General features: G+C 59.8%; 42 protein-coding genes and 1 pseudogene (1 of these 43 running past the window's edge). 21 read left to right on the forward strand and 22 right to left on the reverse strand.

Annotated features, from left to right (window positions below; translation table 11 throughout):
* From AACY50_RS19480 to dadA, 6 genes are all read right to left on the reverse strand, one after another.
* Positions 1-1,361 carry the 5' portion of an acetyl-CoA hydrolase/transferase C-terminal domain-containing protein gene (locus tag AACY50_RS19480; protein WP_339539021.1) on the reverse strand. It extends 562 nt beyond the left edge of the window, so only the first 1,361 of its 1,923 coding nucleotides appear in the window; its start codon is at positions 1,359-1,361; its stop codon lies off the left edge, out of view.
* A 135-nt stretch (positions 1,362-1,496) separates the two neighbouring features.
* Complete coding sequence (locus AACY50_RS19485) at positions 1,497-1,913, reverse strand: c-type cytochrome (RefSeq protein WP_221730929.1); 417 nt, start codon at positions 1,911-1,913, stop codon at positions 1,497-1,499.
* Positions 1,914-2,095: 182 nt separating this feature from the next.
* The gene (locus tag AACY50_RS19490) at positions 2,096-2,644 is read right to left on the reverse strand and encodes a cupin domain-containing protein (RefSeq protein WP_221730870.1); all 549 of its coding nucleotides are present in this window, start codon (positions 2,642-2,644) and stop codon (positions 2,096-2,098) included.
* Between the two features lie 88 nt (positions 2,645-2,732).
* Entirely contained in the window at positions 2,733-3,806 is a 1,074-nt protein-coding gene (gene alr, locus AACY50_RS19495; protein ID WP_339433771.1) for an alanine racemase, read from the reverse strand.
* Between the two features lie 94 nt (positions 3,807-3,900).
* On the reverse strand, positions 3,901-4,254 hold the full coding sequence (locus AACY50_RS19500; protein WP_339433772.1) for a RidA family protein: 354 nt from the start codon (positions 4,252-4,254) through the stop codon (positions 3,901-3,903).
* Positions 4,226-5,530: a D-amino acid dehydrogenase gene (gene dadA, locus AACY50_RS19505; protein WP_339433773.1), complete on the reverse strand. Its 1,305-nt coding sequence runs from the start codon at positions 5,528-5,530 to the stop codon at positions 4,226-4,228. Before dadA ends, AACY50_RS19500 begins: the two co-directional genes overlap by 29 nt.
* A gap of 153 nt (positions 5,531-5,683) precedes the next feature.
* On the opposite strand from dadA, the gene AACY50_RS19510 reads away from it, so the two are divergent.
* A complete protein-coding gene (locus AACY50_RS19510) occupies positions 5,684-6,172 on the forward strand; it encodes an Lrp/AsnC ligand binding domain-containing protein (RefSeq protein WP_221730874.1) in 489 nt (162 codons plus the stop codon).
* 101 nt (positions 6,173-6,273) lie between these two features.
* Here the strand turns inward: AACY50_RS19510 and AACY50_RS19515 are convergent, their stop codons facing one another.
* The gene (locus AACY50_RS19515; RefSeq protein ID WP_221730875.1) at positions 6,274-6,627 is read right to left on the reverse strand and encodes a YkgJ family cysteine cluster protein; all 354 of its coding nucleotides are present in this window, start codon (positions 6,625-6,627) and stop codon (positions 6,274-6,276) included.
* Positions 6,628-6,774: 147 nt separating this feature from the next.
* Between AACY50_RS19515 and AACY50_RS19520 the strand changes: the two genes are divergently transcribed.
* Entirely contained in the window at positions 6,775-8,085 is a 1,311-nt protein-coding gene (locus AACY50_RS19520; RefSeq protein WP_339433774.1) for an NAD(P)/FAD-dependent oxidoreductase, read from the forward strand.
* 104 nt (positions 8,086-8,189) lie between these two features.
* Here the strand turns inward: AACY50_RS19520 and AACY50_RS19525 are convergent, their stop codons facing one another.
* Positions 8,190-8,435 carry a DUF1127 domain-containing protein gene (locus AACY50_RS19525; protein ID WP_339433775.1) on the reverse strand — a complete coding sequence of 82 codons (246 nt, stop codon included), beginning with the start codon at positions 8,433-8,435 and terminating at the stop codon, positions 8,190-8,192.
* Between the two features lie 179 nt (positions 8,436-8,614).
* Between AACY50_RS19525 and AACY50_RS19530 the strand changes: the two genes are divergently transcribed.
* A complete protein-coding gene (locus AACY50_RS19530) occupies positions 8,615-10,039 on the forward strand; it encodes an aminotransferase-like domain-containing protein (RefSeq protein ID WP_339433776.1) in 1,425 nt (474 codons plus the stop codon).
* Between the two features lie 126 nt (positions 10,040-10,165).
* Here AACY50_RS19530 and AACY50_RS19535 read toward each other — a convergent pair whose 3' ends face one another.
* The 4 genes from AACY50_RS19535 to AACY50_RS19550 all read right to left on the reverse strand — a co-directional run bounded on the left by AACY50_RS19535 (position 10,166) and on the right by AACY50_RS19550 (position 14,634).
* A complete protein-coding gene (locus AACY50_RS19535; RefSeq protein ID WP_339466467.1) occupies positions 10,166-10,705 on the reverse strand; it encodes a hypothetical protein in 540 nt (179 codons plus the stop codon).
* Between the two features lie 14 nt (positions 10,706-10,719).
* On the reverse strand, positions 10,720-13,161 hold the full coding sequence (locus AACY50_RS19540) for a fimbria/pilus outer membrane usher protein (protein ID WP_339539022.1): 2,442 nt from the start codon (positions 13,159-13,161) through the stop codon (positions 10,720-10,722).
* Positions 13,161-13,868, reverse strand: a complete 708-nt coding sequence (locus AACY50_RS19545) for a fimbria/pilus chaperone family protein (RefSeq protein WP_339539023.1) — start codon at positions 13,866-13,868, stop codon at positions 13,161-13,163. The genes AACY50_RS19540 and AACY50_RS19545 overlap by 1 nt, the downstream gene beginning before the upstream one ends.
* Before the next feature lie 163 nt (positions 13,869-14,031).
* Complete coding sequence (locus tag AACY50_RS19550; protein WP_339466465.1) at positions 14,032-14,634, reverse strand: DUF1120 domain-containing protein; 603 nt, start codon at positions 14,632-14,634, stop codon at positions 14,032-14,034.
* A gap of 388 nt (positions 14,635-15,022) precedes the next feature.
* Between AACY50_RS19550 and AACY50_RS19555 the strand changes: the two genes are divergently transcribed.
* Positions 15,023-16,591, forward strand: coding sequence for a phospholipase D family protein (locus AACY50_RS19555; RefSeq protein ID WP_339466463.1), 1,569 nt, complete (start codon positions 15,023-15,025; stop codon positions 16,589-16,591).
* A gap of 29 nt (positions 16,592-16,620) precedes the next feature.
* On the opposite strand, the gene AACY50_RS19560 is transcribed toward AACY50_RS19555, so the two are convergent.
* Together AACY50_RS19560 and AACY50_RS19565 are read right to left on the reverse strand one after the other, a co-directional pair.
* Positions 16,621-17,766: an MFS transporter gene (locus tag AACY50_RS19560; protein ID WP_339433782.1), complete on the reverse strand. Its 1,146-nt coding sequence runs from the start codon at positions 17,764-17,766 to the stop codon at positions 16,621-16,623.
* 185 nt (positions 17,767-17,951) lie between these two features.
* Positions 17,952-19,445 carry an aldehyde dehydrogenase gene (locus AACY50_RS19565; RefSeq protein ID WP_339433783.1) on the reverse strand — a complete coding sequence of 498 codons (1,494 nt, stop codon included), beginning with the start codon at positions 19,443-19,445 and terminating at the stop codon, positions 17,952-17,954.
* 237 nt (positions 19,446-19,682) lie between these two features.
* On the opposite strand from AACY50_RS19565, the gene AACY50_RS19570 reads away from it, so the two are divergent.
* The gene (locus tag AACY50_RS19570; protein ID WP_221730886.1) at positions 19,683-20,045 is read left to right on the forward strand and encodes a cupin domain-containing protein; all 363 of its coding nucleotides are present in this window, start codon (positions 19,683-19,685) and stop codon (positions 20,043-20,045) included.
* A gap of 161 nt (positions 20,046-20,206) precedes the next feature.
* The gene (locus AACY50_RS19575) at positions 20,207-20,416 is read left to right on the forward strand and encodes a hypothetical protein (protein WP_339539024.1); all 210 of its coding nucleotides are present in this window, start codon (positions 20,207-20,209) and stop codon (positions 20,414-20,416) included.
* A 74-nt stretch (positions 20,417-20,490) separates the two neighbouring features.
* Here the strand turns inward: AACY50_RS19575 and rpmG are convergent, their stop codons facing one another.
* On the reverse strand, positions 20,491-20,646 hold the full coding sequence (gene rpmG / locus AACY50_RS19580; protein WP_016772554.1) for a 50S ribosomal protein L33: 156 nt from the start codon (positions 20,644-20,646) through the stop codon (positions 20,491-20,493).
* Between the two features lie 11 nt (positions 20,647-20,657).
* Entirely contained in the window at positions 20,658-20,891 is a 234-nt protein-coding gene (rpmB, locus tag AACY50_RS19585) for a 50S ribosomal protein L28 (protein WP_007920377.1), read from the reverse strand.
* A 448-nt stretch (positions 20,892-21,339) separates the two neighbouring features.
* On the opposite strand from rpmB, the gene AACY50_RS19590 reads away from it, so the two are divergent.
* Positions 21,340-22,926 carry an ABC transporter substrate-binding protein gene (locus AACY50_RS19590; RefSeq protein ID WP_339539025.1) on the forward strand — a complete coding sequence of 529 codons (1,587 nt, stop codon included), beginning with the start codon at positions 21,340-21,342 and terminating at the stop codon, positions 22,924-22,926.
* Between the two features lie 133 nt (positions 22,927-23,059).
* On the opposite strand, the gene radC is transcribed toward AACY50_RS19590, so the two are convergent.
* The gene (gene radC, locus AACY50_RS19595) at positions 23,060-23,734 is read right to left on the reverse strand and encodes a RadC family protein (RefSeq protein ID WP_339433787.1); all 675 of its coding nucleotides are present in this window, start codon (positions 23,732-23,734) and stop codon (positions 23,060-23,062) included.
* Positions 23,735-23,869: 135 nt separating this feature from the next.
* Here radC and coaBC point away from each other — a divergent pair, with 135 nt between their 5' ends.
* The 4 genes and pseudogenes from coaBC to argB all read left to right on the forward strand — a co-directional run bounded on the left by coaBC (position 23,870) and on the right by argB (position 28,111).
* Complete coding sequence (gene coaBC / locus AACY50_RS19600; RefSeq protein ID WP_339539026.1) at positions 23,870-25,078, forward strand: bifunctional phosphopantothenoylcysteine decarboxylase/phosphopantothenate--cysteine ligase CoaBC; 1,209 nt, start codon at positions 23,870-23,872, stop codon at positions 25,076-25,078.
* 5 nt (positions 25,079-25,083) lie between these two features.
* Positions 25,084-25,539, forward strand: coding sequence for a dUTP diphosphatase (dut, locus tag AACY50_RS19605; protein WP_016985816.1), 456 nt, complete (start codon positions 25,084-25,086; stop codon positions 25,537-25,539).
* A 245-nt stretch (positions 25,540-25,784) separates the two neighbouring features.
* Positions 25,785-27,188 (forward strand): annotated as a pseudogene (locus AACY50_RS19610) (phosphomannomutase/phosphoglucomutase); the annotation flags it as partial.
* 17 nt (positions 27,189-27,205) lie between these two features.
* The gene (gene argB / locus AACY50_RS19615; RefSeq protein WP_221730894.1) at positions 27,206-28,111 is read left to right on the forward strand and encodes an acetylglutamate kinase; all 906 of its coding nucleotides are present in this window, start codon (positions 27,206-27,208) and stop codon (positions 28,109-28,111) included.
* A gap of 70 nt (positions 28,112-28,181) precedes the next feature.
* On the opposite strand, the gene pyrE is transcribed toward argB, so the two are convergent.
* Positions 28,182-28,826 (reverse strand): orotate phosphoribosyltransferase, encoded by a 645-nt coding sequence (pyrE, locus tag AACY50_RS19620; RefSeq protein ID WP_041071932.1) that lies wholly within the window; start codon positions 28,824-28,826, stop codon positions 28,182-28,184.
* An 82-nt stretch (positions 28,827-28,908) separates the two neighbouring features.
* Between pyrE and AACY50_RS19625 the strand changes: the two genes are divergently transcribed.
* A complete protein-coding gene (locus AACY50_RS19625) occupies positions 28,909-29,688 on the forward strand; it encodes an exodeoxyribonuclease III (protein ID WP_007920349.1) in 780 nt (259 codons plus the stop codon).
* Positions 29,689-29,768: 80 nt separating this feature from the next.
* Here AACY50_RS19625 and gltS read toward each other — a convergent pair whose 3' ends face one another.
* The 3 genes from gltS to rph form a co-directional block, all read right to left on the reverse strand.
* Positions 29,769-30,977, reverse strand: coding sequence for a sodium/glutamate symporter (gltS, locus tag AACY50_RS19630; RefSeq protein WP_339433790.1), 1,209 nt, complete (start codon positions 30,975-30,977; stop codon positions 29,769-29,771).
* A gap of 403 nt (positions 30,978-31,380) precedes the next feature.
* Positions 31,381-31,749 carry a DUF4870 domain-containing protein gene (locus AACY50_RS19635; RefSeq protein WP_221730897.1) on the reverse strand — a complete coding sequence of 123 codons (369 nt, stop codon included), beginning with the start codon at positions 31,747-31,749 and terminating at the stop codon, positions 31,381-31,383.
* A 28-nt stretch (positions 31,750-31,777) separates the two neighbouring features.
* A complete protein-coding gene (gene rph, locus AACY50_RS19640; protein WP_095187917.1) occupies positions 31,778-32,500 on the reverse strand; it encodes a ribonuclease PH in 723 nt (240 codons plus the stop codon).
* A gap of 270 nt (positions 32,501-32,770) precedes the next feature.
* Between rph and AACY50_RS19645 the strand changes: the two genes are divergently transcribed.
* From AACY50_RS19645 to AACY50_RS19670, 6 genes are all read left to right on the forward strand, one after another.
* Positions 32,771-33,634: a YicC/YloC family endoribonuclease gene (locus AACY50_RS19645; protein ID WP_339433791.1), complete on the forward strand. Its 864-nt coding sequence runs from the start codon at positions 32,771-32,773 to the stop codon at positions 33,632-33,634.
* A 12-nt stretch (positions 33,635-33,646) separates the two neighbouring features.
* Entirely contained in the window at positions 33,647-34,267 is a 621-nt protein-coding gene (gene gmk / locus AACY50_RS19650; RefSeq protein ID WP_221730899.1) for a guanylate kinase, read from the forward strand.
* Positions 34,268-34,434: 167 nt separating this feature from the next.
* Positions 34,435-34,698 carry a DNA-directed RNA polymerase subunit omega gene (gene rpoZ / locus AACY50_RS19655; protein WP_003177259.1) on the forward strand — a complete coding sequence of 88 codons (264 nt, stop codon included), beginning with the start codon at positions 34,435-34,437 and terminating at the stop codon, positions 34,696-34,698.
* Between the two features lie 57 nt (positions 34,699-34,755).
* Positions 34,756-36,861: a bifunctional GTP diphosphokinase/guanosine-3',5'-bis pyrophosphate 3'-pyrophosphohydrolase gene (spoT, locus tag AACY50_RS19660; RefSeq protein WP_007920338.1), complete on the forward strand. Its 2,106-nt coding sequence runs from the start codon at positions 34,756-34,758 to the stop codon at positions 36,859-36,861.
* Between the two features lie 24 nt (positions 36,862-36,885).
* Positions 36,886-37,266, forward strand: coding sequence for a RidA family protein (locus tag AACY50_RS19665; RefSeq protein WP_003229509.1), 381 nt, complete (start codon positions 36,886-36,888; stop codon positions 37,264-37,266).
* A 69-nt stretch (positions 37,267-37,335) separates the two neighbouring features.
* Positions 37,336-38,076, forward strand: a complete 741-nt coding sequence (locus AACY50_RS19670) for a hypothetical protein (RefSeq protein WP_339433792.1) — start codon at positions 37,336-37,338, stop codon at positions 38,074-38,076.
* Between the two features lie 141 nt (positions 38,077-38,217).
* On the opposite strand, the gene AACY50_RS19675 is transcribed toward AACY50_RS19670, so the two are convergent.
* Positions 38,218-39,075, reverse strand: a complete 858-nt coding sequence (locus AACY50_RS19675; protein ID WP_339433793.1) for an SDR family oxidoreductase — start codon at positions 39,073-39,075, stop codon at positions 38,218-38,220.
* Between the two features lie 188 nt (positions 39,076-39,263).
* Here AACY50_RS19675 and exbB point away from each other — a divergent pair, with 188 nt between their 5' ends.
* From exbB to AACY50_RS19690, 3 genes are read left to right on the forward strand one after another with little or no spacing between them, the layout of a single operon-like run.
* Entirely contained in the window at positions 39,264-40,217 is a 954-nt protein-coding gene (exbB, locus tag AACY50_RS19680; protein WP_339433794.1) for a tonB-system energizer ExbB, read from the forward strand.
* A gap of 6 nt (positions 40,218-40,223) precedes the next feature.
* The gene (gene exbD / locus AACY50_RS19685; RefSeq protein ID WP_339433795.1) at positions 40,224-40,652 is read left to right on the forward strand and encodes a TonB system transport protein ExbD; all 429 of its coding nucleotides are present in this window, start codon (positions 40,224-40,226) and stop codon (positions 40,650-40,652) included.
* Positions 40,649-41,395 (forward strand): energy transducer TonB family protein, encoded by a 747-nt coding sequence (locus tag AACY50_RS19690; protein WP_339433796.1) that lies wholly within the window; start codon positions 40,649-40,651, stop codon positions 41,393-41,395. Before exbD ends, AACY50_RS19690 begins: the two co-directional genes overlap by 4 nt.
* The last annotated feature ends 263 nt before the right edge of the window (positions 41,396-41,658 follow it).

Consider the following 41,658-nt stretch of genomic DNA (forward strand, 5'->3'; position numbering starts at 1 on the left):
AGAATCGAGCGTGCATCGTGCAACGCGTGGGCCTGGGCGACAAAATTGTATTGCCCGCCGACCCCGCTGAGCACCCGTCCGTCTTCGAGCTGATCCGACACGCCGGCGCCAAGCAGGGTCATGGTGAAGACGGTGTTGATAAACCGTGCATCAAGACGCTGCAAACGCTTGAGTTCTTCCTGCCCATACAACTCGTTGATGTAGCTGATGCGGGTCATGTTGAATTCGAGGCGCTTGCTCTGCGGCAACTCGCGCAGACGCTGGTAAAAACTGCGCGGGCCAAGGAAGAAGCCGCCGTGCACCGAGATGCCGTCAGGCTGCGCGGCCTCATCGAGGGTGCCGGCGTTGGCCTGCTCTTGCGTGTGGACATCGGGGTAGACCTTGCGCCGGATAATCCCCGCATCCGCTAGCACCAGCAAGCCGTTGACGAACATTTCGCTGCAACCGTAAAGGCCTTTGGCGAACGGTGCGGTGCCGCCCTCACGTTCGATCAATTGCGCCCACTGGCTGACATTCACGTCGGCCAGCAATGCCCGATATCCGGCGTTATCCGCCTGGCGTGCCAGCAACGCAGCCGTCAGTGCATCGCCCATAGAACCAATGCCTACCTGCAACGTACCGCCGTCACGCACCAGCGTACTGGCATGCAGGCCGATGAAATGATCCTGAAAGCCAACCGGCATGTTCGGCGTGGAAAACAACGTGGTGCTGTCCTTCTCGTCAATCAAAAAGTCGAAGGTGTCGATATCGACCTCGGCATCGCCGGGCATGTACGGCAAATCGGTATGCACTTGGCCGACCAGCAAAATCGTCTCCCCCGCCGCGCGACGCTTGGCGATCATCGGCAACAGGTCGAGGGTGATGTCCGGGTTGCAACTCAGGCTCAAGCGGTCGGGATGCTCACTGCTGCTGGCGAGCAACTGCGCGACCAGGTTCAGGCCGGCGGCGTTGATGTCGCGGGCGGCGTGGCTGTAATTACTGCTGACGTAGTCCTGCTGGGCCGGGGGACTATTGAGCAGGCTGCCGGGCTGCATGAAAAACTGTTCGATGCGGATGTTGGCGGGCAGGCTGTCGCGGTGCAGGTCAGCGAGGAAATCGAATTCCGGGTAATCGCCGAAGACGCGGTCTACGAAGGGCTCGATGAAGCGTTTCTGCAAGCCATCGCCAAGGCTCGGCCGCCCCAGGCACAGGGCGGTGTAGATCGTCAGTTGCCGCTCGGGCAGCCCTTTGATTCGCCGGTATAGCGCGTTGACGAAATGATTGGGTTTGCCCAGCCCCAGCGGCAAACCCATTTGAATATGCGCCGGCAACCGCGTGAGCACGTCGTCCACTGCCTGTTCGATTGAACACAACTGCACCATCTGAAGCCTCCCGCCCTTTGCGTGAATAGAGGTAGACCGAGCTTGCCGCTACTTTGCTGCAATGAACAGCCCAGGGTCAGAATCGCGGGCACAAAAAAACCGTCCGAAGACGGTTTTTTTCATCAAAAGAGCGCCTTACTTCAGGCCGGACATCTTCTGGATAGCGCCCTTGAGCTCGTCATCCGTGCAGTCGGCGCAGGTGCCTTTCGGCGGCATCGAGTTAATGCCCGTGATGGCTTTGGCCAGGATGCCGTCGAGGCCGCCCTGGTGATCGGCGCGTTCTTTCCAGGCGGCGGTGTCACCGATTTTCGGTGCGCCCAGCAGACCTGTGCCATGGCAAGCGTTGCAATGTTTGGCAATCACTTCGTCCGGGGTTTTCGCCCCGCCGCCACCGCCGGCGGTCGCTGCCACTTCCATCCCTTTGCATTCCTGACCTTGTACACACACCTGGCCTACGGGCTCCAGGCGCTTGGCAATGTCGTCATTCGTCGCAGCTTGAGCGCTGACAGCCCAGAGGGCCAGTACGGTTGCTGGTGCAGCCAGCATTTTCATAATTAGGTTCACGCGTTCACCCTCAATGGTGGCTATTCACGCCTGCGGCCACGGTTCGCAGGCGGGCGCAAGTATAGCGGGTAGCCCGCCACACTGAAACAACCCCAAAGTTAAAGGGGTCTTGTTGCACATCGCTAAAACGGTTCGGGTGCCTTCGCCATAGTGGCCTGGCGCCTCTTTATTTAAAAATTCGCCGGCGTGGCTGCGCTGATTAGTCGCGCGGGCAAGTCGAACGGATTGCGGAAACGATGGGGCTTGGTACTTTCAAAATAGTAGCTGTCGCCAGCTTCGAGAATAAAAGTTTCGAGGCCCACCACCAGTTCCAGACGACCTTCCACCAGAATCCCGGTTTCCTCACCCTCGTGGGTGAGCATTTCTTCGCCGGTGTCGGCGCCCGGTGGGTAGATTTCGTTGAGGAATGCGATGGCCCGGCTCGGGTGTGCACGGCCGACCAGTTTCATGGTCACGGCGCCGTCGGAAATGTCGATCAGCTCGTTGGCCTTGTAGACGATCTGAGTCGGTTGTTCCTGCAGGATTTCTTCGGAGAAGAATTCGACCATCGACATGGGAATGCCGCCCAGAACCTTCCTCAGCGAACTGATCGAAGGGCTGACGCTGTTCTTTTCGATCATCGAAATGGTGCTGTTGGTGACGCCCGCGCGCTTGGCGAGTTCACGCTGGGAAAGCCCTTTGAGCTTGCGGATCGATTGCAGTCGTTCACCGACGTCCAAGGCTGGAGCCTCCTGATGTTGTAAGAATATTGAGCGTTATCATGGCGACAGCGTTCAGTATTTACAACACTTGGGCCCCGCAGCTGCCTCAACCCTCGGAATAGAGCCTTGGCACCCGACGCAGGTTGCAGAAGATCTGGTAAGGAATGGTGTCGGCCCACTTCGCGACGTCGCTGGCGAGGATGTTTTTGCCCCACAACTCGACAGTTGAACCCAGCCCGGCTTCCGGCACATCCGTCAGGTCGATGCACAGCATGTCCATCGATACCCGACCGAGTAGGCGACTGTGTTTGCCGGCCACCAGCACAGGTGTGCCGGTCGGTGCCTGACGCGGGTAGCCATCGGCGTAACCCATGGCGACCACGCCGATGCGCATCGGTTTATCCGTGACGAATTTGGCGCCGTAGCCAATGGGTTCGCCGACCGGCAATTCGCGTACGCAGATAACTTTTGATTCGAGAGTCATCACCGGTTGCAGGCGCTCGGCCACAGCGTTGGCTTCTTCGAACGGCGTGGCGCCGTAAAGCATGATGCCCGGGCGTACCCAGTCGCTGTGGATCTGCGGCCAACCGAGTACAGCGGGCGAATTGCGCAGGCTGACTTCGGCGGCAAGGCCCTGGCGCGCGGCCTCGAAGACCGCCATCTGATCAGCACTGGTCTGCGCGTGCAGTTCATCGGCACGGGCGAAGTGGCTCATCAGCACGATCTTCGCGACTTTGCCGCTGGCCAGCAGTCGCTGGTAGGCCGCCGGGTAATCCTTGGGATGCAGACCGACACGGTGCATGCCCGAGTCGAGCTTCAGCCACACGGTGATCGGTTTGCTCAACGCGGCCTGCTCGATCGCTTCGAGCTGCCACAGCGAATGCACCACGCACCAGAAATCATGCTCAACGATCAGCGCCAGCTCATCGGCCTCGAAAATCCCTTCAAGCAACAACACCGGGGCACGAATGCCGGCGGCGCGCAGTTCCAAAGCCTCTTCGATGCACGCGACGGCAAAACCGTCAGCCTCAGCTTCCAGCGCCTGGGCGCAACGAACCGCGCCGTGGCCGTAAGCATCTGCCTTGATCACCGCGAGCGCCTTGGCGCCGGTGACTTCGCGGGCAATTCGGTAGTTGTGACGCAGGGCTTGAAGGTCGATCAGGGCACGGGCAGGACGCATGGCGGCAGACTTCTAGGCGGTCATGGGAATAAAAACCGGCGCTGGCTGACGGCGTGAACCGCCAACAACACCGGGAGAGGGATCTTTGAAACGATTACGGCAACGCAGCGACGATGGATATCTCGACCAGGATGCTCGGCTTGGCCATCTTCGCCTCGACAGTGGCACGGGCCGGGGCGGCGCCTTTGGGCAACCACTGATCCCACACGGAGTTCATTGCGGCAAAGTGTGCTTCGATGTCGTTCAGGTAGATCGTCGCCGACAGCAGATGCCGTTTGTCGGTCCCGGCCAGATCCAGCAAGCGCTCGATGTTGGCGAGGACATCGCGGGTCTGTTGTTCAATCCCGGCATCGAAATCGTCGCCGACCTGCCCGGCCAAAAACACGGTGCCGTTGTGGCTGACGATCTGACTCATGCGCTCATTGGTGAGCTGGCGATGGATTGACATGCTGGGTCGACTCCTGGGATTTGTTGCCATAACGGGAAATATCGAGGCCTTCGGCACTGATCTGCGGCTTTTTCTTTGCCATCAGGTCGGCCAACAGACGACCGGAACCGCACGCCATGGTCCAGCCGAGCGTGCCGTGACCGGTGTTGAGGAACAGGTTCTTGAACGGCGTGGCGCCCACAATCGGAGTGCCGTCCGGCGTGGTCGGACGCAGGCCGGTCCAGAAACTCGCCTCGGCCAGATTGCCGCCCTGAGGATAAAGGTCGTTGACGATCATCTCCAGGGTTTCGCGTCGACGCGGGTTCAGCGACAGGTCAAAACCGGCAATCTCGGCCATGCCGCCGACGCGGATGCGGTTGTCGAAACGGGTGATTGCGACCTTGTAGGTCTCGTCGAGAATGGTCGAGGTCGGGGCCATCGCCGGGTTGGTGATCGGCACGGTCAGCGAGTAACCCTTGAGCGGGTAAACAGGCGCCTTGATGCCCAACGGCTTGAGCAACTGCGGCGAGTAGCTGCCGAGCGCCAGAACGTAGCGGTCGGCGGTTTCCAGCTTGCCGTCGATCCACACGCCGTTGATGCGATCACCGGCGTAGTCGAGCTTCTGGATGTCTTGGCCGAAACGGAATTCAACACCCAGCTTCACAGCCATTTCGGCGAGACGGGTGGTGAACATCTGGCAGTCGCCGGTCTGGTCGTTCGGCAGGCGCAGCGCGCCGGCGAGGATGTCGGTAACGCCAGCCAGCGCTGGCTCGACCCGGGCGATGCCGGCGCGATCCAGGACTTCGAACGGCACACCGGACTCTTTCAGCACGGCGATGTCTTTGGCGGCGCCGTCGAGTTGTGCCTGGGTGCGGAACAATTGGGTGGTGCCGAGGCTTCGGCCTTCGTAAGCGATGCCGGTTTCAGCGCGTAATTCGTCGAGGCAATCGCGGCTGTACTCGGACAGACGCACCATGCGCTCTTTGTTCACCGCGTATCGGCTGGCGGTGCAGTTGCGCAGCATTTGCGCCATCCACAGGTATTGGTCGATGTCGGCGGTGGCCTTGATCGCCAGCGGTGCGTGGCGTTGCAGCAGCCATTTGATGGCCTTGAGCGGCACACCCGGCGCGGCCCACGGCGAGGCATAACCCGGCGACACCTGGCCGGCGTTGGCGAAACTGGTCTCCATGGCCGCGGCGGGCTGCCGGTCGACCACCACCACTTCAAACCCGGCACGGGCCAGATAATAAGCACTGGCGGTACCGATGACGCCGCTACCCAAGACCATGACGCGCATTTTTGTATCCCTCATCGCGGCTGACCGCCGACGTGTTGTTAGAGCAATGATGAGCGCAGTGTAAAAAATAAATGCCAGTGCTTTTCACTATATAAGCGCCTATATTTGGCGACAATTCTCGGCAAAAACCCTTTTCACGGAGGCGCATCCCCTATGCGTACCAACACTCAGACCAAACGTGAGCTGGACAAGATCGACCGCAACATCTTGCGGATCCTGCAGGCGGATGGGCGGATTTCCTTTACCGAACTCGGGGAAAAAGTCGGCCTCTCCACCACGCCGTGCACCGAACGGGTACGACGTCTGGAGCGCGAAGGGATCATCATGAGCTACAACGCCCGGCTCAATCCTCAGCACTTGAAGGGTAGTCTTTTGGTCTTCGTCGAGATCAGCCTCGACTACAAATCCGGCGATACTTTCGAAGAGTTCCGACGTGCGGTGCTGAAATTGCCCCATGTGCTGGAATGTCATTTGGTATCAGGGGATTTCGATTATCTGGTGAAAGCGCGAATTTCCGAGATGGCCTCGTATCGCAAGTTGCTCGGCGACATCCTGCTCAAGCTGCCGCATGTGCGGGAGTCGAAGAGCTATATCGTGATGGAAGAGGTGAAGGAGAGTTTGAGCCTGCCGGTTCCGGACTGAATTTGACGGTGCCTGTACCGGCCTCTTCGCGAGCAAGCCCGCGCTGGAATGCACTCCAAATGTGCGGGCGGGCTTGCTCGACCAGGTCAACAGTGAACCCGTTAAACCAGGACCTGCCGATTCGCCGCCATGTACTCGAAGATTTGCTTTTCAGCGCGCGGATGAATCAACTCGACCGGCCCCCGTCCATTCGGGCATGGCAAGGTCTTCGTCGTCCCAAACAACCGACAAATCAGCGGCCGCTCGCCATACACCGTGCAGCCATTCGGCCCCAAGTGCACACAGTTCAGTTCTTCCATCGCCGCATCCTGCTCGGCGCGGGTCTTGCGCGGCAGCCGGGCCATCTCTTCGGGTGACGTGGTCACTGGCCCGCAGCAGTCATGGCAGCCCGGCACGCACTCGAACGTGGGGATCTGCTGACGCAGGGTGCGGATTTTCTGGCTGTTGCAACTCATCGAAACAGTGACCTACGGAGAATAGGCGGCAATTGTGCCGCAAAAGCCGTGATCCAGACAGCAACGGGCGACCCGTGTTGCCCGTCTTCGGGCGGGCGGCTTATGCTCCGTCAAATTTTCTCGACACTTAGCCGTTGGATGATGCCCATGAATGCCCGCGCCCGAAACCTCGCGAGCCAACCCCACGTTGCCTCCTACTATGCCGCCAGCAGCCTGCCGCAGCCCGATCACCCAAGACTGCAAGGCGAAGTGATTGCCGACGTGTGCGTGGTGGGCGGCGGGTTTTCCGGGCTGAACACGGCGCTGGAACTGGCCGAACGCGGTCTGCGCGTGGTGTTGCTGGAGGCGCACAGGATTGGCTGGGGCGCCAGTGGTCGTAACGGCGGGCAGTTGATTCGCGGGGTCGGCCACGGTCTCGATCAATTTGCCAATGTCATCGGCGCCGACGGCGTGCGGCAGATGAAGCTCATGGGCCTGGAAGCGGTGGAAATCGTCCGCCAGCGCGTCGAGCGTTTCCAGATCCAGTGCGACCTGACCTGGGGCTACTGCGACCTCGCCAACAAACCCGCCGACCTCGAAGGCTTTGCCCAAGACGCCGAAGAACTGCGCGGTCTGGGCTATCGCTACGAAACCCGTTTGCTGCAAGCCAATGAAATGCACACCGTGGTCGGTTCCAAACGCTACGTTGGCGGGCTGATCGACATGGGTTCCGGGCATCTTCACCCATTGAATCTGGCGTTGGGTGAAGCGGCAGCGGCGCAGCAACTGGGGGTGCAACTGTTCGAGCATTCGGCGGTGACCCGCATCGACTACGGCTCTGAAGTGAAGGTGCACACAGCGCAGGGTTCGGTACGCGCGAAAACGCTGGTGCTCGGTTGCAACGCCTACCTCAACAACCTCAACCCACAACTGAGCGGCAAAGTTTTGCCCGCCGGCAGCTACATCATCGCTACCGAGCCTTTGACTGAGGAGCAGGCGCACAACTTGCTGCCGCAGAACATGGCGGTCTGTGATCAGCGGGTAGCGCTGGATTACTACCGCCTCTCGGCCGATCGCCGTCTACTGTTCGGCGGCGCCTGCCATTACTCGGGGCGCGATCCGAAGGACATCACCGCCTACATGCAGCCGAAGATGCTCGACGTCTTTCCGCAACTGGCCGGGGTGAAGATCGATTATCAGTGGGGCGGGATGATCGGCATCGGTGCCAACCGTCTGCCGCAGATTGGCCGGCTCAATGACCAGCCGAATGTGTATTACGCCCAGGCCTATTCCGGCCACGGGGTGAATGCCACGCACCTGGCGGGCAAACTGCTGGCAGAGGCGATCAGCGGGCAGCACAGCGATGGCTTCGATCTGTTTGCCAAGGTGCCGCACATCACTTTCCCGGGCGGCAAGCATCTGCGTTCGCCGCTGCTGGCGCTGGGGATGTTGTGGCATCGGCTTAAAGAGCTGGTCTGATCTTTTTATAAGCCTTCGCGAGCAAGCCCGCTCCCACACCAGGACTGCAATTCCCTGTGGGAGCGGGCTTGCTCGCGAAGAGGTCCGCAAAAACAATACAGATTTCAGATTCGCCAGAACGGCTTCAACCCTTCCTCCTGCGCCTGCTCGCGGGTCAGCCCCACATCCTTGAGTTGCTCCGGCGTCAGGCCGAGCAACACCTTGCGCGTGTGCAGACGATGCCAGAACAGACCCCAGCGACTCAGGCCTGACGGCGCGTTGCGCATGGCCGCATTCCACGTACTGTCCTCCTGCCCAGCCACCAGTTCCTGACTGTGTAACGTCAGCCGCACATCGCTCAAGCCGTTCATTTTTGTCGCTCCTGTTTACTTGGGTCGCCAGAGATTCCATGATGCGCGGGCCGGCAAAAGCATTACAGATCCAAACAACCTGCATTAAATCCATACAGATTTGCTGTTTCTGCCACTGAATTGTCGATTTACGCCGCATCTGTACTGGTTTATCGAATCATCTGCATCGAGGCAGTGTCATGACGCTATATGTGAATCTCGCCGAACTGCTCGGCACGCGCATCGAACAAGGCTTCTACCGTCCGGGTGATCGCCTGCCGTCGGTACGCGCCTTGAGCGTAGAACATGGCGTGAGTCTCAGCACGGTGCAGCAGGCTTATCGCGTGCTCGAGGACAGTGGCCTGGCCACACCAAAACCCAAGTCCGGGTATTTCGTGCCGGTCGGTCGCGAGTTGCCGGAGCTGCCCGCCGTCGGGCGTCCGGCGCAGCGCCCGGTGGAGATCTCGCAGTGGGATCAGGTGCTGGAATTGATTCGCGCGGTGCCGCGCAAGGATGTGGTGCAACTCGGACGCGGGATGCCCGACGTCACAACGCCGACCATGAAACCGCTACTGCGCGGACTGGCGCAGATCAGTCGCCGCCAGGACATGCCCGGTCTGTATTACGACAACATCCACGGCACCCTCGAACTGCGTGAACAGATCGCTCGGCTGATGCTCGACTCGGGTTGCCAGTTGAACGCCAGCGACCTCGTCATCACGACCGGTTGTCACGAGGCGCTGTCCACCAGCATCCGCGCGATCTGTGAACCCGCAGACATCGTCGCGGTGGATTCGCCGAGCTTTCACGGCGCCATGCAGACCCTCAAAGGCCTGGGCATGAAAGCCCTGGAAATCCCCACCGACCCGCTCACCGGCATCAGCCTCCAAGCCCTGGAACTGGCGCTGGAGCAATGGCCGATCAAAGCCATCCAGATCACCCCAAACTGCAACAACCCGCTGGGCTACATCATGCCGGAGTCGCGCAAACGTGCGTTGTTGACGCTGGCGCAACGCTTTGACGTGGCGATCATCGAGGACGATGTATATGGCGAACTGGCCTATACCTACCCGCGTCCGCGCACCATCAAATCCTTCGACGAAGACGGCCGCGTACTGTTGTGCAGTTCATTTTCCAAGACACTGGCACCCGGGCTGCGTATTGGCTGGGTGGCGCCCGGTCGTTATCTGGAACGGGTGCTGCACATGAAATACATCAGCACTGGCTCCACCGCGACGCAACCACAGATTGCCATTGCCGAATTTCTCAAAGCAGGCCACTTCGAACCGCATTTGCGCAGGATGCGTGCACAATACCAGCGCAGTCGCGACGTAATGATTGACTGGGTCACGCGCTACTTTCCGGCAGGTACTCGCGCCAGTCGCCCGCAAGGCAGCTTCATTCTTTGGGTCGAATTGCCGGAAGGTTTTGACACGCTGAAACTCAATCGTGCCTTGCATGATCAGAACGTGCAGATTGCAGTCGGGAGCATTTTTTCCGCCTCGGGCAAGTACCGCAATTGCCTGCGAATGAACTACGCTGCCAAACCAACACCGCAGATCGAAGAGGCGGTGCGCAAGGTCGGCGCAGCGGCCACCAGGCTGCTCGCCGAGGACGGCAACTGACACACAGGCTGTGGCGAGGGACCTTGCGCCCACTGGGCCCTCTGGTTCTCCGTAAAAGCGCGAGCACGCCCCCTCACCACACCTGACGTTTCACTTCCCCCCATTTTTCAACCTGACAGCATGGCCTTACTGACGAAAACTCAGCCGGGTTTCAAATCGGGTCAGGTCGCTGACCCGGGTGGCTGCCGAGGTGACGTGCGCTTCCAGTTCCAGTTCGACTTCCAGGCTTCGGCCTTCAATACCCATTCCCGCGACCGCCGGTATCAGGCTGACGCCAGGTTGCAGAGTGCGCGCATCCGCCGCGGGAGCCTGCCCGTCACTGATCCAGTCGACCGTTTTACCGTCCACCCGCACGGTCAGCACCCGCACGCTGAGCGTGCCCGCACCAAAGCGGTATTGCCCGGCATAAGCCGCTGGCGCGACCAGCGTCAGGCGCAACGGGCCTGGTTGTTCGCATTGGACGTTGGCCTGAGCACGACGCAATCCGAAACTCAATGGATCACCCGGCGGTGACTGCGCCAGCAATTGCCCGCGTGTCGTGCGGCCAAAATCGACGACGGCCGGGCCCAGTCTGACGCTGCAGTCGGGCCGGGCCTGCGCCCAGCCCATGTGCGTCAACAGGCACAGCCATACAACGCCTGCCACCCGATTTTTGATGCCGTGCATGGTGCTTTCCTTTTTCAGACAGTCCGGCAGAGGGCCTGCGCGGTTTCGTACAGCGCATAAGGGTCACGCGCCTCGCTCATGGCGAACTCCAGTCGACAGCGCTGACCGCCCGCAAGCCGCAGATACAGTTCGAGGTCAGGCTGTACGTCGGACAGGAAAATCTGTCCGGCACCCAGCACGCTGGTGATGTATTGCTCCTGTGCGTCGAACACGCCGAGCCCCTTGTCGACCAACACGTTATCCACCGTGCGCACCTCTAACAGCACCCGCCGAGCCGTGACCATGTCGAACGCCAGACGCGGCACCGCGCCGCGTCCAGCCTCGACCTCCTGATAGGCGTTATGCACATCGACGTTGTGTCCCAGGCTGGCGGTGTCGATCTCCACCCGGCCCTTGCTGTAGGCCGGCAGGCTGGCTGCCACCGCATGGCCGGAACGGTCGGTCCAGACCGGGCCTCGCGGGGTGATCAGGCGCACCCCGGCGCTGTCGCCCGCCTTGAGCAATGCGAAGGTCTCGCGCAGCGGATAAGGCGACAGCGTCACGCCGGCGTCATGCACCAGCGCACCGCCGCGCAGGCCGACGTCATAGCTCTCGTCGCCGCTACCGCTGCGCGAGTAACCCGCATCCAGCTGACTGTATCGGGGCAACAGATTGACCCGCCCGTTGAAACCCGATTGGCCACTATCCGGCCGCTCCGCACCGAGGCTGTAGGCCAGGGTATCGCTGACTTGTTCGTTGAATCGCAGGCCGCTGCGCGTGCCGCCGACCGAGTCATTGCGCACGTAACCGCGCAACGTCCGCTGCGATCCCAGCGGCACACTCACGCTCAGATATGCTGCCGTACCTCGGGCATCGTCCGCTACCCCGGCGATATCCCGCTCCAGGGTGAAAGAAACATTGGCCCGACGAATCATCTGCGACCAGGCAACGGCGACCCGTGAGGTCACCGTCCCGTCGAACATTGAGAACCGCGAGTAACTCCCAGAGAAACCACCCAGAGTCAGACTGCCCGCACTGAGGCTCGCACTCAGTTGATTGCGCACGCGCTGGAACGGCTGGTCATCGCGCGGATTCCACGCGGTGTCCGACAGCGTGCGGAAATCCCGGGTCTGCTGAGTCAGCGCCAGACTGGCCGATAGCCTTTCGCCTAACAAACCATTCGCCGCCCACTGTACCTGGGTGCCGGACAGTGCTTGATCCTTGGCCCGCGACATCACCTGCCGACCGCTCAGTACGAGGCGCTCACCGACCGCGCCCTGCATCGCCCAGCCCAACGATTGATAGCCGTTGCCGAACATCGCACCGGCCGTGGCTTGCCAGCGCGGGCTCAGGCGCCAGTCCTTGCTGGCGGCAGCAAACGACGGTGCATCACGCTCGTCGCCGGCGTAACGCCGCACCTTTCCCGCGGCCAGTCCATAGCCCGCCACCCTGCCCGGCAGCGTACTAAGCAGTTGCGTCGCCGGGACAATAAAGCGCCGCTGCTGACCGTCCTCTTCGTGCACCGTGACCTCAAGATCCACGCTCTGACTGAGCAGCGGCAAACCCACCAGGGTGAAGGGGCCGCTGGGCACTAGGGTGGTATAGATCAGCGCACCGTTCTGGTTGACCTCGATTCTCGCGGCGGAGTAGGCAATGCCCTCGACTCTGGCACCGGCGCTGTCCTCGTCCAGTTCCATCAGTGCCATTTCGGGCTGCAACTGAAAACCGTTGAATGCCTCACCGGAAAACAGCGGCGAGACCATGTTCAATTGCCCCAATTGAAGGTTGGCCTGATAGCGTTCCGAGGTGTGTGAAGCGTAGGCATACAGGTGTTCGACGCTGCCCTGCCCGGCGAATTCGCTGTAAGCCTGGCGGCTGCGAAAGGACCAGTCAGCCGTGTTCAAACCCAGTTCACTGTTGAGGCTGCGGTACTGGCTGGATTGCCCGGCGAACCGACTGCCGAGCAGCAAGGCATCGTAGTTGAACAGCCCCGCCGTACCGCCGTTGAAGAAACGCCGTTGCGCCGGATGATCGGGCAGCAGCGTATCGGTCGGCATCAGCAGATCGATGTGTTGCCGAGAAGGATCGGCTTGCACCACGGCTTGCGGAAACCGTCGGGCAAACAGTTCGCATCCCGAACCGGGCTCCGACTCGACGTGATCTGCCCTGATGCCGCCACGCTCCAGCAAAGGCGGCGCGAAACACAGATCACCTGCAGCATCGAACGTCACCCGCAACCGCCCCTTGGGCACACCATTGACCGCCAGCGTTACGGTTTGCGCACCCTCGCGAAAACGCGGTACCTGGCTGAAATACTCGGCCAGATGCGGATCCAGCCCGCGAGACCTGAGCACATCCTGATTGAACTGCACCGCAGCCGGCACTGCCCGGGTGTCACTTGAAACGGCATGACTGTGCATCGGCGGACAAACCCAAGTGATGACCAGCAAAACGCCAGCCCAGCGCCTCCCGTGCATCAGTCCGGCACCAACGGCGCGTCAACGTGCCCGATGGCAAATCCGTAAGTGGTCACCGGGAACAATCGCACTTGTGTCGGCCGACGGCCCGGGTCGACGGCACCGCTCAACGTCAGTTGCTCACCGGGCAACACGTACGTGCGCCCCAGATCGATCTCCTGCTCTCCCGGCAGCAAATTCACCGCGTGGCCAAGACGCACGACATACGGACTGGGGTTACGCACCTGGACCACGCTGCCCTGGCGCGTCCAGACCAGATGTTTCCAGGGTTCGCGGTCGACCGGTAATTTGGCCGGACGCAGGATGACGGGAATGTTCTGCCGCACGCTCAGGCTTACCTGGGCTTTGCCGGACGAGTCTTGCGGCGCGATGCCCTCGAACACCACACGCTTGAGGCGCTCGGTTTGCAGCGGTTCGGCGCTGCGCAGGATGAACCGCACACGCTGCGTGGTCCCGGGTTCGACGCGCGCCACCGGCGGCGTCAGTAATAACAGTGACTCAGTGTCTTGCGGCACGTCTTCGATGGAAGTGTGCAGCAGCGCCGGATGTGACTCGCTGTTGAGCACATTGATCCCTGCTTCACCGACGCCTTCATCGAGCACGACGACGGGCGTTTCGGGAACCATCCCCGCCGCCCGAACAGGATCGGGCCCCCACAAAGAAACCAGCAGCATGCTGGCGATGGTGTTGCGCACAAAGGCGTTCATGTAAGGCTCCACAGACAAGCACGCAGACGCCAGCAGCGCCGGACAACGAGCCAGCCGATTGTGTTGATTGGAAATGACAAGCCTGGACGCCACCCAAACCCGTCGAGGGGTTCTGCGGCTCATGCGGCACTGCCCGACCACGGTTCGCGGCAGTGCCTTGCCCTCAGAGGTAGAGCAGTTCGAACGTCGCCGAACCGTTGAGTGAAATGTCAGAGGTAATCGGCAGACTCGACGTCGGGCCTATGACGGGCACCAGCGTTATGGGGAAGGTATGCACCATTCCGGGCAGAGGGCCTGCGGCCGTACTGCGCCCCCAGGAATAACGCAGGTTGCCCTCATAGTTTTTACCCAGGAGCGTGGCAGTATCCGGCTCGCTCCAATTGGCGCTGGTACCTTGCTTGTACATCACACTCGACAACTCGCCATCGACGGAGGGTTTGCCGAATCGCAAGCCATAGCCGCCGATCTTGTTGCCGCCCACCTCACCGATTCCGAAGATGTACATTTTCCAATCGGTGCCATCGACAACGATGCCCGGCCGTTGAGTATGGGCCTGGTTGTCATGCACCTTGATGGCCATCGGCGCGGACGCCGAGCAACTGACGCTCAAGGTGATATTGCGGTTGGTCAGTTCGGTCTGATAATCGCGGTTCAGCGATGCGGCAGAGATGTTGCCCAGGTCTACCAAGTTGCCGCCGGAAAAAGCGGGGGTGCAGGAGGTCGGGATGATCGTCCCGGTAATGGTCAGATCTGTTGAGTCAGCCATGACCAGCGCTGGACAGAGCGCGCTTGCAACAGCCATTGCACGAAAGGTATTACGCATGAAAATTCTCACTCCATAAGAATCGAAAGATGACATTCATCTGCGCTTTTTCTGAGTAAAAACAGGAAAGATCCTGCATCAGAATCAGCGCCGTCATTATTCCGATTGCTGTATAGGAGTGATGTAAGGCGAAGTAACAATCGACACCGGAAAATTCGCTACAAGACGTAGCTGATGTGAGCCGGAAAATTCCTCAATCTGTTGAAGAACTTCCCTCCTGCCGACAGTCATAGGCTACAAGCCGCTCTAGTCGGCGCGTCGGCTCCGCCGAATAACCCGTCACGCCCGCCGTGCCATACTCCAGGCCCGCCCACATTCGGAAACATCTGACTTGAGTTCCAGACACGCCCTTACGCTTGCACTGCTGGTCGTCCTGCCGCTGAGCGGGTGCACCACGCTCGATGCTCCCCGGACGCCAAGCCAGGCCCTGCCGGCGAAGGAGTCTGCGTTCGGTCGTTCAATTCAGGCGCAGGCAGCGCCCCATCAGGGACAGTCCGGTTTCCGCCTGTTGTCCAACAGCACCGAAGCGTTCACCGCACGCGCCGAACTGATCCGCCACGCGCAAACCAGTCTCGACTTGCAGTACTACATCGTCCACGACGGCATCAGCACGCGGATGCTGGTTGAGGAACTGCTCAAGGCTGCCGACCGTGGCGTGCGCGTACGAATCCTGCTTGACGACACCACCAGCGACGGCCTGGACCAGATCATCGCCACGCTGGCGGCGCATCCGCAGATCCAGATTCGCTTGTTCAACCCGCTGAATCTGGGGCGCAGCACGGGCGTGACCCGGGCGGCCGGGCGCCTGTTCAATCTGTCGCTGCAACACCGGCGAATGCACAACAAACTGTGGCTGGCGGACAACAGCGCGGCCATCGTGGGTGGGCGCAATCTGGGCGACGAGTATTTCGATGCCGAGCCAAACCTGAATTTCACCGACATCGACATGCTCAGCATGGGGCCCGTGGCTGAGCAACTCGGGCACAGCTTCGATCAGTACTGGAACAGCGCGCTGAGCAAACCGATCGAAGCATTTCTAACCAGCAAACCCTCAGCCAAGGATCTGCAGAACACCCGCACACGCCTGGAAGAATCGCTGGAGGACACCCGCAAGCAGAATCACGCGCTGTATCAGCAGTTGATGAAGTTCAAGACCGAACCACGCATGGACATCTGGCGCACAGAGCTGATCTGGGCCTGGAACCAGGCGCTGTGGGATGCGCCGAGCAAGGTGCTGGCCAAAGCTGAGCCTGATCCGCAATTGTTGCTGACCACGCAACTGGCGCCGGAGCTGAAGGGCGTCAGCAAAGAACTGATCATGGTTTCGGCGTACTTCGTACCCGGCCAGCCGGGGCTGGTGTACCTGACCGGACGCGCCGACGCGGGCGTTTCAGTGACCCTGCTGACCAATTCGCTGGAAGCCACCGATGTGCCGGCCGTGCACGGCGGCTATGCCCCCTATCGCAAAGCGCTGCTGGAGCATGGCGTGAAACTGTTCGAGCTGCGTCGCCAGCCCGGTGATGGCGGCGGCAGCGGCCCGCATATTTTTTACAGCAAATCGTTTCGCGGCTCGGACTCCAGCCTGCACAGCAAAGCGATGATCTTCGACCGACAGAAGTCGTTCATCGGCTCATTCAACTTCGACCCGCGCTCAGTGCTTTGGAACACCGAAGTCGGGGTGTTGGTGGACAGCCCCGAACTCGCCGGGCATGTGCGCGAACTGGCCCTGCAAGGCATGGCACCGGCACTGAGTTACGAGGCAACGCTTGAGAACGGGCAGATTGTCTGGGTGACCGAGGACAACGGCCAGATGCACACCCTGACCAAAGAACCGGGGAGTTGGTGGCGACGGTTCAATGCGTGGTTCAGCACCACCGTCGGTCTTGAGCGAATGCTGTAGCCCGGCCAGAGGTATTCCCCCGCACGCATTCAGGCAGGCTCGGCCACCGCGCCAAACGCGCCTTGGCGCGACACCAGAATCACCAGGCCAAACGCCCCTGCCGCCATCAACAACGGCAGCGCATGGCCGCTGATCCACTGACTGCCCGCCCCCGCCGCCAATGGCCCGACCAGGCAGCCAACGCCCCACAGTTGCGCGATGTGCGCATTGGCACGCACCAGCGCATCGTCGCGATAACGTTCACCGATGAGGATCAGCGACAGCGTGAACAGTCCGCCAGCACTGGCGCCGAACAGCACCCACAACGGCCAGATCAGCAGCGTATCGATCAGCAACGGAATTGCCAGGCTCGACAGCAGCAACACCACGGCGCACCCGGTAAACAGCGTCCTGCGGGATAAACGGTCGGCCAACGCACCAATCGGCAATTGCAGTAACGCATCGCCAACCACCACAGTACTGACCATCGCCAGGGCGATTTCTGCGGTGAAGCCTTGGCGCAGACAGTAAACAGGCAGCAGTGTCAGGATCATCGCCTCGAACGCCGCAAACAACGACACCGCCCAGGCAATCGCCGGCAGCTCACGGGCGAAGCGCCACAGGTCACTGAACGTCACGCTGCTTGCTTCACTGCTCGGCGCACCACTGCGGCCCAGCAACAGCAAGGGCGAAATCGTCAGTAACGCCACACCGACCCAGAAACCGTAATCGTGATCGGTGCCGAGCGCTCCCAGCAGCAAAGGGCCAGACAATTGGCTCAGCGCATAGCTGCTGCCATACAGCGCCACCAGCCGTCCGCGCCATTGCTCGACCACCAGTTGGTTGATCCAGCTCTCGCCGAGGATGAAAACGATGGTCAGGATCACGCCGATCATCAGCCGCAACACCAGCCAGATCGGATAGCTGGGCAACAACGCCAGCAAACCGATCGACAGCGCCCCGGCCCACAGACACAGGCGCATGAGATTGGCCGTACCGAAGCGCGCCGCCAGATGACTGGAGATCTTCGCCCCCAACAGCACGCCAATCGCCGGCATCGCCGCCATCACGCCGATGGCGAAGGCGCCATAACCCCACCCCTCCAGACGCAACGACACCAGCGGCATGCTGACCCCCAGGGCCAGACCGACACTCAAGACAGACGCCAACACGGCGAAATACGTCGCCCAACGCATGTTCCACGCTCCTGTGGATATTCTTGTTTTCACCACAAAACCAATGTGGGAGCGGGCTTGCTCGCGAAGACGGTTTCACATTCAGCAGATGTGCTGAGTGATACACCGCTTTCGCGAGCAAGCCCGCTCCCACAGGGATCCGCGCTTCGTCAGAGAGCCCAGGACAACCGGGCTCCCTCAAGGCTTTACAGCTTGATCCAGGTCGATTTCAGCTCGGTGTACTTGTCGAACGCGTGCAGCGATTTGTCGCGGCCGTTGCCCGACTGCTTGAAGCCACCGAACGGTGCGGTCATGTCGCCGCCGTCGTACTGATTGACCCACACGCTACCGGCACGCAACGCCTTGGCGGTCAGGTGCGCCTTGGAGATGTCCTGCGTCCACACCGCAGCAGCCAGGCCGTACGGCGTGTCGTTGGCAATCTGGATCGCCTCTTCAGCGGTATCGAAAGCGATGACCGACAGCACCGGGCCAAAGATCTCTTCCTGAGCGATCTTCATTGCATTGCTCACACCGTCGAAAATCGTTGGCTCAACGTAGGTGCCACCGGTTTCCTGGAGGATGCGCTTGCCGCCCGCGACCAGTTTGGCGCCATCGGTATGGCCGGACTCGATGTACGACAGCACAGTATTCATCTGCTGGGTATCCACCAGCGCGCCGACGTTCGTCGAAGGATCCAGCGGGTTGCCCGGCTTCCAGGCTTTGAGCGCCTCAATCACCATCGGCAGGAATTTGTCCTTGATCGAACGCTCGACCAACAGACGCGAACCGGCGGTGCAGACTTCGCCCTGGTTGAAGGCAATCGCGCTGGCGGCGGATTCGGCGGCGGCTTGCAGATCCGGGGCATCGGCGAAGACAATGTTCGGGCTCTTGCCACCGGCCTCCAGCCAAACACGCTTCATGTTCGATTCGCCGGAATAGATCATCAGTTGCTTGGCGATCTTGGTCGACCCGGTGAACACCAGCGTATCGACGTCGTTGTGCAGAGCCAGCGCCTTGCCAACGGTGTGGCCGTAGCCCGGTAGTACGTTGAGCACGCCTTTCGGGATACCGGCTTCAACAGCCAATGCCGCGATACGGATGGCGGTCAGCGGGGATTTTTCCGACGGCTTGAGGATCACCGAGTTACCCGTCGACAGCGCCGGGCCGAGCTTCCAGCAAGCCATCATCAGCGGGAAGTTCCACGGCACGATGGCGCCGACAACGCCCACCGGCTCGCGGGTTACCAGACCCAGTTGATCGTGCGGGGTAGCCGCGACTTCGTCGTAAATCTTGTCGATCGCTTCACCGCTCCAGCTCAGCGCTTGCGCCGCGCCCGGAACGTCGATGTACAGCGAATCACTGATCGGCTTGCCCATATCGAGGGTTTCGAGCAGGGCCAGTTCTTCGGCGTGCTGTTTCAGCAGGCCGGCGAAGCGGATCATGGTGGCTTTGCGCTTGGTCGGCGCCAGGCGCGACCAAACGCCGGAATTGAAAGTGGCGCGGGCGTTTTCCACCGCGCGCTGGGCATCGGCGGCGTCACAGCTGGCAATCTTGCCCAGCAGACGGCCATCGACCGGGCTGATGCACTCGAAGGTCTCGCCGGAGACGGCATCAGTGTATTCGCCATTAAGGTAAGCGCGGCCTTCGATCTTCAGGTCGCGAGCACGTTGTTCCCAGTCGGCACGAGTCAGGGTGGTCATTTAAGTGTCCTCCTCTTGTTCAATACGAACGCCGCACGATCATCGCCAGCGCCCTCAGGAATTCTGCCCGGCCAGCCTGCATTTCGGCCCAAGGCACCCGCCACCCTAAACCAGCGGCCGGGTTTGTTTCAATATATTTGACATAAGCGCGCTATACGGCCTTGCGGTGTTCAATTTAATAAACATAGACTTTGGCCCTTTCCAGCCAACGCGCCGTCATCACGGGAGAAAACAACAATGAGCATCCAGAACGTCGTCGACATCAGCCTGACAACCAGCGAAGCCGAACGCTATCGCCCGGACCCAGCCAAAGTGCTCAAAGGGGATCCCGAGCAAGCGGTGTTCAATCAATACGACAGCCCTTGTGGACAAATGAACGTTGGCGTGTGGGAAGGCGCGGTAGGCCAGTGGACAGTGAATTACACAGAGCATGAATACTGCGAAATCTTGCAGGGCGTTTCGGTGCTGCGTGACAGCGACGGCAATGCCAAGACTCTGCGTATGGGCGACCGTTTCGTGATTCCGGCGGGTTTCAGTGGCACTTGGGAAGTGCTGGAAGCCTGCCGCAAGATCTATGTGATCTTCGAACAGAAGGCGTGATCTGACACAGAAGGTGACGAGACCGGTAGGACTTGGACAGGAGCTTTGAGAGAAGCTTCGCGAAGGCGCCAACTTTCAACGTCAAAGCCCATAACGACACAGCCAGTGCCGACAGGATTGACGCAAGGCGCCCTTCTCTCAAATGAACGCAAGGAGGCTTCATGCCCAACGACTGCAACCTCAGCAACGCCAATTTCTTCCTCGGCGATACCGCCACCCCTGAGAACCTGTTGGCTGCATGCAACGCTGCCGGGGCAAAAAAATATCGCCTTGAGGTACCGGACGGCATGTACAACCTGCGCACTGATCCAGATCGCATCCGCGTACTGGTGAATGAACGCAATGAAATCATCGAGATCATCTGCGGCTGATCGGTCATTTCCAGGCAACAAAAAAGGCCCGCATCGTGAGATACGGGCCTTTTTTGTAAGTCGGGAAAAATCAATTACTTGATTTTGCCTTCCTTGTACATCACGTGCTTGCGAACAACCGGATCATATTTCTTGATCTCGATTTTGTCCGGGGTAGTACGCTTGTTCTTGTCGGTAGTGTAGAAGTGACCAGTACCGGCGCTCGAGATCAAACGAATCAATTCACGCATGATTAGCTCCCTTAAATCTTGCCATCGCGGCGAAGTTCGGCGAGCACGACAGTGATGCCACGCTTGTCGATGATACGCATGCCTTTGGCAGATACGCGCAGACGCACAAAACGTTTCTCTTCTTCAACCCAGAAGCGGTGATGCTGCAGGTTCGGCAGGAAACGACGACGGGTTTTGTTGTTTGCGTGGGAAATGTTATTCCCAGTCACCGGACCCTTACCGGTAACTTGACATACTCTCGACATGCCTCAGCCCTCTAAAACCACATGCCCAACCCGGCATGGGTTGGCCGCTTAATCTCTCAGTCATTTGGCGCCAGGCGCCGCGTTTCTTTAGAGGTCTTACCGGCTACACCTACAGTGAAGGAACCGGGCCCCTAGAAAAGAGCGCTGCTTTATACCAGAAAGACCGGGAAGCAACAACAATCGGTGTGCAATCAATCGGTAAAAAGGCGATTTTTCAGGCTGCGAACGCCTTGGATAAAGGCCGGCATTGATTTTTACCGCTCGTCGCAGAAAAACGCCTGCGCGGGCGTTTCGGACTTTTTACGAAGCCACGCAGTCTGAAAAACGGATAGCACTGTGCCCTGAAAATGCAAAATGGGGATAGTCATTTGTAATCCAGACCTCTAGGGTAGGCCTTTTCCAGACTGCACTTGCAGATGGGCCTTCGATCTGTAAAAGGAAACCGACCATGCGCCTCGCTGCCCTACCCCTGCTGCTCGCACCGCTCCTGCTGAGCCCCCTGGCCCAGGCCGCCGCGCTGAGCGTTTGTACCGAGGCCAGCCCTGAAGGGTTCGACGTGGTGCAGTACAACTCGCTGACCACCACCAACGCCTCGGCCGACGTGCTGATGAACCGCTTGGTGGACTTCGACACAGCCAGCGGCAAAGTCGTCCCGAGCCTGGCCGACAACTGGGAAGTCAGCACCGATGGCCTGACTTATGTGTTCAAGCTACACCCGCAGGTGAAGTTTCATACAACCGATTACTTCAAGCCGACCCGCGAACTGACAGCAGAGGACGTCAAATTCAGCTTTGACCGCATGCTCGACCCTGCCAATCCGTGGCACAAAGTCGCCCAGAGCGGCTTCCCGCATGCGCAGTCGATGCAGTTGCCAGCGCTGATCAAGAAAATCGACGCACTGGATCCGCTGACCGTGCGCTTCACCCTCGATCACCCGGACTCGACCTTTCTGGCGACCCTGAGCATGGGTTTCGCCTCGATCTATTCCGCCGAATACGCTGACAAGTTGCTAAAGGCCAACGCGACGGAAAAGCTCAACAGCCAACCGATCGGCACCGGCCCGTTCGTGTTCGCCCGTTTCCAGAAAGACGCCTCGATCCGCTACAAGGCCAACCCGGATTATTTCGCTGGCAAGCCATCGGTTGATCCACTGATCTTCGCCATCACCCCGGACGCCAACGTGCGCCTGCAAAAACTGCGGCGCAACGAGTGCCAGATCGCTTTGTCGCCGAAGCCATTGGACGTACAGGCAGCGCTGAAAGAGCCGACGCTGAAAGTCGAAAAGACTGACGCGTTCATGACTGCTTTCGTTGGCATCAACAGCCAACATCCACCACTGGACAAGCCGCAAGTGCGCCAGGCAATCAATCTTGCCTTCGATAAGGCCAACTACATCAAAGCCGTGTTCGAAGACACCGCCGAAGCGGCTAACGGCCCTTATCCGCCGAACACCTGGAGCTATGCGAAAAACCTGCCGGGGTATCCTTACGACGTGGCGAAAGCCAAGGATCTGATGGCCAAGGCCGGCTTGAAGGACGGCTTCCAGACCACCATCTGGACGCGTCCGTCCGGCAGCCTGCTCAACCCCAACCCAAGCCTCGGCGCGCAGATGTTGCAATCGGACCTGGCGGAAATCGGCATTCAGGCGGAAATCCGCGTGATCGAATGGGGCGAATTGATTCGCCGCGCCAAGGCCGGCGAGCATGACTTGCTGTTCATGGGCTGGGCGGGCGACAACGGCGACCCGGACAACTTCCTCACGCCGCAGTTTTCCTGCGCGGCGGTCAAGTCTGGTACCAACTTCGCCCGCTACTGCAATGCCGATCTGGACAAGCTGATCAGCGCGGGCAAGACCACCAGCGAGCAAGGCGTGCGCAGCAAGCTTTATGAGCAGGCGCAGGCGCAGATCCAGCAGCAGGCGCTGTGGCTGCCGCTGGCGCACCCGACGGCCTTCGCGTTGACGCGCAAGGATGTCCAGGGCTACTCCGTCAGCCCGTTTGGACGGCAGGACTACTCCAGGGTTACGTTCAAGTAGCCTGACACAGCACACCCCCACTGTGGGAGCGTGCTTGCTCGCGAAGGCGCCGGATCAGCCAACACATTTATTGACTGATACACCCCCTTCGCGAGCAAGCCCGCACACAGGGGCTTGCATCGCCCCGCCAGATTTACATCCAGCCACTCTCCGCCATCGACAACGGCTCCCCGTCGCCGACGATGAAGTGATCCAGCACCCGCACATCAATCAGCTCCAATGCCTTTTGCAAGCGCTTGGTCAGCAGCCGATCCGCCTGACTGGGATCAGAGTTTCCTGACGGGTGGTTGTGGCACAGGATCACGGCCGCAGCATTGTTTGCTAGGGCCCGTTTCACCACTTCCCGGGGATGCACGCTGGTGTTGTCGATCGAGCCGCGAAACAGCGCCTCGAATGTCAGCACTTGATGTTTGGAGTCGAGAAACAGACAACCAAACACTTCGTGAGGCTCGTGGCGCAACATGGATTTGAGGTAATCACGAACGATTTGAGGGTTTTCCAGTGCCGGTTTCTGCCGTGATCGCTCGGCCAGATGACGCTTGCTCATTTCTTGAGCCGCTTGCAACTGAGCAAACTTCGCAGGCCCCAGGCCTAATTGTTTGCTGAATGCTTCCTGATCGGCCTCAAGCAGCAAACGCAGGCTGCCGAACCGAGTCAACAGTTGTCGTGCCAGATCCACCGCGCTTATTCCGGGCAATCCGGTCCGCAGAAAAATGGCCAACAACTCAGCGTCCGAAAGATTCGCCGCCCCATGCTCCAACAACCTTTCCCGCGGCCGTTCCGCCGCAGGCCAATCACGAATACTCATAGCGCTTCCTTGTCTGTGGGCGCCGCTGTTCCATAGCGGTCGCTGTGATATCGTAGCCCATCTTTTTTGCGGGCGAATTCACCCTGGGGAGGGGGTTTCGCCACGTATGTCACCCACGATATGAAAGGCAGACCTATGCAGCGGCTGTATCGGAAACGCATCGTTCTGGGCGTCGGCGGCGGTATTGCGGCCTACAAGAGCGCTGATCTGGTTCGTCGCCTGATCGACCAGGGCGCCGAAGTGCGCGTAGTCATGACCCACGGCGGCGCCGAGTTCATCACCCCGCTGACCATGCAAGCCTTGTCCGGGCACCCGGTTCATCTGGATTTGCTCGACCCGGCCGCCGAAGCGGCGATGGGCCACATCGAGCTGGCGAAATGGGCTGATCTGGTGTTGATCGCCCCGGCCACCGCCGACCTGATCGCGCGCCTAGCTCAAGGTATTGCCAATGATTTGCTGACCACGTTGGTGCTGGCCACCGACGCCGTCGTGGCTGTCGCTCCGGCAATGAATCAAGCGATGTGGCGCGACCCGGCGACCCAGGCCAACCTGCAACGGCTGGAGAGCCGTGGCCTGAAGACTTTCGGCCCGGCCTCCGGAAGCCAGGCCTGCGGCGATGTCGGCATGGGCCGCATGATGGAAGCCACCGATCTGGCCCAATGCGCCGCGGACTGCTTCCAGCGCCAGGCGCTGACCGGCAAACATGTGGTGATCACCGCCGGTCCGACTCAGGAAAACATCGACCCGGTGCGCTACATCACCAACCACAGCTCCGGAAAAATGGGCTTTGCCCTGGCCGAAGCGGCGGTGGAAGCCGGCGCCCGCGTCACGCTGATCAGCGGCCCGGTGCATCTGCCGCCCCCGGATCGCGTCACGCGCATCGACGTGGTCAGCGCCCGCGACATGCTCGCCGCGTGCGAAGCCGCAATCCCTTGCGACGTGTTCATCGCCTCTGCAGCGGTGGCCGACTACCGTCCGGAAGTCGTCGCCCCGCAAAAACTCAAGAAAGATCCTACGAGCGGTGACGGCTTCGTCCTGCAAATGGTGCGTAACCCGGATATCCTCGCCACCATCGCGACCCGCCCCGATCGTCCGTTCAGTGTCGGCTTCGCCGCCGAAACCGAACACCTGCTCGACTACGCTGCACGCAAGCTGAAGGACAAGAACCTCGACCTGATCGTCGCCAACGACGTCGCCAACCCGAGCATCGGTTTCAACAGCGAAGAAAACGCCTGCAGCGTGATTGACCGTGAGCTGCACGCCACGGTTTTCGCCCAGACCAGCAAGAGCAAGATCGCTCGCCAACTGGTCACTTTTATCGCCGAACGTCTGAACCAGGTTTAATTTACATGCACGCTTTGCAAGCCAAGATTCTCGACCCACGCATCGGTACCGAATTCCCGCTGCCGCAATACGCCACCCCGGGCTCCGCCGGCCTCGACCTGCGCGCCATGCTGGAACAGGACATCGTGATCAAACCGGGTGAAACCGTGCTGATCCCTACCGGTCTGTCGGTTTACATCGGTGATCCCAATCTCGCCGCGCTGATCCTGCCGCGCTCGGGCATGGGCCATAAGCACGGCATCGTTCTCGGCAACCTGGTCGGGCTGATCGACTCCGATTACCAGGGCCCGCTGATGGTGTCCTGCTGGAACCGTGGCCAGACCGACTTCACCATGACCGTCGGCGAACGTCTGGCGCAACTGGTGCTGGTGCCGGTGGTGCAGGCGCATTTCGAAATGGTTGAAGAGTTCGTCGAAACCGAGCGCGGCACTGGCGGGTTTGGCCACACCGGCACCAAGTAACCAGCACTGATACGCCTCTGCAGGAGCTGCCGCAGGCGGCTCCTACAGGGGGAATTTGTGCATTTTCAACGACAGGTTTTAACAGCGTAAATCAAGGTTTTGCCGGCCGAAAGCCACGCCCGCCGAGGTGTCATGGCCCTTTCACACCACGAACTCTCTGTGAAAAACGCCGTCATACCCTTCAGTTTGAGCCTGCCGCCGAGTGAATCGTCGGTCTGTCCTGCCACTTTCGAGATGGAGCACTTCCGCAGATGAGCACCCCCGCCAAGCTTGCCCCGAAACTACCCGACAGCATCTTTCGCGCCTATGACATTCGCGGCACCGTACCGCAATTCCTCAATGCCGAAACCGCTTACTGGATCGGCCGCGCTATCGGTTCGCAGAGCCTGGCCCAAGGCGAGCCGAACGTTTGCGTCGGTCGCGATGGCCGCCTGTCCGGTCCGGAGCTGGTTGCAGAACTGATCCGCGGTATCGCCGAAAGCGGCTGCCACGTCAGTGATGTTGGCCTGGTGCCGACCCCCGCGCTTTACTATGCCGCCAACGTCCTGGCCGGCAAATCCGGGGTGATGCTCACCGGCAGCCACAACCCGTCGAACTACAACGGCTTCAAGATCGTGATCGCCGGCGACACCCTCGCCAACGAACAGATCCAGGCCTTGCACGAACGCCTCAAGACCAACAATCTGAGCAGCGGCCCGGGTAGCGTCACCGAGGTCGAAATCCTCGACCGTTACAACACCGAAATCGTCCAGGACATCAAACTGGCCCGTCGCATGAAGGTCGTGGTCGACTGCGGCAACGGCGCGGCCGGCGTGATCGCTCCGCAACTGATCGAAGCGCTGAACTGCGAAGTCATCCCGCTGTTCTGTGAAGTCGACGGCAATTTCCCCAACCATCACCCGGATCCGGGCAAGCCTGAGAACCTCGTCGACCTGATCGCCAGGGTCAAGGAAACCAACGCCGACATCGGTCTGGCCTTCGACGGCGACGGTGACCGTGTCGGCGTGGTGACCAACACCGGCAGCATCGTTTATCCCGATCGCTTGCTGATGCTGTTCGCCCGTGACGTGGTGGCACGCAACCCTGACGCGCAAATCATCTTCGACGTCAAATGCACCCGCCGCCTCGTACCGCTGATCAAGGAATACGGCGGTCGACCGCTCATGTGGAAGACCGGTCATTCATTGATCAAAAAGAAAATGAAACAATCCGGCGCTCTATTGGCCGGTGAGATGAGTGGACACATCTTCTTCAAGGAGCGCTGGTTCGGTTTCGATGACGGCATTTACAGCGCCGCACGGCTGCTGGAAATCCTCAGCAAGGAAAAATCCACCGCCGAAGAGCTGTTTGCGACCTTCCCGAACGATATTTCTACGCCTGAAATCAATATCCATGTGACCGAAGAGAGCAAATTCAGCATCATTGATGCTCTGCACGACGCACAGTGGGGCGCAGGCGCTGACCTGACCACCATCGACGGCGTGCGGGTCGATTACGCCAAAGGCTGGGGCCTGGTGCGCGCGTCCAACACCACACCGGTGCTGGTGCTGCGCTTCGAGGCCGATGACGAGGCTGAATTGCAGCGCATCAAAGATGTGTTCCACGCCCAACTGAAACGCGTTGCACCTGATCTCCAACTACCGTTCTGATCCACCCGGAGCCCTGAATGACCCTCGAACGCGAAGCCGCCGCCCACACCGCCCAGGTCCTGTCCGAAGCGCTGCCTTACATCCGACGTTATGTCGGCAAGACCCTGGTGATCAAATACGGCGGCAACGCGATGGAAAGCGAGGAGCTGAAAACCGGCTTTGCCCGCGACATCGTCTTGATGAAAGCCGTGGGCATCAACCCGGTGGTCGTGCACGGCGGCGGCCCGCAGATCGGTGATCTGCTCAAGCGCCTGTCGATCGAAAGCCATTTCGTCGATGGCATGCGCGTCACCGACGCCGCGACCATGGACGTGGTGGAAATGGTCCTCGGCGGCCAAGTCAACAAAAGCATCGTCAACCTGATCAACCGTCATGGCGGCAGCGCCATCGGCCTGACCGGTAAAGACGCCGGGCTGATTCGCGCGAAGAAGCTGACCGTCACCCGCCAGACCCCGGAGATGACCCAGCCGGAAATCATCGACATCGGTCAGGTGGGCGAAGTGGTCGGGATCAACACCGAACTGCTGAACCTGCTGGTCAAAGGCAACTTCATCCCGGTGATCGCACCAATCGGCGTGGGTGAAAACGGCGAGTCGTACAACATCAACGCAGATCTGGTGGCCGGCAAAGTCGCCGAAGCGCTGAAGGCCGAGAAACTGATGCTGTTGACCAACATCGCCGGCCTGATGGATAAGTCTGGCCAGGTATTGACCGGCCTGAGCACCCAACAGGTCGACGACCTGATCGCCGATGGCACCATCTACGGCGGCATGCTGCCGAAGATCCGCTGTGCACTGGAAGCGGTTCAGGGTGGCGTGGGCAGCTCGCTGATCATCGACGGTCGCGTACCGAACGCGATCCTGCTGGAAATCTTCACCGACACCGGTGTGGGTACGCTGATCAGCAATCGCAAGCGTCCGTAAGCAGTCGCGCAAACGAAAAGACCCCGCTCAGCCAGACTGAGCGGGGTCTTTTTTTGCCTGCTTTCAGCGATCAGACGCCGAACTGGGCGCGGTACGCTTCCACGGCTGGCAAATGCTGCTTGAGCTGCGGATCGTCAGCGAGGAACTCCAGCACTTGGTTCAACGAAACAATGCTGATCACCGGAATGCCGAAATCGCGCTCCACTTCCTGGATTGCCGACAACTCACCGTTGCCACGCTCCTGACGGTTCAGGGCGATCAGCACGCCGGCGGCCTTGGCGCCGTCCTGGGAAGCGATGATCTGCATCACTTCGCGGATCGCGGTGCCAGCGGTGATCACGTCGTCGATGATCAGCACGTCGCCCGTCAGCGGAGCGCCAACCAGACTGCCGCCTTCGCCGTGGGCCTTGGCTTCTTTGCGGTTGAAGCACCATGGCAGGTCACGGTCGTGATGCTCGGCCAGTGCGACAGCAGTGGTCGCCGCCAGCGGGATGCCTTTGTAGGCGGGGCCAAACAAAACGTCGAAGGAAATACCGCTTTCGGCAATGGCTGCGGCATAGAAGCGCCCTAGCTGGGCCAAGGCCGAGCCCGTGTTGAACAGGCCGGCGTTGAAGAAGTAAGGACTGGTGCGCCCGGACTTCAGGGTGAACTCACCGAAGCGCAAAACGCCGCGATCGATGGCAAAACGAATGAAATCGCGCTGATACGCTTGCATGAAAAAAACCCCAAATACCACGGATTTAGCTAATTAGCTTGACGCCGTGTATCATACACGCACGCGATTTTTGGGGCCATTTATGCGGATCATCAGTGTGAACGTCAATGGTATTCAGGCTGCAGTCGAGCGTGGTTTGCTCAGTTGGCTGCAAGCACAGAATGCCGACGTCATCTGCCTGCAGGACACCCGTGCCTCCGCCTTTGAACTGGATGACCCAGCCTTCCAACTGGATGGCTACTTCCTTTATGCCTGCGATGCTGAAGTCCCTGCCCAAGGTGGCGTGGCTTTGTATTCGCGGTTGCAACCGAAGGCTGTCATCAGCGGTCTCGGTTTCGAGACGGCCGACCGCTACGGGCGCTACCTGCAAGCAGATTTCGACAAAGTCAGTATTGCCACCTTGCTGCTTCCTTCGGGGATGAACGGCGATGAGGACTTGAACCAGAAGTTCAAGCTCATGGACGACTTCGGCAAGTACCTGGACAAACAGCGGCGCAAACGTCGCGAGTACATTTATTGTGGCTCGCTGTATGTTGCGCAGCAGAAGCTAGACATCAAGAACTGGCGCGACAGCCAGCAATCCCCGGGCTTCCTGGCGCCAGAACGCGCCTGGATGGACGAGATTGTCGGCAACATGGGCTATGTCGATGCCCTGCGTGAAGTCAGCCGTGAAGGCGACCAGTACAGCTGGTGGCCGGACAACGAACAGGCCGAGATGCTCAATCTGGGCTGGCGCTTCGATTACCAGATCCTGACCCCAGGCCTACGGCGCTTTGTTCGCAGTGCACGCCTGCCGCGTCAGCCACGGTTCTCGCAACATGCACCGCTGATCGTCGACTACGATTGGACGCTGACCATCTAAGCGTCGATTCACAGTTGAAAAAATGCCCGTATCGCAAGGTACGGGCATTTTTTATGTCTCGGATTCAAGCAGTCCGAACCTCAAATCACGGCAAAAAACGGCAAGACCAGGTACAGCTTGATCACGATGACATTGATGATGTCGATGAAGAACGCCCCCACCATGGGCACCACCAAAAACGCTATCTGCGAAGGTCCGTAGCGCTGCGTTACCGCCTGCATGTTGGCAATGGCCGTTGGCGTCGCACCGAGACCAAAACCGCAATGCCCTGACGCCAGCACGGCCGCATCGTAATTGCTGCCCATCATTCGGAACGTTACGAAAATCGCAAATAGCGCCATGACCAAGGCTTGTACCGCCAGGATGATGAAGATCGGCAACGCCAGCGCCGCCAGATCCCACAACTTGAGCGACATCAGGGCAATAGCCAAAAACAGCGACAGGCTGACATTGCCCAGGACCGAGACCTCACGCTCGAATACCTCATACAGGCCAAGCGCCGACAGCCCATTGCGCAAAACCACCCCCACGAACAGGACACAAACAAACGTCGGCAACTCGAATGCTGTCCCCTGTAACCAGCCATTCAACAGATTGCCAGCCAACAGACTGACCGCGATCAGCGCGAGCGTTTCGATAAATGAAAACGGCGTAATCGAGCGCTCCTTGTTTGGCTGCTCAAAGCCTTTGGGCAGCCGAGGCGCGTCCTGACTTTTGCAACCGGGCACTTGCACACGCTTGATCAGCAGACGAGCAACCGGGCCTCCAATCAAACCACCCAGCACCAAGCCAAAGGTCGCAGCGGCAATCGCCAACTCCGAGGCGGAAGCCAGACCGTACTTCTCACTGAATACCGTTCCCCACGCGGCGCCAGTACCGTGACCGCCCGCCAGGGTGATGGAACCTGTCAGCAGGCCCATCAGCGGATCGAGTCCGAGCATTGTGGCCATTGCGATTCCCATGGCGTTCTGCACGACCAGAAGCCCGGCAACCGCGAGTAGAAATATCCCAACGACGCGACCGCCCCTCTTCAGGCTGGCGAAATCCGCACTCAGGCCAATGGTGGCAAAAAACGCCAGCATCAAGGGCGTTTGCAGCGAAGTGTCAAAGCGCACTTCAATATCAAGCGTGCGCATCAACAGAAGCGCCAAGGCAACTACCAGGCCACCGGCTACGGGTTCGGGAATATTGTAGTTGCGCAAAAAACCAACACGAGTAACAAGTCCGCACCCCAGCAGCAACACTAAAGAGGCGGCCACGAGCGTTCCATAAAAATCGAGCTGAATCATTGGGATTATTCTTGGTTATATATTCAGAGGCGAACTTTTTACCTGGGCACGCCTATTGAATCGGCTGATTGTCTCAACACTGATTGCTTTTGATTCAAGGACCTTCGATGGCTTGAATATATCGAAATATTTCTGACGAAGTATGACGTGCGGCAACTTTAACAATCGGCCAGTCTTATTGCCAAGTACATGAACGACACTAAACCAGTGCAGTTGTGACTAGAAGTGTAGAAACGATAGTTATATATAAATCCATACTACCGCTGATCGCAGACAGACTTTTCCTACACACCAGAGACGTTAATTCAGTTGCAAAAATACAAATGCCCTGACAAGTCAGGGCATTTGTTTTAACGCATTGCGAACGTCATCCGTCGCTCACACGAGGGGTGCGCATTGATCGTTATTTGATCAATCGCCAAGTGAACGGATAGCGGTACGGGAAGCCCTCATTGGCCTTCACGCCCCCAATGATCGTCAGTACCAGCGCACCAATGGCCAACAAACCAAACAGGAAGAAGCCGATCACCAGCAACATCAGCAACAGGCAGATCGCCGAGGCAATCGCGACGGTAATCTGGAAATTAAGCGCTTCCTTGCCTTGGGCATCGATGAACGGATCCGTCTCGCGCTTCATCTGCCACAAGATCAGCGGCCCAATCAGGCTCCCAAACGGAATCCAGAACCCCAGCAAGGCGGACAAGTGACAAAACATGGCCCATTGGCGAACCTCCTGGCTCGGTTTGGGCAGCAACTCTTGCTCGTCACTCATCGCGTTCTCCTTGCGGGTTCGAACCTGCTCAGTCGGCCAGTGCAGCCTTTTGCAGTTCGAAGATTTCGTTCATGCCTTTCTTGGCCAGTTCCAGCATGGCGTTCAGGTCTTCAGGCTGGAACGGCGCGCCTTCAGCAGTACCTTGCACCTCGATGAAGCCACCGGAGCTGGTCATCACTACATTGAGGTCCGTCTCGGCCGCGGAATCTTCAAGATAGTCAAGATCCAGCACTGGCTCGCCCTGATACATGCCCACAGACACAGCGCCGATCATCTGCTTGAGCGGGTCGCCGCCCTTCAGGCCGCCACGCTTCTTGATCACTTTCAGTGCATCGACCAGCGCAACCATGGCGCCCGTGATGGAAGCAGTGCGGGTGCCGCCGTCAGCCTGGATCACGTCGCAGTCGACGTACAGCGTCACGTCGCCCAGCTTGGACATGTCCAGCGCAGCGCGCAGGGAACGGCCGATCAAGCGCTGGATTTCCAGTGTGCGGCCGCCCTGCTTGCCACGGCTGGCTTCTCGCTGGTTACGCTCGCCAGTGGCACGCGGCAGCATGCCGTATTCGGCGGTCAACCAACCCTGGCCCTGACCTTTGAGAAAACGCGGCACACCGTTTTCAACACTCACGGTACAGATGACTTTGGTATCACCGAATTCGACCAGTACCGATCCCTCGGCGTGTTTGGTGTAGTTGCGGGTAATGCGGATCGAGCGGAGCTGATCGGCAGCGCGACCACTTGGACGTTTCATAGGAGATACCTGTACTGGGGACGGAAAACTGCCGAGCATTATAGAGCGGTGCACCGCCACTGGGCACGGGTTAAAAAATCGGGCCGACGATCGAAGGCCCTGAAACACGCATTACCGACGGGCTGCAGCCCTTTGTCACACCGTGTGTTTGGGCGCCTTCGCCGCACTGCGCTACAATCCTGCGCCTTTGCTGCCAGTCGGCTTAAATTCATTGATATCGCGCCTGCGGAGCTCACGTTCCGCGCCGATCTGCATTGCGAGGTCACCGCCATGGTGCACAGCATGACCGCCTTCGCCCGCGTCGAAAAAGCCGGCGTCCAGGGGACCCTGAGCTGGGAATTGCGCTCGGTCAACAGCCGCTATCTGGAACCGCACCTGCGTTTGCCTGAGTCCTTTCGCGACCTCGAAGGCGCCGTGCGTGAGGCGCTGCGCCAAGGCCTGTCGCGGGGCAAACTGGAATGCACCCTGCGCTTCACCGAAGAAAGCACCGGCAAACCGCTGCAAGTCGATCGCGAACGCGCCGCGCAACTGGTCGCCGCCGCCGAAACCGTGGCGGGCCTGATCAAGAACCCTGCCGCACTCAATCCTCTGGAAGTGCTGGCCTGGCCGGGCGTTTTGGTTGCTGACGCGACGGATCCGCAAGCCCTGAACGCCGATGCGCTGGCGCTGTTCAATCAAGGCTTGAAAGAGCTCAAGGCCGGCCGCGAGCGTGAAGGCGCGGAACTGGCGCGACTGATCAACGAGCGCCTGACGTCCATTGAAGAGGACGTCGTGACCCTGCGTGAACTCGTGCCGCAGATGCTTGCCACCCAGCGCCAGAAGGTCCTCGATCGCTTCACCGACATGAAAGCCGAGATGGATCCGCAGCGCCTCGAACAGGAAATGGTCATGCTCGCGCAAAAAAGCGACGTGGCCGAAGAACTGGATCGCCTGAGCACTCACATCATCGAAGTTCGCCGGGTCCTCAAGTCCGGCGGGGCGGCCGGGCGTCGCCTGGACTTCCTGATGCAGGAACTCAACCGCGAAGCCAACACACTGGGCTCCAAGGCCTTCGACCCGCGCAGCACCCAAGCCGCCGTCAACCTCAAGGTGTTGATCGAGCAGATGCGCGAACAAGTGCAGAATATTGAGTAAGGCTACCCCGACATGACCCACAGCACTGGCACCCTTTACATCATTTCCGCGCCCTCGGGTGCGGGCAAGAGCAGCCTGGTCAAGGCGTTGACCGATGCCAATCCGGAGATTCGCGTATCAATCTCCCACACCACTCGCGCCATGCGCCCGGGTGAAGTGAATGGCGTGAACTACCACTTCGTCGAACGCAACGAGTTCGTGAAGATGATCGAGCACGGTGATTTTCTCGAGCGCGCCGAAGTCTTCGGCAATCTCTACGGCACCTCGCAAAGTCACCTGCAACAGACACTGGATGAAGGCCACGACCTGATTCTGGAAATCGACTGGCAAGGCGCCGAGCAAGTGCGCAAGTTGATGCCGCAGGCACGTTCGATCTTCATTTTGCCGCCATCGCTGCAGGCCCTGCACCAGCGCTTGACCAATCGTGGTCAGGACAGCGACGAAATCATTGACGGCCGCATGCGCGAAGCCGTTAGCGAGATGAGCCACTACGTCGACTACGACTACCTGATCATCAACGACGATTTTGCCCATGCTCTGGACGATCTGAAGGCGATTTTCCGTGCCAATCAGTTGATCCAGAAGCGTCAGCAGCAGCGTAACGGTAAATTGCTGGCCGAATTGCTCGGCTAAACAGCACTTCCCAAAACCGCTGCAAGGGCTTTACATTGGCACTTGCAGCGCGTTGAAGGGCTTGGTCAAAAAATCAGCGCTTCCCTAATCGCTGGTGATTTTTTAAACTGTTCAGTCCGCTCGCCCAACCGGGCAGCGCGCATATTGCATTCGCTCCGAGGAATACCATGGCCCGCGTAACCGTTGAAGACTGCCTAGAACACGTGGAAAACCGCTTTGAGCTGGTCATGCTCTCTACCAAGCGTGCCCGTCAACTGGCCACCGGCGGCAAAGAGCCTCTGGTCCAGTGGGAAAACGACAAGCCTACCGTTGTAGCCCTGCGTGAAATCGCTGAAGGCCTGATGAGCTACGAGTTCATCGCCAACGCTGAAATCGTTGAAGACGAACCGCTGTTCGCAGCGTTCGAGGACGAGTCCAACGAGGCCGTCTAAGCCTATGCCTGGTCGACGTAGCACGGCGCGGGGTCACAGCTTACGGCAGGAGTCATCATGCCGAGCATAGACGCCCTCGCCGATCGCTTATCGACCTACCTCGGCAATGACCAGGTCAACCTGGTCCGCCGAGCGTATTTCTACGCCGAACAAGCCCATGACGGCCAGCGCCGTCGTAGCGGCGAGGCGTACGTCACGCATCCTCTTGCGGTGGCGAACATTCTTGCCGACATGCACATGGACCATCAGAGTTTGATGGCCGCGATGCTGCATGACGTGATCGAAGACACCGGTATCGCCAAAGAAGCGCTGCAAGCGCAGTTCGGTGAAACCGTGGCCGAACTGGTCGACGGGGTCAGCAAACTGACCCAGATGAATTTCGAGACCAAGGCCGAAGCCCAAGCGGAAAACTTCCAGAAAATGGCCATGGCCATGGCGCGCGACATTCGCGTGATCCTGGTCAAACTCGCCGACCGCCTGCACAACATGCGCACGCTGGAAGTGCTGTCCGGGGAAAAACGCCGGCGCATCGCCAAGGAAACCCTGGAAATCTACGCGCCCATCGCCAACCGGCTGGGCATGCATGCGATCCGCATCGAATTCGAAGACCTTGGTTTCAAAGCCATGCACCCGATGCGTTCCGCGCGGATCTACCAGGCGGTCAAACGCGCCCGGGGCAACCGCAAGGAAATCGTCAACAAGATCGAAGAGTCCCTTGGTCATTGCCTCGCTATCGATGGCATCCAGGGCGAAGTCAGCGGTCGCCAGAAACACCTCTACGGCATCTACAAGAAAATGCGCGGCAAGCGTCGGGCCTTCAACGAAATCATGGACGTCTATGCGTTCCGGATCATCGTCGACAAGGTCGATACCTGCTACCGCGTGCTAGGCGCTGTACATAATTTGTACAAACCGTTGCCGGGTCGTTTCAAGGATTACATCGCGATCCCCAAGGCCAATGGCTACCAGTCGCTGCACACCACGCTGTTCGGCATGCACGGCGTACCGATCGAGATTCAGATCCGTACCCGCGAAATGGAAGAGATGGCCAACAACGGCATCGCCGCCCATTGGCTGTACAAATCCAGCGGTGACGAACAACCGAAAGGCACTCACGCCCGCGCCCGTCAGTGGGTCAAAGGCGTGCTGGAAATGCAGCAACGTGCCGGCAACTCGCTGGAATTCATCGAGAGCGTGAAGATCGACCTGTTCCCGGACGAGGTCTACGTGTTCACGCCAAAAGGCCGAATCATGGAGCTGCCCAAAGGCTCCACGGCGGTCGACTTCGCTTACGCAGTGCACACCGACGTCGGCAACAGCTGCATCGCTTGCCGGATCAACCGCCGTCTCGCACCGCTGTCCGAACCGCTGCAAAGCGGCTCCACGGTCGAGATCGTCAGCGCTCCCGGCGCGCGTCCGAACCCGGCGTGGCTCAACTTCGTGGTCACCGGCAAGGCGCGCACGCACATTCGTCACGCGTTGAAACTGCAACGCCGCTCCGAATCCATCAGCCTCGGCGAACGCCTGCTGAACAAAGTCCTCAACGGTTTCGACAGTTCGCTGGAGAAGATCCCGGCCGAACGCGTCAAGGCGATGCTCACCGAGTACCGCCTCGAACTGATCGAAGACCTGCTTGAAGACATTGGCCTGGGCAACCGCATGGCCTATGTGGTCGCCCGCCGCCTGCTCGGCGAAGGCGAACAACTGCCTAGTCCGGAAGGCCCGCTGGCGATTCGCGGCACCGAAGGCCTGGTGCTCAGCTACGCCAAATGCTGCACGCCGATCCCGGGCGACCCGATTGTCGGGCACCTGTCGGCGGGCAAAGGCATGGTCGTGCACCTGGACAACTGCCGCAACATCAGCGAAATCAGGCACAACCCGGAAAAATGCATCCAGCTCTCGTGGGCCAAGGATGTCACCGGCGAATTCAACGTCGAACTGCGCGTCGAGCTGGAACACCAGCGCGGCCTGATCGCCCTGCTCGCCAGCAGCGTCAACGCGGCCGACGGCAATATCGAGAAAATCAGCATGGACGAACGCGATGGTCGCATCAGCGTCGTCCAGTTGGTGGTCAGCGTCCACGACCGTGTGCACCTGGCCCGCGTGATCAAGAAACTGCGCGCCTTGACCGGGGTGATCCGCATCACCCGCATGCGTGCATAACTCAACCATTACAAGGAGTCATACATGACCAAGACTGTTATCACCAGCGACAAGGCCCCGGCCGCCATCGGCACTTACTCCCAGGCGATCAAGGCTGGCAACACGGTCTACATGTCGGGCCAGATTCCTCTGGACCCAAAAACCATGGAACTGGTTGAAGGCTTCGAAGCCCAGACCGTTCAGGTGTTCGAGAACCTCAAAGCCGTTGCCGAAGCCGCCGGCGGTTCGTTCAAGGACATCGTCAAGCTGAACATCTTCCTCACCGACCTGAGCCACTTCGCCAAGGTCAACGAGATCATGGGCAAGTACTTCGACCAGCCATACCCAGCCCGCGCCGCCATCGGCGTTGCTGCCCTGCCGAAAGGCTCGCAGGTTGAAATGGATGCCATTCTGGTCATCGAGTGATGCGCACGGCGCGACCTTCAAACGCCGCGCCGACTGCTCAGCAAGAAAAGGTTTTGAAAGGATTCCACCATGCGCAAAGCGCTAGCTCTCTCGCTGCTCGCCATCCTCCTCGGCGGCTGCGCCAGCAACCCTGCCGACCGTGACATCAGCGGTACCTGGATCAATCAGGTGGCGATCGATGCCGCAGCCAAGGGCGGCCCCCTGCGCGAAGCGCTTCAGGCTTACGGCCCGAACCTGGAATGGGACGTCAACACCAAGGCCAGTCAGGCCCGCTACACCAACGGTTTTGAGAATGTCGAAGGACGGCTGCTGGGCGAACAGTCCGGCGCCTGGAAAGTCGACTTCTATGGCAGCTCCGCCAGTGAGCTGAAACGCGACGGCAGCCAACTGGAGCAGGCCGCGAGCGAAAACGAACCGGAACAGGTTTTCGACCGCGCACAGATTCCCGTGCCGGAAGGCGCGCCGATCGGTGCCAGCTTCGAACGTGCGCTGTACTCAGCCTACATGGGCGGCAGCTGGAAAATCGTCAGTGGCCAGGGCGAAGGCAGCACGGTGCAGTTCCAGGCTGACGGCCAGGTCTCGGGCCTGCCTGGCGCCGACCGCTACGCCTTGTGCCTGGCAGGTGACTGCGCGTCGATGAGCAATGGCAACGACAGCATGTGGCTGCAACACAATGGCCAAGGCAACAACTGGCTATTCGTGCGCAAGGGTAATGAGCTGGAGATCCTCCAAGCGGTGAATACCGCCCTGGCGGACGAACAACCGCAGTTCACCCCGGGTGAGCGCAAGTGGTTGCTCGAGAAGCAGTAAGCACGCGCTGAGAACAGCACATAAACCTGTGGGAGCGGGCTTGCTCGCCAAAGCGGTGGATCAGTCGACATTAAAGTTGCCTGACACTCCCTCTTCGCGAGCAAGCCCGCTCCCACAGTTGTTTTCAGGGGTGTCTGGGGGTCAGCATTTACCTTCAAGGATCGCTGCGTAGCCTTCGCGATAAGTTGAATACTTTGGCGTCCAGCCCAACGCTTTCGCCCGGGCATTGCTGCAACGCTTGCTGCCCGTGCGCCGCACGCTGGCATCCTCCGCCCATTCGGTAACCCCCAGATACTCGCGCAACCAGCCCACCACTTCGGCCAGCGGCGCCGGCGCATCATCGACACCGATGTATACAGGATCCAGCGCCACACCACGGCGATCCGCCTCCAGCAAAAACGCCAGCAACCCCGCCGCATCATCGGCATGAATGCGATTGCCATACAGCGGCGGCTCGACGGCCACACGATAACCGCGCCGCACTTGGGTCAGCAGCCATTCACGGCCCGGTCCATAGATGCCGGTCAAGCGCAAGACGCTCGCCGGGATGCCACTGTTGAGTGCCACCTGTTCGGCCTCCAGCATCAACCGACCTGAATAACCCGCAGCGATTGTCTCGCAGTTTTCGTCGACCCATTCGCCACCTTGCTGCCCATAAACACTGCTGCTGGATACGAATATCAGCCGCTCGGGCACCTGCCCGTAGTCGTCCAGCCAGCTCAGCACGTTCTGCAAGCCCTGCACGTACGCCGCGCGATAACCGGCCTCGTCGTGAGCAGTGGCTGCCGCGCAATACACCAGGTAATCCACAGCGCCCACTGGCCAGGTCGCCGGGCAGTCTTCATTGAACAAGTCGCCGGCAACACCGATCACACCGTCCGGCAAACGCGAGACATCACGGCGCAGACCATGAACCTCCCACCCTGCGGTCAACAGTTGCGAGGCAAGACGACTGCCGACATCACCACAACCGGCAATCAAAACAGAAGGCGCGGACATCAAAAAACTCCCATCGGAAAGGGACAGACTAGCCGTGGCACGGGACAAGCGGCTAGCCATCAAGGAAAAAAAGTTACTCTATTACTTTTGTTAACAAGAATTAATTGCAATAATGCACGCCACTTTTGTTCTCGGCCTCACGAGGCCTGGAAGAGCAACAACGTTTTTCTATCTCAGGTCCGGCCAGCATGACACGTAATCAAATCCCCGCTTCGCCAACCATCCGACCTCGCGCCTGGAGGGCGGTTGCAGCTCTGCTGCTCAGCCTGATGCTGGCACCGACTGCCGCTTTCGCCGACACACAAGCGCCAGCGACCCCAGCCGCCACCGAGCAGACTGCGCCCGCGGCTGCCGCACCTGACGCGACTGCTCCTGCTCAAGCCCTCGACGCCACACCGGCCGAAGCGCCTGAAGTCCTCGAAGCCGACAACTCCCTGGGCATGGCCCACGACCTGTCGCCATGGGGCATGTACCAGAACGCCGACATTATCGTGAAAATCGTGATGATCGGTCTGGCCATCGCCTCGATCATCACCTGGACCATCTGGATCGCCAAAGGCTTTGAGCTGATGGGCGCCAAGCGTCGTCTGCGTGGTGAAATCGCTCAACTGAAAAAATCCGCCACCCTTAAAGAAGCCAGCGCCACTGCGGCGAAGGAAGGCACCCTCGCCAATCTGCTGGTTCACGACGCACTCGAAGAGATGCGCCTGTCGGTCAACAGCCGCGAGAAAGAAGGCATCAAGGAACGCGTCAGCTTCCGTCTCGAACGTCTGGTTGCAGCCTGTGGTCGCAACATGAGCAGCGGCACCGGCGTCCTCGCAACGATCGGTTCCACCGCGCCGTTCGTCGGCCTGTTCGGTACCGTGTGGGGCATCATGAACTCCTTCATTGGCATCGCCAAAACCCAGACCACCAACCTCGCCGTCGTGGCACCCGGTATCGCTGAAGCACTGCTGGCCACCGCATTGGGTCTGGTTGCCGCGATTCCAGCGGTCGTCATCTATAACGTGTTCGCCCGCTCCATCGCCGGTTACAAGGCGCAGGTGTCCGATGCGTCGGCTCAGGTGCTGCTGCTGGTCAGCCGTGACCTCGATCACCAGCCTGAGCGCAGCTCGCAACCGCACATGGTGAAAGTGGGGTAATCGGCCATGGGCCTGCATTTGAAAGAAGGCGCAGACGACGATCTGGCCGAGAACCACGAAATCAACGTCACGCCGTTCATCGACGTGATGCTGGTGCTGTTGATCATCTTCATGGTGGCTGCCCCGCTGGCCACCGTGGACATCAAAGTCGACCTGCCTGTCTCGACTGCCAAACCGGCGCCGCGGCCCGAGAAACCGGTGTTCCTCAGCGTAAAAGCTGACCAGCGCCTGTTCCTCGGCGAAGACGAAGTGACGCCCGAATCCCTCGGCGCCACTCTCGACGCCCGGACCAAAGGCAAAAAAGACACCACCATCTTCTTCCAGGCTGACAAAGGCGTGGATTACGGTGACCTGATGAGCGTGATGGATAACCTGCGCGCCGCCGGCTACCTGAAGGTGGGTCTGGTCGGCCTCGAGAGTGCAGTCAAGAAATGATCACGACGCGCCATAAGCTGACGCGTTACGGCGCCAGCCTCGCCGTGGTGCTGGGCGTTCATGCGCTGGCCATCGCGCTGGCACTGAACTGGACGGCCCGCCCGCCCATCGAATTGCCACCGCAGGCAATGATGGTCGAGCTGGCACCGCTCCCGGCCCCGCCACCGCCGGCTCCGCCGAAAGTCGTCACACCGCCGCCGCCACCGGCTCCGGTTGAAGAGTTGCCGATTCCGAAACTGGCTGAAGCGCCAAAAGCCGAAATTGCGGTGCAAAAGCCCAAACCGAAGCCAAAGCCTAAACCGCCGAAGCCGGTCGAGAAGAAGCTGCCCGATCCACCCAAGGAAAAGCCTTCCGAGGAAAAACCGGCCGACACGCCACCGCCCCCCGCACCGACGGAGAAATCCGCCCAGCCGGCTCCGGGCCCGTCGCCCGCGCAAATGGCCGCCAAGGCCAGTTGGCAAAGCTCTCTGCTCGCGCATTTGGCCAAGTACAAAAAGTACCCGGACAGCGCCCGGGCACGAAACAAGACCGGGACCAACCGTCTGCGTTTTGTGGTCGATGGCGAAGGCAACGTGCTGTCGTTCGAACTGGTGGGCCGTTCCGGCAACGCCGATCTGGACCGGGCCACCCTGGAAATGATCCGCCGCGCCCAACCGTTGCCCAAGCCACCGGCCGACATGTTGACCAATGGCTCGATCGAAATTGTCGCGCCGTTTGTGTACTCGCTTGAGAAACGTCGCTGATCCAGTGCGCGAGCAAGCTTGCTCGCGAAGGCGTCGTGTCAGTCGATATAAACCTATCTGACACACCGTATTCGCGAGCAAGCCCGCTCCCACAAGGGTTATGCGTCGCCCCCTGGATCCGAAACAAAGGCACCCAAACAGACTGTGTGAAAACCTAGCAATCTGCGCAGCGCTCAATGAAAATGCTCCGTATCGAAAGATACGGAGCATTTTTCGTTATGGCTTACATCCAAGGAGAGTCTCGCAGCCAGACCAGCCTGTTT

It is taken from the genome of Pseudomonas sp. RA_15y_Pfl2_54 (genome assembly GCF_963971015.1).
Classification (GTDB): Bacteria; Pseudomonadota; Gammaproteobacteria; order Pseudomonadales; family Pseudomonadaceae; genus Aquipseudomonas; species Aquipseudomonas baetica_A.

Coding starts and splice junctions, on each gene's coding strand:
- AACY50_RS19485 (WP_221730929.1), bottom strand. CDS start 1,913: ATGAAAATGCTGGCTGCACCAGCAACCGTACTGGCCCTCTGGGCTGTC.
- alr (WP_339433771.1), bottom strand. CDS start 3,806: ATGCGTCCTGCCCGTGCCCTGATCGACCTTCAAGCCCTGCGTCACAAC.
- AACY50_RS19500 (WP_339433772.1), bottom strand. CDS start 4,254: ATGTCAATCCATCGCCAGCTCACCAATGAGCGCATGAGTCAGATCGTC.
- dadA (WP_339433773.1), bottom strand. CDS start 5,530: ATGCGCGTCATGGTCTTGGGTAGCGGCGTCATCGGTACCGCCAGTGCT.
- AACY50_RS19510 (WP_221730874.1), top strand. CDS start 5,684: ATGCGTACCAACACTCAGACCAAACGTGAGCTGGACAAGATCGACCGC.
- AACY50_RS19515 (WP_221730875.1), bottom strand. CDS start 6,627: ATGAGTTGCAACAGCCAGAAAATCCGCACCCTGCGTCAGCAGATCCCC.
- AACY50_RS19520 (WP_339433774.1), top strand. CDS start 6,775: ATGAATGCCCGCGCCCGAAACCTCGCGAGCCAACCCCACGTTGCCTCC.
- AACY50_RS19525 (WP_339433775.1), bottom strand. CDS start 8,435: ATGAACGGCTTGAGCGATGTGCGGCTGACGTTACACAGTCAGGAACTG.
- AACY50_RS19530 (WP_339433776.1), top strand. CDS start 8,615: ATGACGCTATATGTGAATCTCGCCGAACTGCTCGGCACGCGCATCGAA.
- AACY50_RS19535 (WP_339466467.1), bottom strand. CDS start 10,705: ATGCACGGCATCAAAAATCGGGTGGCAGGCGTTGTATGGCTGTGCCTG.
- AACY50_RS19540 (WP_339539022.1), bottom strand. CDS start 13,161: ATGCACGGGAGGCGCTGGGCTGGCGTTTTGCTGGTCATCACTTGGGTT.
- AACY50_RS19545 (WP_339539023.1), bottom strand. CDS start 13,868: ATGAACGCCTTTGTGCGCAACACCATCGCCAGCATGCTGCTGGTTTCT.
- AACY50_RS19550 (WP_339466465.1), bottom strand. CDS start 14,634: ATGGCTGACTCAACAGATCTGACCATTACCGGGACGATCATCCCGACC.
- AACY50_RS19560 (WP_339433782.1), bottom strand. CDS start 17,766: ATGCGTTGGGCGACGTATTTCGCCGTGTTGGCGTCTGTCTTGAGTGTC.
- AACY50_RS19565 (WP_339433783.1), bottom strand. CDS start 19,445: ATGACCACCCTGACTCGTGCCGACTGGGAACAACGTGCTCGCGACCTG.
- AACY50_RS19570 (WP_221730886.1), top strand. CDS start 19,683: ATGAGCATCCAGAACGTCGTCGACATCAGCCTGACAACCAGCGAAGCC.
- AACY50_RS19575 (WP_339539024.1), top strand. CDS start 20,207: ATGCCCAACGACTGCAACCTCAGCAACGCCAATTTCTTCCTCGGCGAT.
- rpmG (WP_016772554.1), bottom strand. CDS start 20,646: ATGCGTGAATTGATTCGTTTGATCTCGAGCGCCGGTACTGGTCACTTC.
- rpmB (WP_007920377.1), bottom strand. CDS start 20,891: ATGTCGAGAGTATGTCAAGTTACCGGTAAGGGTCCGGTGACTGGGAAT.
- AACY50_RS19590 (WP_339539025.1), top strand. CDS start 21,340: ATGCGCCTCGCTGCCCTACCCCTGCTGCTCGCACCGCTCCTGCTGAGC.
- radC (WP_339433787.1), bottom strand. CDS start 23,734: ATGAGTATTCGTGATTGGCCTGCGGCGGAACGGCCGCGGGAAAGGTTG.
- coaBC (WP_339539026.1), top strand. CDS start 23,870: ATGCAGCGGCTGTATCGGAAACGCATCGTTCTGGGCGTCGGCGGCGGT.
- dut (WP_016985816.1), top strand. CDS start 25,084: ATGCACGCTTTGCAAGCCAAGATTCTCGACCCACGCATCGGTACCGAA.
- argB (WP_221730894.1), top strand. CDS start 27,206: ATGACCCTCGAACGCGAAGCCGCCGCCCACACCGCCCAGGTCCTGTCC.
- pyrE (WP_041071932.1), bottom strand. CDS start 28,826: ATGCAAGCGTATCAGCGCGATTTCATTCGTTTTGCCATCGATCGCGGC.
- AACY50_RS19625 (WP_007920349.1), top strand. CDS start 28,909: ATGCGGATCATCAGTGTGAACGTCAATGGTATTCAGGCTGCAGTCGAG.
- gltS (WP_339433790.1), bottom strand. CDS start 30,977: ATGATTCAGCTCGATTTTTATGGAACGCTCGTGGCCGCCTCTTTAGTG.
- AACY50_RS19635 (WP_221730897.1), bottom strand. CDS start 31,749: ATGAGTGACGAGCAAGAGTTGCTGCCCAAACCGAGCCAGGAGGTTCGC.
- rph (WP_095187917.1), bottom strand. CDS start 32,500: ATGAAACGTCCAAGTGGTCGCGCTGCCGATCAGCTCCGCTCGATCCGC.
- AACY50_RS19645 (WP_339433791.1), top strand. CDS start 32,771: ATGGTGCACAGCATGACCGCCTTCGCCCGCGTCGAAAAAGCCGGCGTC.
- gmk (WP_221730899.1), top strand. CDS start 33,647: ATGACCCACAGCACTGGCACCCTTTACATCATTTCCGCGCCCTCGGGT.
- rpoZ (WP_003177259.1), top strand. CDS start 34,435: ATGGCCCGCGTAACCGTTGAAGACTGCCTAGAACACGTGGAAAACCGC.
- spoT (WP_007920338.1), top strand. CDS start 34,756: ATGCCGAGCATAGACGCCCTCGCCGATCGCTTATCGACCTACCTCGGC.
- AACY50_RS19665 (WP_003229509.1), top strand. CDS start 36,886: ATGACCAAGACTGTTATCACCAGCGACAAGGCCCCGGCCGCCATCGGC.
- AACY50_RS19670 (WP_339433792.1), top strand. CDS start 37,336: ATGCGCAAAGCGCTAGCTCTCTCGCTGCTCGCCATCCTCCTCGGCGGC.
- AACY50_RS19675 (WP_339433793.1), bottom strand. CDS start 39,075: ATGTCCGCGCCTTCTGTTTTGATTGCCGGTTGTGGTGATGTCGGCAGT.
- exbB (WP_339433794.1), top strand. CDS start 39,264: ATGACACGTAATCAAATCCCCGCTTCGCCAACCATCCGACCTCGCGCC.
- exbD (WP_339433795.1), top strand. CDS start 40,224: ATGGGCCTGCATTTGAAAGAAGGCGCAGACGACGATCTGGCCGAGAAC.
- AACY50_RS19690 (WP_339433796.1), top strand. CDS start 40,649: ATGATCACGACGCGCCATAAGCTGACGCGTTACGGCGCCAGCCTCGCC.